The organism is Endobacterium cereale (assembly GCF_009617585.1).
Taxonomy (GTDB): Bacteria; Pseudomonadota; Alphaproteobacteria; order Rhizobiales; family Rhizobiaceae; genus Neorhizobium; species Neorhizobium cereale.
This window is the reverse complement of sequence record NZ_WIXI01000048.1, coordinates 112,659-170,329: the sequence shown is the minus strand read 5'-3', so window position 1 is coordinate 170,329 and position 57,671 is coordinate 112,659. Positions and strand designations below refer to the sequence as shown.

General features: G+C 60.8%; 26 protein-coding genes (2 of these 26 cut by a window edge). 11 read left to right on the top strand and 15 right to left on the bottom strand.

Going from position 1 to position 57,671, the window contains the following annotated elements; genetic code table 11:
- From GAO09_RS21130 to GAO09_RS21115, 4 genes are all read right to left on the bottom strand, one after another.
- Window positions 1-1,126, bottom strand: the 5' portion of a protein-coding gene (locus tag GAO09_RS21130) for an ABC transporter permease (protein ID WP_153357116.1). It extends 602 nt beyond the left edge of the window; 1,126 of the gene's 1,728 nt are visible here — the first part of the coding sequence; it begins with the start codon at window positions 1,124-1,126; its stop codon lies beyond the left edge, outside the window.
- A gap of 174 nt (window positions 1,127-1,300) precedes the next feature.
- Window positions 1,301-2,413: an ABC transporter substrate-binding protein gene (locus GAO09_RS21125; protein WP_153357114.1), complete on the bottom strand. Its 1,113-nt coding sequence runs from the start codon at window positions 2,411-2,413 to the stop codon at window positions 1,301-1,303.
- Between the two features lie 82 nt (window positions 2,414-2,495).
- Window positions 2,496-3,353, bottom strand: a complete 858-nt coding sequence (locus GAO09_RS21120) for a MurR/RpiR family transcriptional regulator (protein WP_153357111.1) — start codon at window positions 3,351-3,353, stop codon at window positions 2,496-2,498.
- 78 nt (window positions 3,354-3,431) lie between these two features.
- Window positions 3,432-4,133 (bottom strand): L,D-transpeptidase, encoded by a 702-nt coding sequence (locus GAO09_RS21115; RefSeq protein ID WP_153357108.1) that lies wholly within the window; start codon window positions 4,131-4,133, stop codon window positions 3,432-3,434.
- Between the two features lie 259 nt (window positions 4,134-4,392).
- Between GAO09_RS21115 and GAO09_RS21110 the strand changes: the two genes are divergently transcribed.
- Both GAO09_RS21110 and GAO09_RS21105 read left to right on the top strand, forming a co-directional pair.
- On the top strand, window positions 4,393-4,668 hold the full coding sequence (locus GAO09_RS21110) for a hypothetical protein (protein WP_153357106.1): 276 nt from the start codon (window positions 4,393-4,395) through the stop codon (window positions 4,666-4,668).
- Window positions 4,668-4,907 (top strand): hypothetical protein, encoded by a 240-nt coding sequence (locus tag GAO09_RS21105; RefSeq protein ID WP_153357103.1) that lies wholly within the window; start codon window positions 4,668-4,670, stop codon window positions 4,905-4,907. The genes GAO09_RS21110 and GAO09_RS21105 overlap by 1 nt, the downstream gene beginning before the upstream one ends.
- Before the next feature lie 50 nt (window positions 4,908-4,957).
- Here the strand turns inward: GAO09_RS21105 and GAO09_RS21100 are convergent, their stop codons facing one another.
- Window positions 4,958-5,836: an aldo/keto reductase family oxidoreductase gene (locus GAO09_RS21100; protein ID WP_153357101.1), complete on the bottom strand. Its 879-nt coding sequence runs from the start codon at window positions 5,834-5,836 to the stop codon at window positions 4,958-4,960.
- A gap of 110 nt (window positions 5,837-5,946) precedes the next feature.
- On the opposite strand from GAO09_RS21100, the gene GAO09_RS21095 reads away from it, so the two are divergent.
- A complete protein-coding gene (locus GAO09_RS21095) occupies window positions 5,947-6,864 on the top strand; it encodes a LysR family transcriptional regulator (RefSeq protein WP_153357098.1) in 918 nt (305 codons plus the stop codon).
- Between the two features lie 6 nt (window positions 6,865-6,870).
- Here the strand turns inward: GAO09_RS21095 and GAO09_RS21090 are convergent, their stop codons facing one another.
- The 3 genes from GAO09_RS21090 to GAO09_RS21080 all read right to left on the bottom strand — a co-directional run bounded on the left by GAO09_RS21090 (window position 6,871) and on the right by GAO09_RS21080 (window position 10,920).
- Entirely contained in the window at window positions 6,871-7,920 is a 1,050-nt protein-coding gene (locus tag GAO09_RS21090; RefSeq protein WP_153357095.1) for an Ldh family oxidoreductase, read from the bottom strand.
- Window positions 7,917-8,885 (bottom strand): phosphoglycerate dehydrogenase, encoded by a 969-nt coding sequence (locus GAO09_RS21085; protein WP_153357092.1) that lies wholly within the window; start codon window positions 8,883-8,885, stop codon window positions 7,917-7,919. Before GAO09_RS21085 ends, GAO09_RS21090 begins: the two co-directional genes overlap by 4 nt.
- 544 nt (window positions 8,886-9,429) lie before the next feature.
- Entirely contained in the window at window positions 9,430-10,920 is a 1,491-nt protein-coding gene (locus tag GAO09_RS21080) for a S10 family peptidase (protein WP_153357570.1), read from the bottom strand.
- 221 nt (window positions 10,921-11,141) lie between these two features.
- Between GAO09_RS21080 and GAO09_RS21075 the strand changes: the two genes are divergently transcribed.
- The 3 genes from GAO09_RS21075 (at window position 11,142) to GAO09_RS21065 (ending at window position 15,835) form a co-directional block, all read left to right on the top strand.
- A complete protein-coding gene (locus GAO09_RS21075) occupies window positions 11,142-12,302 on the top strand; it encodes an amidohydrolase (protein WP_153357089.1) in 1,161 nt (386 codons plus the stop codon).
- Window positions 12,303-12,449: 147 nt separating this feature from the next.
- Window positions 12,450-15,146: a sensor histidine kinase gene (locus tag GAO09_RS21070; protein WP_153357087.1), complete on the top strand. Its 2,697-nt coding sequence runs from the start codon at window positions 12,450-12,452 to the stop codon at window positions 15,144-15,146.
- A complete protein-coding gene (locus tag GAO09_RS21065) occupies window positions 15,143-15,835 on the top strand; it encodes a response regulator transcription factor (RefSeq protein ID WP_153357084.1) in 693 nt (230 codons plus the stop codon). Before GAO09_RS21070 ends, GAO09_RS21065 begins: the two co-directional genes overlap by 4 nt.
- A 53-nt stretch (window positions 15,836-15,888) precedes the next feature.
- Here GAO09_RS21065 and GAO09_RS21060 read toward each other — a convergent pair whose 3' ends face one another.
- From GAO09_RS21060 to GAO09_RS21045, 4 genes are read right to left on the bottom strand one after another with little or no spacing between them, the layout of a single operon-like run.
- On the bottom strand, window positions 15,889-18,093 hold the full coding sequence (locus tag GAO09_RS21060; protein WP_235938360.1) for a site-2 protease family protein: 2,205 nt from the start codon (window positions 18,091-18,093) through the stop codon (window positions 15,889-15,891).
- A complete protein-coding gene (locus GAO09_RS21055; protein WP_153357081.1) occupies window positions 18,090-19,538 on the bottom strand; it encodes an efflux RND transporter periplasmic adaptor subunit in 1,449 nt (482 codons plus the stop codon). Before GAO09_RS21055 ends, GAO09_RS21060 begins: the two co-directional genes overlap by 4 nt.
- A 4-nt stretch (window positions 19,539-19,542) precedes the next feature.
- Window positions 19,543-20,334, bottom strand: a complete 792-nt coding sequence (locus GAO09_RS21050; protein WP_153357078.1) for an efflux RND transporter periplasmic adaptor subunit — start codon at window positions 20,332-20,334, stop codon at window positions 19,543-19,545.
- Window positions 20,335-20,351: 17 nt separating this feature from the next.
- Window positions 20,352-21,773 carry a TolC family protein gene (locus tag GAO09_RS21045; RefSeq protein WP_324184853.1) on the bottom strand — a complete coding sequence of 474 codons (1,422 nt, stop codon included), beginning with the start codon at window positions 21,771-21,773 and terminating at the stop codon, window positions 20,352-20,354.
- Between the two features lie 494 nt (window positions 21,774-22,267).
- Here GAO09_RS21045 and GAO09_RS21040 point away from each other — a divergent pair, with 494 nt between their 5' ends.
- The 5 genes from GAO09_RS21040 (at window position 22,268) to GAO09_RS21020 (ending at window position 55,058) form a co-directional block, all read left to right on the top strand.
- Window positions 22,268-50,377: an Ig-like domain-containing protein gene (locus tag GAO09_RS21040; RefSeq protein ID WP_153357073.1), complete on the top strand. Its 28,110-nt coding sequence runs from the start codon at window positions 22,268-22,270 to the stop codon at window positions 50,375-50,377.
- A 300-nt stretch (window positions 50,378-50,677) separates the two neighbouring features.
- A complete protein-coding gene (locus GAO09_RS21035; RefSeq protein WP_153357056.1) occupies window positions 50,678-51,811 on the top strand; it encodes a PspA/IM30 family protein in 1,134 nt (377 codons plus the stop codon).
- A 5-nt stretch (window positions 51,812-51,816) separates the two neighbouring features.
- Window positions 51,817-52,467, top strand: a complete 651-nt coding sequence (locus tag GAO09_RS21030) for an OB-fold-containig protein (RefSeq protein WP_153357054.1) — start codon at window positions 51,817-51,819, stop codon at window positions 52,465-52,467.
- A complete protein-coding gene (locus tag GAO09_RS21025) occupies window positions 52,464-54,188 on the top strand; it encodes a flotillin family protein (protein WP_153357051.1) in 1,725 nt (574 codons plus the stop codon). The genes GAO09_RS21030 and GAO09_RS21025 overlap by 4 nt, the downstream gene beginning before the upstream one ends.
- 186 nt (window positions 54,189-54,374) lie before the next feature.
- Complete coding sequence (locus GAO09_RS21020; RefSeq protein WP_153357048.1) at window positions 54,375-55,058, top strand: hypothetical protein; 684 nt, start codon at window positions 54,375-54,377, stop codon at window positions 55,056-55,058.
- A 109-nt stretch (window positions 55,059-55,167) separates the two neighbouring features.
- On the opposite strand, the gene GAO09_RS21015 is transcribed toward GAO09_RS21020, so the two are convergent.
- From GAO09_RS21015 to GAO09_RS21005, 3 genes are all read right to left on the bottom strand, one after another.
- Entirely contained in the window at window positions 55,168-56,352 is a 1,185-nt protein-coding gene (locus GAO09_RS21015; protein ID WP_153357045.1) for a M20 aminoacylase family protein, read from the bottom strand.
- Between the two features lie 74 nt (window positions 56,353-56,426).
- Window positions 56,427-57,221 carry an amino acid ABC transporter ATP-binding protein gene (locus GAO09_RS21010; protein ID WP_153357042.1) on the bottom strand — a complete coding sequence of 265 codons (795 nt, stop codon included), beginning with the start codon at window positions 57,219-57,221 and terminating at the stop codon, window positions 56,427-56,429.
- Window positions 57,218-57,671: the 3' portion of an amino acid ABC transporter permease gene (locus GAO09_RS21005; RefSeq protein WP_153357039.1), read on the bottom strand. It continues 476 nt past the right edge of the window; only the last 454 of its 930 coding nucleotides appear in the window; the start codon falls outside the window, past its right edge; its stop codon occupies window positions 57,218-57,220. Before GAO09_RS21005 ends, GAO09_RS21010 begins: the two co-directional genes overlap by 4 nt.

Sequence of the window (57,671 nt, the reverse complement as noted above, 5' to 3'; positions counted from 1 at the left end):
CGAGGATCAGCGTCGTCGTCAGCGCCGAGAGAAGCAGCGGATTATGAAAAATGCCGGGCTGGCCACGGGCAAAGGCGGGGTCGGAAGAGCCGATCCAGTAATGCAGCGTCCAGTCGGAAAACAGCGAGAGCGAGGACGGTGCAAGGCTTGCCGCGACGAGCAGCAGGATCGGCAGGATGGTGGTGAGAATACAGATCACCCATGCTGCCATGGTCAGTGGCAGACGCGCGCCACCAAGCGCGAAGCAGCGCGGTTTTGCCCCTTTGCCGCCGATGGTCGCAAAGCTGCGGCGGCCGGAGAGCATGCGGTTGCCAAGCCCGAGGAAAATCGCGGAAATGCCGATCAGCAGAATAGCGAGAACATAACCGCGCTCCGTCTGGCCGATCTCGATCATGCCGAACAGGCGGGTGGAAAGCGTCTGCATGCGCACCGGCAGGCCAAGCAGGGCAGGGGCGGCAAAATTGGAAACGGCACCGGCAAAGGCCAGCGACCCACCGGCGATGATGGCGGGCGTGACGACGGGCAGCACGATGCCGAACAGGATACGTTTGCGCGAGGCGCCGGTCATCTGCGCGGCTTCGACGAGATCACCGTTGACGGTGGCAAGGGCTGCGGCAATGACGGTGAAGGCCAGCGAATAATAATGGGCGATCAACACGACGATGGTCGGTGTCATGCCCCATGACAGCCAGTCGGGCACGGCAAAGCCGAGGCCTTCCAGCAGGCCGCCTCCGCCGCCGACACGGCCGTTGCGGAAGACGGTTCCCCAGGCAAGTGCCGTGGCAAAACTCGGGATCATGAAGGGCAGCGTTGCCATGAATGCGATCGCAGGGCGGCCGGGAATGTCGGTCATGACGACCAGCCAGGCGAGAAAGCCACCCAGCAACACGCATCCGGCAGCCACGCCGAGCCCGATGATCATGGTGTTGATGGTCGGGCGCCAGAAGAGGTTTTGCGAAAGGCGGCTGGCCAGCACATCGCCCCAGGCGGCTGAGGATGGGTAAAGCGTCTGCACGAGAATGGTGGCAAGCGGTGCCGCCACCAGCACGACGAGCGCCAGCGCCATGGCAAGCGTCAGGCCGCGTTTGTTGAGTGCTGAACCGATCGGCCCGAGCAGGGTGGTCATGTGGTACTCCGGATAACGAGGGCAGGGTTTCGCCGCTCGCCATGTTGTGTTGCTTGTATCTGGATCCTTGGGTTTAAACCGAGGATCCAGATACAAGCGCTTCAGCATCGAGAACGATTGGTGCCGCGTCTGGAGAGACAGGCGCACAAAGCCGCCCGTCTCCACTTGAAAAACTCACTGCAGTGCGAGAATGAAATCCGCCACTTCGGCGCGGATTTTTGCCGTCTCTTCCGGCGCCATCTGCCAGCCCTTGAAGTCGGCAAGCGGAATGGCATCCTTGTGCGGCTTGATGTCGGAGCGGGTCGCCCAGTCGCCGGCAACGTAGAAGGGCTTGAATCCGTCGCCACCGGTTTCGCTGTCGTCACCCATCATGAAATCGACAGCGAGGCGGGCGGCAGCAGGGTTTGCCGGCTTCGAGTTCAGCGCCAGAAGCGCCGGGAAAACGATACCGTTCGACGGCGCAACGTCGTTGGCCACCTGCAGCGCCCAGCCTTCATCCTCGTTGTCGCGACGGTCGGAATAGCTGGTGAAGCCGATCGGCGGCTTTTCCTGACCCTTGGCGCCGATCGCCTTGTTGACGTCGTCGGTCGAGCCGACCAGAACGAGGTCATTGGCAAACAGGTTGGTGATGAACTGCTGGCCGGCATTTTCATTGCCGTCCGTCAGTTCGATCTTCTTGCCGAAAGCGGCTTCGTAAGCCGTCGCCATCTCGTCGGATTTTAGCACGATTTCCGTCATCAGGTCGAGGTAATCGCCGCGCTGCAGCGGATCGACCATGATCACGCGGCCCTTCCATTCCGGTTTGGTCAGGTCCCAGAGGTTCTTGACCGGCGAACCTTGCGGATGCGCTTCCTCGTTATACATCAGAACCTTGGTGGACAGGCGCTGGGCCAGAAGCGGCGACTTGAACCCTTCGGCAAGATCACCGGCAACACGCGGCGGCACGTAAGGCGCAACCAGCTTATTGGCGAAAAGCTCGGTCAGAACAACCGGCGCATCGGAAATGTAGATCACGTCGGCACCGGCCAAGCCTGCCTGCGCCTCGCTCTTGATGCGGGCGATCTGCTCGGTGGAGGACATGTCGAAGGTCACCATGTCGATGCCCGGGTAGGCCGCTTCAAACGCCTTTTCGACACGGCCGATACGGCTGGTAAAGGCATAGACCGTGACCTTGCCTTCCTGTTTTGCCTGCGGCAGCAGGTCGGCAGCGGACTTGCTGTCGAGGTCTTGTGCGAAAGCAGCGGTGGTCATCAGAAATGCAGCGGTGGCAGTGAGGATGCGGCGCATGGAAGTGGCTCCGTTGAAGGGTTCGGAGTGCCGTGTAAGGTATTCTTGCTACAGTTTTATGACGTGCAAGTTTTCTTGCAAATCAGTTTTCGAATTTTGCAATCAGGTCGCCCAACCGGTCGAGCGTGGCCAGCGCATCCGGGCCTCTGCGTTCCGCTAGCGCCAGAACGACGGCGTTGCAGATCGCCATCGGCACGGTCAGTGTCTGAAAGCTGTCGGGCATGCCGGCGCGGGGGGCGGAAAGCAGCACATCCGGGTTCGGCGTCAGCGACGGACCGATCGTGCCGGAAATCACCACGGTCTTCGCTCTGCTCTCTGCCGCCACCTGCATCAGCCGCTCATAATCAGGCGGCTGACGGCGGAAGGCGAAGAGGAGAAGTGCGTCATCTGCGGACAGTGTCAGCATCTGTTCGGCGAGATCGCGCGGGTTGCCGGATAGCGGATGGCTGTCTATGCCCAGCCGCCGCAACCGGCGTTCCATCAGCACGGAAAGGACCTCGGCATTGCCATGTCCATAAATGAACACACGACGGCAATCGAGTTTTTCCGCAGCTTCGAGAATGCGCGCATCGGAAATGTGGTCGGTCATGGCCGTCAGCGCCGCCAACTCGCTGGCCACCAGAAGCGGCAGGAAACCCTGTGCTCTCGCATCATTGAGCGTTGCGGAAATGCGCTCGGCCGGATCGGCAACTTTCAAAAATTCGCGGCGCAATTCGTCGCGAAATTCTCCGTAGGAGGCAAAGCCCAGTTTGCGGGCAAGGCGTGAGGTAGTTGCCTCATGCACACCGAGCCGGGCGGCGAATTCGCTGGACGTGCCGATCGCCACGTCGCGCGGCGCCCGCATCAGCTCTGAAATCAGCTTCTGTTCGGTCGCAGTCAGGCTGCCGGCGACAGCCTGCACACGCTCGACCAGTGTTTTCTGAACGCGCTCTTTAGCCATATTCCGCACCTGCCGTTGATCCGATGACCGGGCTAGCCCGGCACGCTTGCAAAATCAACGGCAAGCGCGACCTGCCGCTTACTGATGCACGACGATCCGGGCGTGATAGGGCACGCGGCTGTAGAGATCGATGACATCCTGGTTGATCAGGCGCACGCAGCCGGAAGAGGTTGCCTTGCCGATCGACTGCCATTCCGGTGAACCGTGCAGGCGGTAGAGCGTGTCCTGATTGTTCTGGAAAATGTAGAGCGCACGGGCGCCGAGCGGGTTCTTGATGCCCGGATCCATGCCGCCGTTTTCGACCGAGAAGCGGGAGAGGCCCGGCTGGCGGGCGATCATGTCAGCCGGTGGCTTCCAACGCGGCCAAGGCTGGCGCCAGTGAATGACACCTTCGCCCTGCCAGGCAAAACCGTCACGGCCGATGCCGACACCGTAACGCATGGCGGTGCCACCCGGTTCGACCACGTAGAGAAAACGATCCGGTGTGTTCACGACCACCGTACCGGGCGTCTCGCCAGTCGGATCGATTACACGCTGGCGATAATATTTGGGGTCGATCTGCTGGTAAGGAATGGCAGGAATCTGGTGCCCACCATCGGAAACGGCGGCATAACGTTCCTGCAGTTCTGCTTCCGTGGCCGGAACGATCGGGCGGCGCACCTGTTCTGGAACGGGCACATTTTTCGGGCCTGTGCTGGTGGCGCAGCCGGCAAGGGTAGCGGTCATGGCGACAGAGCCGATGACGAAGGCGCGTCGCGACAATTGAAGTTCGCTGGTCATGTGGGGGTACGGAATCTCTTCGAAACAATGATGATCCGTTCTGAACCGGCGCTTTCCGGCGGACAAGCTAGCGGCCATCACATTGGCGGCATTTCCACACTGTCGTGGAAAAGCTCGGCAAATATGCCACGTTTGCAGCTGTCGCGACAAAAAGGCTGTGTGAGAAAGGCCTGTTTGTCGCCGGGTTGTGGCATGTGCCATCAAGCCGGTATATCTCAAGCATTCACGGCGTGAAGAGATGAAACCCATGGAAGACGATATGACGAACGAACACGACGAACCCGAGATGGAGCGTTCCGAACTGGCGGGCGAGTTCACCGAGGATGACGTGACCGTCCTGGTGGATATCTATCGTCCGGCCGGCACGCAGAACGACTGGATTCTCGAGGTCATCACCGAAGAAGACGACTTGACGAGCTGGGAAGAGCCTTTTGCCACCGATCGCGAGGCTTTCGAGGAATTTCTCGCCACGGTGGAGCGCGACGGTATCCGTTCATTCTTCGGCGGCGAGGATCCCGAGCCGGCTGTTCACTGATGAAGAAGGTCGAAGACCTGACCCATTCAGCGAAAACCGTGCATGACCGTTATGCGGCCGGTCGCATGGATCGCGAGATCGTCCGTCAATGGGCGATCGGGCTCGGCGGTTATCCCGAGCCACACGCCACGGCGGTGAGCGACGCGATCACATGGTTCAAGCCTCCGCGGGATGGCGCCGATCCGGTGGAACTGAAGATCGCCGATCTGGCGCGTCTGCAGGCAATTTACAGTGCCTGATGCTGAAAAGGCCTCTCCCGACAGAGAGGCCTTGCCTCTTTCGTGAAAACTCAGGCCGCCTTGATCGCGGCCACGCCATCCAGCTCGACCATCACCGCGTCCGACAGTTCCACTTCCGTAACCGCGAGATTTTCCCGCAGGTGCCCGACAGAAGACGTGCCGGGGATCAGCAGAATGTTCGGCGAGCGCTTCAATAGCCATGCCAGCGCCACCTGCATCGGCGTCGCGCCAAGCCGCACTGCCACATCCGACAGCGTAGAGGATTGCAGCGGGCTGAAACCACCGAGCGGGAAGAACGGCACATAGGCAATGCCGTCGCGGGCGAGATCGTCGATCAGCGTGTCGTCATCGCGATGCGCCAGATTGTACATGTTCTGCACGCAGACGATGTCGGCGATCTTGCGTCCCTCGGCAAGCTGTGTCGGCGTGACGTTGCTGAGGCCGATATGGCGAACCAGTCCCTTGCGCTGCAATTCCGCCAGTGCTGTCAGCGGTGCCTCCAGCGAACCTTCCGCCGGACCATGCACGCCGAACATCAGCCGCAGGTTCACGACATCGATAACGTCGAGGCCGAGATTTTTGAGGTTGTCGTGCACTGCCTGCTCTAGGTCCTGCGCAGAAAAGGCCGGCAGCCAGGATGCATCTTCGCCACGCCGTGCGCCGATCTTGGTGACGATGACGAGATCGTCGGTGTAGGGATGCAGCGCTTCCTTGATCAGCTTGTTGGTGACATGCGGGCCATAAAAATCGCTGGTGTCGATATGGTTCACACCGCTTTCGATGACTGCCCGCAGCACGGCAATCGCGGCGTCATGATCCTTCGGCGGGCCGAATACGCCTTTGCCGGCGAGCTGCATCGCGCCGTAGCCGAGGCGCTTGACCGTGTGGTCTCCGAGTTTGAACGTACCGGCTTTGTCGATATTGGCCATGATCAGTCTCCTTCGCTTCTGATGACAACGAAGATAGGCCCTGTCGGTTCGCACGATAATCGGATATAATCGGCACGAGTTGTGCGGAATTTCGAACAATGGGACGGGGCATGAAAACCGATCTGGGAGATCTCAATGCATTCGTGGCCGTTGCCCGTGCTGGCGGTTTTCGCGATGCGGCCCGCAGCAGTGCCTATAGCGCATCGGGTCTGAGCGAAGCGGTGCGGCGGCTGGAAACGCAACTCGGCGTGCGGCTTCTCAACCGAACTACCCGCAGCGTGGTGCCGACCGAAGCGGGCAGGGGGCTTCTGGAGCGTCTTGGCCCGGCACTGTCGGAAGTGGAGGCCGCGCTCGATGTCGTCAACGGCTATCGCGATACGCCGACCGGCGTGCTGCGCATCAATGTTCCGGTCAGTGCGGCGCGTCTGGTTCTGCCGGCTATCGTTCCGGGTTTTCTGGCTGCCTATCCCGATATCACGCTTGAAATTGTCAGCGATGACAGTTTTGTCGATATCATCGCGGCCGGTTGTGATGCCGGTATCCGCTACGACGAACGGCTGGAGCAGGACATGATCGCGGTGCCGATCGGCCCGCGCATCCAGCGTTTCGTGACTGCCGCCTCGCCCGCCTATTTCGAGCGTCACGGTCGGCCGCAGCATCCGCGCGATCTGCTCGATCACGCCTGTATGCGTGGGCGTTTTGCCAGTGGCGCGATGATGGGGCCATGGGAATTCGAACAGGGGGAAGAAATCGTTCGCGTCGATCCAACCGGTCCGTTGATCGTCCAGCCCGGTGCAGCGATAGAACTGGCAATCGAGGCGGCGATTGCCGGCAGTGGCATCATCTACATATTCGACGGCTGGCTGAAGCCGCATCTCGACAGCGGTGCGCTGGAGGAGGTTCTGGAGCCTTGGAGCCAGCGGTTTCCCGGCCCGTTCCTTTATTATTCGGGCCGGCGGCTGGTGCCGGCCCCATTGCGGGCCTTCATCGATTTCATCAAGGCGCAGGCGGCTCGGCCCGCGCCTTGAAATGCTTCAGATCGGTTTCGGCATCGCGACACCCAGCCGCTCTGCATGCGGCTCAATCGAGCCTATGATGGTTGGATAAAGCTGGACGCCGTCTGCGAGCGCCGTCTTCTTACGGCCAAGTGCTGCCTCGCCGGGCAGGCGCACGCGGCTGACGCCGGGCCGTGGCGGGGTGGCGTGGCAGGCATCGGCCAGCCAGCCGGTCTGCCGCAAAAACGCATCGCGACCACCAAAGGCTTCCGGGTCCCACACCTGCACGGTCACGGCTGCATTGGTGCCCTTGGGCGCATCGGCACGGCCGTAACCGGCAAGGCCCTGTGTGATCGCCTCCACCTGCAATGCCATGCCATAACCCTTCTGGCCATGGTCGAAACCACCCGTCGGCAGCAGGGAACCACCCTGATCCAGCACCTTGGGGTCACGCGAAGGATTGCCCTCAGCATCCATCAGCCAGTCATGCTCATACTGGCGGCCTTCGCGGATCAGCCGTTGCGACATGTTGTTGGTGGTGATCGAGGCGGAGATGTCGATCAGCATCGGTCCGTCGGGTGTCGGGATGCCATAGGCGACCGGGTTGGGCGTATAAACGCCCTTCAAGCCGCCGAATGGCGCCACCTGTCCGCCAGACGGTGAAGACGACGCGACCGAGACCATCATGTTCTTCGATGTCGCCAATTCCAGATAGGCGGCAAGCGCGCCGATATGGTGGCTGTTGGCGATGACGACCGTGGCGGTGCCGAATTTTGTCGCGCGTTCGGTGGCAAGTTTTACGGCTTTCGATGTGAGCCAAGCGCCGGGCAGGCGATTGCCTTGCCAGCATACGGCCGGTCCCTTGTCGCTGACGACTTCATAGGTGCCGGTCCTGGTGACCACGCCATCGGCGATGCCCTGCAGATACCAGCCGGCCAAGGCCAATCCGTGCGTGCTGTGACCCATGAGATCGGCTTCGACGAGGTAGGTGGCGACGGCTTCGGCCTTGTCGGCCTCAAGGCCGGCGTTTGTGAACAGCGCACGGGCGAGTGCCAAAAGATCGGCGGCGGCGTAACGTGGTTCGGTCATCGCTCATAAACCTCCTTGTTGAGCACGCGGGCAGGGCGGTTGCCGGCAATGAAATCCTTTATGTCGCTGATAACCATCAGGCCGACATTTTCAAAAGCTTCGAGACTGTCGGCACCGCTATGCGGTGTGAAAACCACGCCTGGCAGCTTGAACAGCGGATGCGACACATCCGGTGGCTCGGTGACGAACGCATCGATGCCCGCACCCTTCAGCCTGCCGGCTTCGATGGCGGTGGCCAGCGCATCATTGTCCACCACCTCGCCACGCGCGAGATTGAGCAGGCAGGCGGACGGTTTCATCAGTGCCAGCTTTTCGGCATTGATCAGCGCCGAATTATCGGCGCCGCCGAACACATGCAGCGAAACATAGTCGGAGCGCGCCAGCAGTGCGTCGAGGTCCAGCAGTTCGATGCCGTTTTCGGCCATGAACGCCCGATCCGGGTAGAGGTCGGAGGCGACAACGCTCATGCCGAGGCCGATCGCCTTTGTCGCCAAAAGCCTGCCGATATTGCCAAGCCCTACGATGCCGAGGGTCTTGCCGGAAATTTCCACGCCGGGCTTGCGGTCCCAGCCGCCGGAGACGACGCTCATATGACCCTGCGCAATGTTGCGGGCGAGCGAAAACATCAGGCCGACTGCTAGTTCCGCCACCGCATTGGCATTGGCCGCCGGTGTATTGGTGACCGGCAGGCCGCGCTCTGTGCAGGCGGCGATATCGACACTGTCTGTGCCGACCCCGTGTTTCAACACGGCGCGCAGTTTTGGCGCATTGGCAATGCTGTCCGATGTCACCGAGGTCAGGCCGGCGACAAGAAAATCGGCGCGTTCGATATGTTTTGAAAGTCCGCCATCCGGCAGGCTCGTGTCAACGCAGCGGATGATTTCCCAGCCGGTCTCTTCCAGCATTTGCGGCAGGCGGCCATGGCGGCCAAAACCGGGCGAGGTGGTGGCGACGACGATGCTCATGCGCTCACCTGCGGCAGGACCTTGGTCGTTAAAACATGCATGCTGTCGTTCATGGCGCTCCCGATCGTTCCTGCATCCGCCGATGTGGGCGGACGTGAATCCATGCGGGAGAAAAATCTGTGCGTGGCGTGATCAGCCGTCATGACGCATCAGGTGCGCCCTTATCTCCCGCAGGTCGGCTACGAGACTCCTCCCCGTCACCGATTGCTGTTCAAGACATTGCGCGTTGAGAGATAGTTGTCAATTGATGTGAGTATGAAAATTTATGTTCGCGTTGATTTTGACTGACGAAAGTCAAATTAGGAATGAGGTAAAATAAACTATCTATATGTTTAAAAATAAAAATATTAAATTTCATTGTCCGCGAAATCATCGATGAAAACACGATTATCCGCAATAAGTCTCGATGAAATGACAACTAAATTATTTACAACTATGTCTTGATGCGGGCATGTGTCGTTTCATTGTGATCGCTGAAAGAAAAGTCGCCGACCAGAGGCCGGCGATGTGATCGTTCAATTGCATTCCAAAACCGGCGCGCTGTTCACTCCGTCGCCTTCGGTTCATAAAAGGCGCGGGCATCCGCCGCCATCGCCTGCCGTGAAGGGATCTGGGTGTAAAACATGTGCCCGCCACGATAGACTTTTAGCGATGTCCGGCCGTTGGCAAGCTCCGTTGGCATATGGTCGATCACATATCGGCTGACACCATAAGGCGTCAGCGCATCGCTATAGCCATGCGCGATCATCAGCCTGAAAGACGGAATAACCGAAAGAAGATCGCGCAGGTCGGTGGAAGCGCTGGCGAGTGCCCGTGCATCGCCGCCGCGATTGCCGTTCCATTCCCAGCGACGGTTAACCTCGGTGTTTAACAGCGAATAAGTCATATCCGTTCTGAAGCCGAGCTCGTTGCGGGCATAGGTCGCGAAAGCCGAACCGTAAGCGCGCGTATAACCATCGAGGATCGGGTCGTCGTTCTGGCTGTACGGTACTTCCGGATAGGCATCCGGCACCGCGTAAGACGCGTCATAGGGACTTACCACCTTGCCGGGGCCGGCCATCTGTTTGGCATAGATATCGCCGAGAAAACCACGGCTGCGGGAAATCGCATCCTTCGGCATGCCGGTCATGCCCGCCAGCCGGCTATACAGCCCGTCGGCGGCGCTGCCGCTCGGTCGCGCACCGGCGAGCGAGGTGAGGTAGGCACCCATGGCAAAACTTTCCGCCTCTTTCATGCCGCCCGGTGTAAATGTTCCGCGTCGCTCCATCTCTGCGGCCGCCAGCGAAGGCAGCTGCAGCGCTGACGTCAACGGATCGTCGGAATTGCCTAGAAAACGACCTTCCAGAAATGGTGATAGCATGACGACGCCGGAGACCAGCATGCTCTGGCTGTCCTTCAATGCCGCCGCCACTTTCGCCGCGCGAAACCCGCCGTAACTTTCACCCAGCAGATATTTTGTCGCATCCAGTCGGTCGTTGCGCTGGGTGTAGAGCGCGATCGCCTTGGCAAGGCTTTCGGCATCCTGTCGCACCTTGTAGAAATTGCTGGCCGCCTCATCGCTGGCGGCCCGGCTCCAGCCGGTGCCGACCGGATCGATCAGCACGAGGTCCGTAAAGGCCAGCCAACTGTCGGGATTGTCTTTCAGGCTCGGCGTCGTTCCGTTGTCACCCGTCTCACCGAATTCCAGCACTTTTGGCCCGACCAGTCCCATATGCAGATAGGCCGAGGCCGCTCCCGGACCGCCATTGAAAGCAAAGGTCAGCGGGCGGCCCGGTTTGCGGTCCTTCGCCACATAGGCGGTGTAGAAGATTTTGGCCGTGCGGTTGCCGTCCTGGCCGATCAGGTCCAGCATACCGGCCGTCGCCGTATAGGGCAGGTCGGTGTCGCCGACCTTCAGCACATGATCCGTCGTCGAGTCGGCCGGGATCAGGCTGAAAATGCCGGGTGATGATCCCTCTTTTTCCTGTGTCGTTTCCACCTGATCACTTTGCGGCGGCTGCTCCTGCGCCCACACCGGTGAAGAGAGGCTCATCATCACGGCAGTGGCGGAAGCGGCAAAACGAATGGCAAGGTTACGGGGCACGGACACTCTCCAGCATTTCCTGTCGGTCACCGCCAATGTAGGTCGCCGCTCGCGCAAGGAAACTCAACTCGGCTTGATCATGGCGTCATGACGCACCGCCAAAAGCGCATTGAAAGCCTCAGGTGAGGGGTATAGTCATCGATGAAAGACCGGGAAATAGAAGAGGCGGAACAATGTATCTGACACCAGCGGAATTCGAGGATTTGCGGGCATTTCGCCATCGTTTGCATCGCCAGCCGGAGCTTTCAGGCGAAGAAATCGAAACCGCCAAACTGATCGTCGAAGCGCTGTCGGTGACAAGCCCGGACGAGATTGTCACGGGTATCGGTGGACACGGCGTTGCCGCCGTCTATGCCGGTCAGGAAGAAGGCCCGACCGTACTCGTGCGCTGCGAACTCGATGCACTGCCGATCGAGGAGTTGACCGATCTGCCCTACAAGTCGGAAATTATCGGCAAGGGGCACCTCTGCGGCCATGACGGCCACATGACGACACTTGTCGCCGTTGCTCGTGATCTCGCCCGCCAGCGTCCGCAAAAGGGTCGCGTCGTGCTGATGTTCCAGCCGGCCGAGGAAAACGGTGCTGGAGCCGCTGCCGTCATTGCCGACGAAAAGTTTGCCGCGCTGAAGCCGGATTTTTCGTTCTCGCTGCACAATATGCCGGGCCGTCCGCTCGGTCACGTGGCGCTGATGGCGGGTCACGTCAATTGCGCGTCACGAGGCATGCGCATCGAACTCACAGGCAAGACGGCACACGCTTCCTGCCCGGAAGACGGAATCTCGCCGGCACCGGCGGCGTCAAAACTGATCGCCGAGCTGCCCGGCCTCGGTGCCAACCGCAGCACGCATGTCGGCCTGGATTTTTCGCTGGTCACGCTCACCCATGCCCGTATCGGTGAACCCGCCTTCGGCATCGCGCCGGGTTACGCGGAAATCTGGGTGACCTTGCGCACGTTGCACGATGCACGCATGGCGGCGCTCGTCGCCCAGGCGGAAGAACTGGCGGAAAGCGTAGCCTTGCCGGCCGGCCTTCACCTCGGCATCACCTACCACGACGTCTTTCACCATTGCGAAAACGACGAAACGGCCGTTGCGCACCTGAAGGCAGCCATGGATGCAGAAGGTGTGACCTATGACGACGGCGACGGATTTGTGCCGATGAAGGGTTCGGAAGATTTCGGCCTGTTCGGCCATGTCTCGAAATCGGCGATGTTCTTTCTCGGCGCAGGCGAAAACCATCCGCGCCTGCACAATCCGGATTACGATTTCCCCGATGAATTGATCGACACCGGGTCTCGTGTTTTCCTGCGTACTATTCGCGACATGCTGGGCTGAGTGTGGGGGGCGGCGGCATATATAAAATTCCTATATGTTTGCCGCCGCAGTCCACTCGATTTCCTATCGCGTCCAAGCCATCTATGTTTGTTGAAACAGCATTTCACGCAGTCGGGAAAATGGCGACTGCGTGCCCGGAGACATGTGATGGCCCTCGATGACGGCGACCGACGCCCGTCCCCGGATGCGCTTCTTGAGCGCGCCGCGCAGGAGGGGCGTGGCCGCCTGAAAATCTTTCTCGGCGCTGCGCCCGGCGTCGGCAAGACCTATGAAATGCTGATGTCCGGTCGTGCCCGGCAGGCCGATGGTATCGATGTCGTCATCGGGGTCGTCGAAACACATGGTCGTCGCGAAACCATGGCGCTGGTAGACGGTTTTGAAATCATTCCGCGCCGTATCATCGATTATCGCGGCCAGACACTCGACGAGATGGATCTCGATGCCGTCCTGGCCCGGCGTCCTTCGCTGGTTCTGGTCGATGAACTGGCCCACACCAACGCACCAGAAAGCCGGCATCCAAAACGTTATCTCGATGTTCTGGAACTGCTGTCCCGTGGCATCGACGTCTATACCACGCTCAATGTCCAGCATGTCGAAAGCCTCAATGATGTGGTGGCCCAGATCACTCGTATCCGTGTGCGCGAAACCGTGCCGGATTCCGTGATCGACCGGGCCGACGATATCGAGATCATCGACATCACGCCCGACGACCTGATCAAGCGGCTTCATGACGGCAAGGTCTATATGCCGAAGACGGCCAGGCGGGCGACGGAGAACTATTTTTCTCCCGGTAATCTCACGGCGCTGCGAGAACTGGCATTGCGCCGCACGGCCGAGCGCGTCGATGACCAGCTGCTCAACCATATGCGTGCGCATGCCATTTCGGGTCCGTGGGCGGCCGGCGAGCGTGTTCTGGTCTGTCTCGATCATGACGGAGATGGGCCCGGTCTGGTGCGTTATGCCCGCCGACAGGCCGATCGACTGCGTGCTCCATGGGCAGCACTCCATCTGGAAACGCCGCGTGACGCGATGCGCAGCGAGGAAGAAAAAAACCGTCTGGCGGCTACCATGCGGCTTGCCGAGCAGCTCGGGGCGGAAACCATCACGCTGCCGGGTTCGCGGGTGGCGGCTGAAATCATCGCTTATGCCGGTGCCAACAATTTCACGCATATCGTCACTGGTCGTTCGGGCAAGTCGCGATTGCTGGAACTGTGGCAAGGCTCAGTCACGCAGGATCTGGTCCGTTATGCCGGCGATATCAGCCTGCATGTGATCTCCGGGCAGCAGGTCCATCCGGCGGCAACCGGCGTGCGCACGGCAACGCCGCCAGCACCGTTTCGCTGGCTCTCCTATCTTGGCGGCACTGCATTTGTGGCGCTCGCCGTGGGTGTCGGCACGTTGCTGGACAAGATTCTGGCGGTTCAGAATCTCGCCCTGGTCTTTCTTATGGCCGTGCTGGCTGCGGCCGTTCAAGGCGGCCTGGCGGCAGGCATCTATGCCTCGGTTCTGGCAGCGCTCTGCTTCAACTTCTTCTTCCTCGAGCCGCGCTACAATTTCACCGTCCGCGATCCTGAAAGTGTCGTCGCGCTGGTCTTCTTTCTGGGTGTGGCGCTCGTCGCGAGCAACCTCGCGGCCGCCGTGCAACGACAGGCCCGCGCGGCCCGTCAGAGGGCAAAGACGACCGAAGACCTTTACCTGTTTTCCCGAAAACTGGCGGGTACCGGCACGCTGGACGATGTGTTGTGGGCCACCGCCTTTCAGATTGCCTCGATGCTGAAAGTTCGGGTGGTCATCCTGCTGCCGGACGCCGGCGAGATCGTCGTCAAGGCCGGCTATCCGCCGGATGACACGCTGGTGGATGCGGATATCGCGGCTGCCAAATGGGCGTGGGAACACAATCGCCCCGCTGGCCGCGCGGCCGATACCTTGCCGGGGGCAAAGCGCCTTTATCTGCCGCTCGCCACCGGCCGGGGCGCGGTCGGCGTGATCGGGCTCGATAATGACCGGCAGGGGCCGTTGTTGACACCGGAACAGCAGCGCCTGTTCGATGCGCTGTCGGATCAGGCGGCCTTGGCCATAGAGCGTGTGCAACTCGTTTCGGATGTCGATCGCGCCCGGCTGGCCGCGGAGACCGACCGGCTGCGTGGCGCGCTCTTGAGCTCCATCTCGCATGACCTCAAAACGCCGCTCGCCTCAATCATGGGGTCGGCCGGTACGCTCAAAGATTTTCATGCCAATCTGGATGACGAGGCACGGCTGGAACTGCTTTCGACGGTGATCGATGAATCCGAACGGCTGAACCGCTTCATCGTCAATCTTCTGGACATGACGCGGCTGGGATCCGGCACGATGGAACCGAATTACGCCCTGCATTTTGCCGGAGATATTGTCGGAACGGCGTTGAACCGCGCCGGCAAAATCACTGCCGGCCACAAAACGAAAACCTCTATTCCGCCTGATCTGCCCATGGTCAGGGTCGATGCCGTCCTGCTCGAGCAGGTTCTGTTCAACCTCATCGATAACGCCGCCAAATACGCGCCGGAAGACACCATGATCGAAATTCGCGGCTGGTCGGATGGCGATCATGTCAAGCTTGCGGTCATCGATGAAGGTCCGGGCATTCCTTCGGATGATCTCGAGCGTATCTTCGACAGTTTTTACCGGGTCCGCAAAGGCGACTTTGTGCGGGCCGGCACCGGCCTTGGTCTGTCCATCTGCCGTGGTTTTGTCGAGGCCGTGGGCGGGCGCATCAAGGCTGCCAATCGCACGGATCGTTCCGGCGCCATTTTTACCGTCAGCCTGCCGATTGCCGCGCAGCCGCCGATTTCAGAGGAGATCAAATGATGCAGTCGAGCGTGCGCATCCTCATCGTCGATGACGAGCCGCCGATCCGCAAATTATTGCGCGTCGGTCTGTCGACGCAGGATTATGCGATCAGCGAAGCCATGAATGCCAAGGTGGCGATCGAACTTGCCAAGACCGACAAGCCGGATCTGATCCTGCTCGATCTTGGCCTGCCGGATATGTCCGGTCACGACCTTCTGGCAAAATGGCGAGCCGAGGGTTTGGACCTGCCGATCGTCATCCTGTCGAGCCGCACCGATGAGGCCGGCATCGTCAAGGCACTTGAACTGGGGGCGGACGATTACATCACCAAGCCGTTCGGAATGAATGAGCTTGTCGCGCGCATCCGCGTGGCACTGCGCCACCGGCTGCAGACACAGGGCGAAAAACCTGTCTTCCAGACCGGCGATTTGATGGTCGATCTGGTCAAGCGCATCGTCAGGGTGGCGGGCAACGAAGTAAAGCTGTCGCCGAAGGAATACGATATTCTGCGCGTTCTGGTGCAGCATGCGGGCAAGGTGCTGACCCATCGTTTCCTGCTGGAACACGTATGGGGCGAGCCGACCGATGTGCAATATCTGCGAGTTTATGTCCGTCAGCTGCGCCAGAAGATCGAAGAGATGCCGGACCAGCCGAAATATATTCTTACCGAAACCGGTGTCGGATACCGCTTAAAGGAAGGGCTTTGACTGGTTGATGCATGTGTTTATCGCAAAACTGCCGCACAGTTTGCGCACCATGCTTATAAGCCTGCCTCGCGCAACACGACCGTAACAACCCGCCGCCATACGCTTGCGGCAAAGCTCTCTCCGGTGGCATCCAGTACCATCACACCCTGAAGCGAACGCTCCGGCAATTCAGCCTCTCCAAGCACCGCGGCCGTCACACCGTATTCAGCCGTCACCGGCGCCAGCGTCTGCCGCCGTCCGCCACTTGGCGGATGCACGGCAATCGCACCGCCAAAATGTGAGGTCAGCTGCGGAATATCGATCTCGCGCGCGCCGGATTGCGCCAGGGCCGTCAACGCAATTGGTAGTCGCGGTTCGCTCACATCGTCGGGAACGAACCAGCCGCTTGCCTCCTGCGCCAGTCGCCGGCCTTCGTTGCCACCCACGTAACCGCGCACCACTGTGCCGGCACTGGAGGAAAGAAAGGCAAGCTGGTCTGAGCGCGACACCCATTGCCCCTCGTGAACATCCGGGTTGAGGTCATTGATCCGGCCATCGAACGGCGCACGCACCGTCAACTGTCCCTCACGCTCCTGAAGACCCTTGGCGCGAGCGGAAAGCCCGCCAAGCTCGCTTTCAAGCACACTCCGGGCGGCAAGGTCTTCCGCGTTGGCGCCGACACGCGCCAGCCTTCTTTGCGCAAGCTTTATCTCTTCTGCGACGATCCGCATTTCCTGATCGACTGCCGGTGCATCGATCACGAACATCACGTCGCCTTCCTTGACCGACTGTCCCTTGATGACGGCGATTTTTTCCACCCGGCCGGGCTCTTGCGGGTAGAGCCGCACGAATTCGCGCGGCAGCACCATGGCAGGGGCGCTCACCTGAGTGGAAAGCGGCAGGAAGGCGAGGAGGATGAGGCCGGCAAATATGCCGAAGCTGACATAGGTGCGCCGGCTGGCGAGGATGTCGTTACGCATGGACCACCATTCTTTCATTTCCATCCACACGGGACGGATGAGAAAAAAGCCGATTTCGACGGCAAACAGCATGATACCCACGATCTTGACCGCGAAGTGATAGACCAGAAGAGCAATGCCGAGATAGAGCACGATCCGGTAGATGGCGGTCGCCACCGCATAGATCGTCAGGGTCGCATCGAGCCGCCTTGGAAAGGCTTCCGGCGGTGCATAATTCACTCCGAACAGGAATTCGCGCAGGCGCCAGCGCATGTGGCGAAAGGCCCGCGGTTGCAGGTTTTCGACGCCGAGAAGGTCGGCGAACATGTAATAACCGTCGAACCGCATGAACGGGTTGAGATTGACGATCAGGCTCATGATCCAGCCGGCCGCAGCCAGCACGAACACGGCGCTGCGCAACACGCCATCTGGAAGAAACGCCCAGAGCAACAAAGCGAAAGAAGCGACCGCGAGTTCCACCATGATGCCGGCAGAATCGATCCGCAGCCGCGAACGCCGTGACGTCAGTTTCCAGGCATCGCTGACATCGGTGTAAAGCAGCGGCACCATGACCATGAAGGCAATGCCGATGGTCGGCACGCGGCAGCCGTGGCGATGCGCCACGTAGGCATGGCCCAGTTCATGCAGACACTTGATCAGAATGACCGAGACCAGTGAAACGGCCGCCCCTTCAAGGGAAAAGATGTAGGGGAAGGTGCCGACGAAATCTTCCCACTGCCGTGACACCAGATAGATGCCGATCGCCGCTGCGATGAGTGTCACAATGCCGAAACCGCGGCTGAACAGCAGCGATACCGAAGGCCATGTGGCGCGGATGAAGCGATCGGGGCGCACCAGCGGGATCTTGAAAAACAGATAGTTGTGGATCACCCGCATGAACAGCGAGTGTTTCTTGTTGGCGCGCTCATGCAGGCTGCGCCAAGAACTCGTTGCAGGCTGCGACAGCAGCATGTTCTGTTCCAGCATGCGGATGATGGAGACGATGTCTTCTCCGGTCAGCGTATTGGCGAAACGTGTATCGACCGCCTTGATCAGGTTCGAGACGGTGCGCGCCGCATTCCAGAGGGAAAGAATCTGGAACATTTCATAGGTGATGCGAAAAAACTTGTTGCGCAACGGATCGAGCACGACCCAGGTCGGTGCGCCGGAATAGCTGACGCCACCGCGGGTAATCTGCAGGTCCTCGCGGATCGGCGGCAGCGGAATATCTTTTGGCGCAGCCGGGCCACCCGTCGCTTTGCCGCCAGCCATTTTCTGCACGCCGGCCGGCAGCGAAAGCGTTTGCGTGGCGCCCGTCATAATCCGAATTTCTGCCGCATCAGAGCGATCGGCTTGCGGAACAGGTAATAACCGAGGAAGACGCGATCACCATAAACCTGCGCGGTGCCGCGAATGCCGAGCCTCATGCCCTGCGGCAATTCTTCCAGTTCGGCATAGATGCGATAGGCCAGCTTGTCGCCTTCCACCATGCGAGCCTCGAAAGACGCGGACACCACTGTCGCTTTCGCCGGGCGTAGCGGGTCGGAATCGAGAAAGGCGCGCACGCTGGCGCCCGGCGCAACGGCAATCGCGTCGGCGACCGGCACGTCTATGCGCAACTGCATGCGCGACGGGTCGGCGACTTCCATGATGCGCTCGCCGGTCGTGACCGGCCGACCGATCCAGTCGCGCTTGTCCGTATAGATCGCGACGCCATCCACCGGGGAGCGGATGTCGGAACGTTCCAGCATGTCGCCGGCATAATCACGTTTTGCCGATGCGACGGCGAGTTCGCTACGTGTCACCGCCAGTTCGGCGCGCAGGCGCGGGTCTGATACTGCGCCCTGCGTTACCTGCATCAGCTTGGCCTGCGCCACCCGCACATCCTGTTCGGCGATCGCCAGCTCGTTGCGCAGCACCACGTCGGACATCTGCACCAGTCGCTGGCCCTTCGTCACGCGCTGGTCCGGGTTGACGAGAATGGTATCGATCACGCCATCAAGCGGTGCGGCAATCACGGCCGGTCCGATCGGTGCCACGGCGGCAGGTGCCAGAACCGTCATCGGCACGGGCACGAAAGCCAGCGCCACGGTTGCGATGGCGGCTGCCGCCAGAGGCGGCTTGATCTTCAGACGTCGCCGCAACTTTCGCTCACCGGTCAGTGCCGCCCAGGCATGCGCATAGGTGTCGGCCAGGCGGCGGGAAATCAGCGTGTCGACCTCGCTCCAGGCTGTTTCGCGGGCGAGCAGCATGCCGCCGAAAACCTTGCCGTCCCGAAGTGCAAACTGCTGCCAGTTCATGAACCGATAGGGAAAACTTTTGTGCTCTGTATCTCCGGGCGGGCAATGTGCCGGAAGGGTGAAGGCATTGGGAGCTTGCAGACCCTTCACCGCCTGCAGGTCGGCAATGATCGCCTCCACCCAACGGATGCGTGGCGCATTGCGGTCGACGGCACCGATCGAGCTTGCCGCCCGCACGGTAAAAACGTCGGATCGCCCCTGCATCACAAAAACCTGCCGGCAGCGGGTCAGGCGCATGGTTTCGTTGGCGATGAGAAACGCCAGCTCACCCACGGTTTGCGCCTGTCGCGCTTCCGCTTCGACCTTTAGAAGCAAATCGAGCGCTTTGGCTGTGCCATCGGCCGCAGCCTGTGTCTGTCCGCGTGCATTGGGATTGCCGGCCGGGCGCGGCGCTGCACTACCTGTCTGCGACAGTGGCTGGGCGCCGCCGGACTGGTCCGGGCTCGGGGTGATCTTGAACTCCATGGGCCTACTCGCTCGCCGGCACGTCTTCGAACGTGGTTGCGCCGCTCATGCCGGGCAACACGCCCTCGGCGCCATTCCAGAAACGTCCGGTTACTTTCACGGTTTGACTGACGGGATCGACCACGGCGGCGATGCGCACGATTTCCGCACCGAGGCTTTTTCCCGTTTCATCGATGCGGATGCTGAAACGGCTGCGCGGTTTCAGCCAGCGAAGCCAGTCGGAAGGCAGCAGGATTTCGATCTCCAGATCCGACTGGCTGACGATCTGCATCATCGGCTGGTTCGGCTCGGGGATTTCATGCGCATGCGCGCGCATTACGGCGATGCGTCCGTCATAGGGCGCACGGATCACGCAGCGTGACATTTTTGAGCGAAAGCCTTCCAGTTCGGCGGCGGCCTGATCTGCCTTGGCGCGCGAAAGATCGACCTCGAAATTGCCGACCGCACGGGATTTGGCCAGGCGCTGGTTGTTTTCCAGCGTGATCTGCTCGGCGCGAAACATTGCTTCCGCCGATTTTACCTGTGCGGCCAGATCACCGCATTCGAATTCCACCAGCGTATCGCCCTTGGCAAAACTCTGGCCTTCGCGAAAAGGCAGGGAACGGATCGGAAACGTCAGGTCAGAGGCGATCATCGCCTCGTTAACCGGCTTGACGATGCCGCGAAGCGTCTCGTTTCCGGCCTGCGCCAGTGCGGAACCTATCGCCGAAAATGACCCGAAAAGACAAACGGCGAAAATCGCACCGCAAAACTGCTGGCGCGATCCGATGTTCGAAAAATACGTTCGATCGGTCATGATCGACCTCTGCCCGGTTACTGGATACCTGCTGTTTGTGCGCTCACATGGATGACGGCTGCGCCGCCGCCCTCGTTCCACAACGCCTTCATGCGGGTGGAAATCTCGGCGACGCTTTCCTTGGTGGTCAGGCCGCGTGGAAATGGATCGACGCCAAGAGATGCATAGACATTGGCGTAGGCGTTCTGCATGTCGGCATAGGCCATATCGAGCTTGGCGTCGGCCACCAGCGCGTTCATTTCCTCGCGGATGAGGATCTGCTCGCTGGTCTTCTGCGCCTTGGTTTCCGCCCGCACCTGGTTGAGAATCCGGTGCGAGACGTTGGAAAGGGCTGCCGCCGTCGAATAGGATTTGTTGAGATGGGTAAAGCGAGCGCGGCTGATATGGACCTGCGTCATCACGGCCATGGCAACCGACAAGGCACGTGCATCCAGCACTTCCTTTTCCGCCTCGATCTTCCTGTTCGTAGCCGGCAGCGCAAACAGTTTCATCGCGTTGAAGCTTACCTTGGCACCCCATGATGCCCAGTTCGCATCGGTGATGAAGTCGTTGCTGTCGTAATTGTTTCCGGCATAGACACTGAACCCCGGCAGGATGTCGAGCAGGGCGGCATTGACCTCCTGCTCGTTGATGCGCATGCGATAGGCAACCTCGCGCATTTCCGGACGGTTGGCGGCGGCGATGCGGTACATTGCCGAAAGATCGTTAGGAACGCTCAGCTTCGGATTGTTGCGCTTGGGTAGTGACAGCGTGAATTCGGTGCCGGGTGTGATGTTCATCAGTGCCGCCAACTGGCTCTTGGCAACCTTCAATTCGCCTTCGAGCTGCTCCACTTCACGTTTCACTTCAATGAGTTCGCGCTCATACGTCAAAGCAACGAGCGGCGAAGCCTCGCCGCTGCCGGAAAGTCCGCGTGTCTCGCGCAGGGCCCGCGCCACCCGCCCCTCGAGTGCCCGCATGCGGCCGACAAGCCGCTGATAGCTGGCAGCTCGCCAGTAGGCGGTGCGCACATCCTCGATCACCTTGTTGACGATGCGGCGTTTCATCTCCTCCTGAATGAGTGCCTGATCGGCTGCCTGCTTGGCGCGGACATAGGAGAGCCCGAAATCGAGAACGTTCCAGGAGAAGGTCAGGTCGCCTGTACGCACATTTGGATCGCGGGTCGAAGGTGTCGAAGGGTCGCCCTCATCACGACCGGCATATCCGGCGCCGGCCACCAGTTTCGGCAGCGCGCTGTAGCTCACGAGATCGGCTTCACGAAGCTTCAGCGAAGCCTCCATGATTTCGACCTTCGTATCCAGGTTGTATTTCAGCGCCCGCGCCATGGCCTCGTAAAGATCTATCGAACCGGTGATGGGCTCCTGATAGGCGGTGGCCCTCACCAGCTTGTCATCGGCGAAGGAGACATTGGCTTCTGCCTTGAGTGGATCGGTTTTCACCGAGCAACCAACTGCAATCAAACTGACCGGGACAATCCATAAATACGGAAACTTCACCACTGCACCTCAATTACGACCCGCAAAAATCCCCATCTTCAAATCTTGACGGGTGCCGCGCGCATCATCTCCAACGACAAGTCAACCTAGACGCGGTCGAAGGTGAAGAGTGAAAACCCAGGGCTGATTTAAGATTTACGAATATGATTAATAAGACGCTAACATATTAGAGAATATGAACGTGTGGACATGAAAAATCCTCCCGTGAAGGATGAGAGCTTGAGGTTCCCATTTGCGTGATGTGCCAGAAAAATACGGGTTTTCTAAAACATCATGTATTGCTAAAATTAATAGTAGCTGTTTGTAATTTGGTAAACAACTGAATCCTAATATTCGGATCAGGTTAATGCGATCGCTGATGTCAGGCGGGCTCACGGGCCCGCCGGCGCAAAACCCGGACGTTGTATCCGGACCATTTCTGCGCGGGAAGGTAAGTCATGAACGAGCATTTCACTCGCCCTAAAAAGCCTCTTCCCAAGAAGAAGGCAAAAACACAAAAGGCGAGGGGGCAGGATCGCATAGGCTCCATGCTGATGGAGCTTGAGCAGCGCATTGCGTTTGATGCGGCTGGCGCGGCGACTGTCGAACATGCTCAGGACAAGGACCAATCCGCAGCGCATGAAGCCACCGAAAGGGCGGCGTCCGACACGCGCGACAGCGATGCGCTCGCACGCGCGCTGGCGGCTGCGGCCGAAGGCGCGCATGTGGGCGCACAACCCACGGAGGCGCCCGGCTCTGCCGCCGGCCGGCAGGTCGTGGTGGTCGATAGTTCCGTTCCGGATTACGAATCACTTCTGGGCAGCATCGAAGGCGATTTCGACGTCATCGTGCTGGAGCAGGGCCGCGATGGGGTGGACCAGCTTGCCGAAGCGCTGCGTGGCATGGACAATATCCAGTCCATCCACATCATCTCCCATGGTGACGAGGGCAGGCTCTATCTCGGCACCGCGACGCTCACGGTCGAATCGATGGCCGATGAGTATGCCGAAGACCTTCAGAGCTTGCGGTCCTCGCTTGCCGAAGATGCCGATATCCTGATCTACGGCTGTGATTTTGCTCGAGGCGAACTCGGTGAGAGCGCCGCGCGGATGATGAGCTATCAGACCGGCGCCGACATCGCGGCATCGGACGATGCGACAGGGTCAGCATACAAGGGCGGTGACTGGACGCTGGAATATCGCTACGGCGAAGTCACGACCCGATCGGTGGTGTCTGCGGACGCGCAGGAACACTATGCCGAACTGCTCAACGTTCAGGCCTCTGTCGGCAACGGCGCCGTGCTCGTCTCTTCCGAACGGACCATCTACAGCGTCGACCTTGCCACCGGCAAGGCGACGGCAATTACCATCGTTCCCGCTACCGTCGGCGGTATAAGCATGTCCGACACGATCAACTCGCTGGCTGTCGATCAGACCAACGGCTTAATTTATTATACGGATTCGGCTTCCGTTGGCACCAATAGGGCGTTGTTCGCCTACGATTTCATCAACAACACCCATATTCTCATCGACAACGATCTGGCGAGCAACGGCTCTATCGCCAATGTCACCATCGGCACGCGCGGCGTCGGCAGCGGTGCGGCCGCATTTTACAACGGCTCGCTTTATCTCGGCATCGAGTCCGGAGCCGGTGACGCCCAGATCTGGCGTCTGACATTTTCGGCGGATGGCAAGAGCCTTGCCGGTGTTGCGACTTTCGGCTCCAATCTGGCCAGCACCGACTGGGGTGATTTCGCCATCGACGCCGCCAACGGTAACCTGCTCAGCGTCACCACTGCCGGAATCAACCGTTACAGCCTTGCCACGGGTGTGCAGGTCGGGACGACCTACGCCAACCCGGGCGCGTCACAGGGTGCCAATGATTCGGCGGGCAATTCCTATGTGGTCGGTGCGATCAACACCGGCAGCGCACCAATCATCCAGCGTTTCAACCCCACGACGGGTGCGACCATCGGTTCGGCGTTGACGATCACCACCAACGGTTCGACGGCGCTGTCGACGCCGATCGCCGATGCCGCCAGCTGGACACCGCCGACAGGCTCCATCGGAGACATCGTCTTCGATGACAACAACGGTAACGGCACGTTCGAAACCGGCATTGATGGCGGCATTTCCGGTGTCACCGTGCAATTGGTCGATGACCTCAACAATAACGGTGTTGCCGATGCCGGCGAACGTGTTCTCGCCACGGATACGACCGATATCAATGGCGCCTATCTTTTCACCGGCGTTCTGCCCGGCCGTTATGTCGTGCGGGTGACCGATACAAACGCTGCTCTCGGCACCGCACCGGCGACGACCGCAACGACCCAGGCGATCAATGCCAGCGCTGTCGGAACAACGGTGCTTAGCGCAGATTTCGGCTATAACGCCGTTGGTCCCATCATCGATCTGAACTCCGGCACGGTCTCGCAGGAAATCGTCGGCAATGGTGCCAACCCCGGCGGAACCGGATGGACGGTGTCCGGTACCGGCAGCATCGTCAACAACGGCTTCGCCTGGCAGAATTCCGGGGCGACAGGCACGATCACGCAGACGGGCCTTTCCGGCTGGAATGACGGGCTTGCACCTTCGGGCGCGACACAGCTGACGTTTGATGTTGGCTGGAGCAACAACTCGGTGGCGGGTCTTTCGACCGACAACACTACGCCGGCCACGCTGGAAATCTCCATCGGAGGCGTGGTCTATGCCCGTATTTCTACCGGTGTTGTTGGTGGGAACCCCAATACCGCGACGATCACCTATCTGAACGGCGCAAGTGGCTCACCGGCGACCGTTGCCGCTTCGGCGGTCAATACGACCGCATGGACACGGACACCCGTGACCATCAACCTGCCGTCGACGGTCAGTGCGTCGGGCGCTTTGGTGTTCAGTTACGTTTCCACCGGCGGCCTGCTCGGCCTTGCGCCGAGCACGGATGACATTTTCGTCGACACGATCAGCGCCTTGACGAATGTCGATGCTCTTTCCGGCAACAATTATTCGGCCACCTACACCGAGAATGGCGCGGGCGTGAATATCGCGGCCGCCGCCGCCAGCGTGCGTGATCTCGACAGCGCCAACATGCGCGCCGCCAGTATCGTGCTCACCAATGCGCAGGCCGGAGACCTGCTTGCGCTGGGCAGCCTGCCGGCCGGAATTACCGGCAGCATCGATACGTCGACGCCCGGCCAGATCACCATCAACCTGACGGGAAATGCCACCAAGGCCGCATATGCGACGGCAATCCGCAACATCACCTTTTCCAATTCCGGCGACAATCCGTCGACGACTGCCCGCGTCATCAACGTCACGGTGAACGACGGCGCGATTTCCTCGCCCATCGCGACATCCACGATCAGCGTCATTGCCGTCAATGACGACCCGGTCAACACGCTGCCGGCCGCGGGCTGGACGACCAATGAAGATACCAATGTCACGCTGACCGGCCTGTCTATCGCTGATCCCGATGCCGGTACGGGCTCAATGACGGTCACGCTCTCGGTCGGCACCGGCACGCTTCTGGCAACCAGCAGCGGTGGCGTCACCGTCAGCGGTTCGGGCAATTCGATCACGCTCACGGGCACGCTCACCGCCATCAACGCCTACCTCGCCGGTGCATCGGCACCCGTCTATGTGCCCGTCGCCGATGCGAACGGTGCGGTGACATTGACCATGGTCACCAGCGATCTCGGCAACACCGGCACGGGCGGCACCAAGACCGATACCGACACGCGCACGATCACCATCAATCCGGTCAACGACGCCCCGATCCTCGATCTCGATGGTTCGGCGGCCGGCACAGGTTTTGCCGCGTCCTATACCGAAAACGCCACCGGCGTCGCCATTACATCGGCCGCCAATACCAGCGTCATCGATATCGACAATGCCAATATCGCCTCGGCCACGGTAGTCATCTCCAACGGTCAGGTGGGCGATGTTCTCGCCATGGCGTCGGCCCTGCCGGGCAATATCACCGTTTCCTACAACGCCGCCACGTTTACGCTGACGCTGACCGGATCCGACACCAAGGCCAATTACCAGAACTATCTGGCACAGATCCGTTATTCCAGCACATCCGATAATCCGACCAATGGCGGCAGCGCCACCAGCCGTTCAATCAACGTCAGCGTCAGCGATGGCGCGCTCAATTCCAATACGGCTGTTGCCACCGTTGCCGTCACGGCCGTCAACGATGCCCCGGTCAACACCATACCGGCCGGCTGGACAACGAATGAAGATACCAGCGTCGCGCTGACAGGCCTTGCCGTCACCGATCTCGATGCTGCCTCCGGCACGATCACCGTCCGCCTGTCGGTGCCCACGGGCACGCTGACCGCCACCGCAGGCGGCAGCGTCGCAGTGACCGGTTCGGGCACGGGCATCCTCACGCTGACCGGCACGCTTGCCAATATCAATGTCTATCTCGCGAGCGCTTCGGCGCCCGTCTATGTGCCGGTGGCCGATGCCAATGGCAGCGTCACCCTGACCATGACCACCAATGATGGTGGCAATACCGGTGGCGGCGCACTGACCGATACCGACACCGCAACCATCACCATCAATCCGGTCAATGATGCTCCGACCCTTGATCTGAGTGCAGCCGGCTCCGGCACCGGCTATTCCACCAGCTACACGGAAAACGGCACGGGCATTGCCATCGCTGCAGCTGACACGGTCATCACCGATGTCGACAACGCCACCATGGCGTCACTCAGGGTGCAGATCACCAATGGCCAGGCGGGAGACCTTCTTTCCGTCGCCGGGACATTGCCAAGCGGTATCACCATCCAGAGCTACGACCCCGCGACTTTCACGCTGGTGCTTTCCGGTTCCGCCTCCAATGCCGCCTACCAGGCAGCCCTGCTACAGATCCGCTATTCGTCTGGGTCCGAAAATCCATCGACGGTGACCCGCAATATCAGCGTGACCGTCAATGACGGTGGGCTGAATTCCAACACGGCGATTGCTTCCGTCAACGTCATTGCCGTCAACGATGCGCCGGTCAACACCGTGCCGGGCGCGCAGTCTGTCCTCGAAGACACGATGACGGCGATCCCTGGTGTGCAGGTCGGTGATGTCGACAGCACCAATGTCACCGTGACGCTGACGGTCGGCAACGGCATCCTGTCGCCCACCGTCACCAATTCCGGCACGGTGACCGGTGTCGGTACCGCCAATCTCACGCTGTCGGGCACGCTGGCGCAGGTCAATGCCGTGCTCGCCTCGCTGCGTTATCAGGGCAATGCCGATTTCAACGGTTCCGACACGCTGACCATCGTCACTTCGGACGGTGCCCTCAGCGATACGGATACCGTTGCTATTACCGTTACGCCGGTGGCCGACGCCACCAACGACACGATTGCGGCGACTGAAGATACGCCTCTCTCCTTCAACGTGCTGACCGGAACCGGCGGCGCCACCGCCGACACCTTTGCCAACCCGGCCCGGTTCGTCAGCGCCGTCACCCAGCCACCGGCAGGCCAGGGCACTGTCACCTTCAATGCCGACGGCACGATCACCTATACGCCGACTGCCAATTTCAATGGCCAGACGACGTTCACCTACACGGTCAATTCCGGCGGCGTGCTCGAAACCGCGACCGTCACCATCAATGTCGCAGCCGTCAACGATGCGCCGGTCAATACATTGCCGGGTGCTGGCTGGAATACAAACGAGGATGTTGCGGTCGCGCTGAGCGGACTGTCGGTTGCCGATGTCGATGCCGGCAGCGGCACGATGACAATCACGTTGTCCGTCGGTAGCGGCACGATCAGCGCCGCCAATGCGGGCGGCGTCACGGTCTCCAGCTCCGGTACGGCGACCATCACGCTGACCGGCACGCTCGCCAATCTCAACGCTTACCTCGCTTCGGCATCAGTGCCGCTCTATAACCCGGCCGCCAATGCCAACGGTTCCGTCACCCTGACGATGACCACCAATGACGGCGGCAATTCGGGTTCCGGCGGTCAGCTCACCGATATCGATACGCGCACGATTACCATCGCGGCGGTCAACGATGCGCCGGTCAACACCCTGCCGCCCACCTTCTCGGTGGCGGAAGACACGGCGCTCAGCCTCGCCGGTCTGTCCATTACAGATGTCGATGCCGCCAGCGGCACGATGACGGTGGTGCTCTCCGTCAATTCCGGCCTTCTGTCTGCTACGGCGGGTGGCAGCGTCACCGTCACCGGTTCGGGCACGGCGACACTGACGCTTACGGGCACACTCGCCAATATCAATGCCTATCTTGCCGGCGCCGTCACGCGTCCGGCCTTCACGCCAGTCGCCGATTTCAACGGCAATGTCACGTTGACCATGACCACCAGTGATGGCGGCAATACCGGCTCCGGCGGTACGCTTTCGGATGTCGATACCAGCATCATCACCGTCACCCCGGTCAACGACGCGCCGGTGCTCGATCTCGATGCGTCCGGTGCCGGCACCGGTTTTGCCACCAGCTATACGGAAAAGGGCGCGGGCGTATCCGTTGTCGATACCGACGTGTCGATCATCGATATCGACAATGCCAACATGGCGTCGGCGGTGATCACCATCACCAATGCAGTGGCAGGCGACGTCCTTTTTGTGAACGGTTCGCTGCCGTCCGGTATCACCGCCAGCTACGATTCCGTCAATTCCCGCCTGACCCTGTCCGGTTCCGCCAGCAAGGCGGATTACCAGACGGCGCTCCAGCAGGTTCTCTATCGCTCAGCCTCCAGCGATCCTGGTTCCACCCCGCGCAGCATTTCTGTGACGGTCAATGACGGTGCGCTCAATTCCAATACGGCCATCACGACAGTGTCTGTCGTTCCGGTCAATGACGCACCGGTCAACGGCCTGCCGGCGACCTTCAGCGTCAACGAAGATACGCAACTGACGCTGTCCGGCATCACGCTCGCCGATCCCGATGTCGGTTCGGGCACGATGACGGTCACGTTCGCGGTCAATTCCGGCACTCTGTCTGCCGCCACAGCCGGCGGCGTAACCGTCTCGGGCACGGGCAGCGCCACGATCACGCTGACCGGCACGCTTGCCAACATCAACGCCTATCTTGCCTCAGCATCCGCGCCAAAATACAATCCGGTTGCCGATTTCAACGGTTCGGTCACGCTGTCCATGACCAGCAGCGATGGCAGCCTGACGGATGTCGATACCAGCACTATTACCGTTGTGCCGGTCGCCGATATCGTTGCCGACACGGCGACGACTGCGGAAGATTCCGCCGTCAATATCAACGTTGCCGCCAATGACACTTTCACCAACGCCAATCGCACCATTTCCGCCATCAACGGCACGTCGATCGCCGTCAACGGCATGGTTGCCGTGTCGAACGGTACGGTTCGCCTCAACGCTAACGGCACGCTGACCTTTACGCCGGCCGCCGATTACAACGGCACGGCCATATTCAATTACACCGTCACCTCCGGCGGCGTCAGCGAAACCGCCAATGTCACTGTCACAGTCACGGCGGTCAACGACGCACCGGTGAACACGGTGCCGGGCGCGCAGACGACGGCCGAAGACACCTCACTTGCCATTGGCGGCATTTCCGTTACCGACATCGATGGCGACACGCTGACGACAACGGTCAGCGTCACCCGAGGCACGATTTCCGTCACCGCTGCTGGTGGCGCGACGATCGGCAACAACAACAGCGGCACGGTCACCATCAGCGGCAGCGCCGCTGCAGTGAATGCCGTCCTCGCCAGCCTTCGTTACAATCCGAACGCCGATTATAACGGCGCCGACACGATCACCGTCGTCACCTCGGACGGCACCACCAGCGATACCGATACGATCGGTGTGACCATTACGCCGGTTGCCGATATCGTCGCTGATACCGTAACCACGCTCGAAGATACGCCGATCACCTTCAACGCCATTACCGGTCTCGGCGGCGGTTCGGCCGACAATTTTGAAGGCACACCCGTCCTCACATCTGTCACTCAGCCACCGGTCGGGCAGGGCACGGTCACCTTCAATGCCAATGGCACGATCACCTATACGCCGGCGCAGGATTTCAACGGCCAGACCTCGTTCACCTACACGGTCACGTCTGGCGGCGTCACCGAAACGGCGACTGTCACCGTCAATGTAACGCCGGTCAACGATGCGCCGGTCAATACCGTGCCGGGCAGCCAGACGATGACCGAGGACGGCACGCTGGTCTTTTCCTCCGGAGCGGGCAACGCCATTGCCGTCGGCGATGTCGATGATACCAACCTGACGGTCACCATCACCGCGGCAAACGGTACCTTCTCTCTGTCGGGCATTGCCGGTCTGACCTTCACCACCGGCACCGGCACGTCAAATACGACGATGACCTTCACCGGCACCAAGGCGGCCATCAACGCAGCCCTTGCAGGCGCGAGCTACGCCCCGACCGCCGATTATTACGGCGCGGCCGGCGGCATCACCATTTCCACCACCGACGGCAAGGTCGGATCCGCGACTGTTTCCAATATCGCGGTCACGGTCACCGGCGTCGCCGATATCGTCGATGACACGGCCTCCACGGCCGAAAATACGGCTGTCGCGATTTCCGTGCTCGCCAATGACAGTTTTGAAAATGCCGGGCGCACCGTCACCGCCGTCAATGGACTTGCCATCACCGTCGGTGGCGCACCCGTCACCGTGGCCAATGGGCAGGTGCAGCTGACAGCCGGCGGCCAGCTCATTTTCACGCCGAACACCGCTTATGCCGGTGTCACGACCTTCAGTTATACCGTCACCTCCGGCGGCGCGACGGAAACGGCCACCGTCACGGTCGCGGTCGCTGCCGTCAACAAGCCGCCGGTGAACACCCTGCCGGCCGGTTTCACCGTCCTGGAAGACAATGCGCTTTCTCTCGGTGGCCTGCAGATCGCCGATCCCGATGCTGGTACGGGCGATGTTACGGTCACGCTTTCGGTCGGTTCCGGCATACTGACCGCGACCTCGGCGAATGGCGTCACGGTCGGCGGCAGCACGACCGGCACGATCACGCTGTCCGGCACGCTGACCGCGATAAACAACTATCTGAGCAACGCCACAAATCGCCCAAGCTTCACACCAGCGGCAAATTCGGTCGCCAGCGTCACGCTGACGATGACCACCAATGACAACGGCAATACCGGCGGCCCGGCGCTGACCGATATCGATACCGCCACCATCACCATCACGCCGGTCAACGACGCACCTTCCGGCGCCGACAAGACGGTGACGATCGCGGAAGACGGCAGCTACACATTCAGCACCGCCGATTTCGGCTTTTCCGATCCGAACGACAATCCGGCCAATGCGCTTGCCGGCGTGGTAATCACCACCCTGCCGGCGAACGGCACGCTGACGTTGGGTGGCAATGCCGTCACCGCCGGCCAGTTCATCGCCGCGGGCAGCCTCGGCAATCTTGTCTTCACGCCGGCTGCCAATGCCAACGGTACGGCGCTTTCCGCCTTCACTTTCCAGGTGCGCGACAATGGCGGCACCGCGAATGGCGGCATCGACACCGACCAGTCGCCCAATACGATCACTTTCAACGTCACGGCGGTCAACGATGCGCCGGTCAACAACCTGCCGGGCACATTCGTTACCGATGAGGATACATCCTTCGCGCTGACCGGTATTTCGGTCTCGGATGTCGATGCCGGCTCCGGCCAGATCACCGTGACGCTGAGTGTGTCTTCCGGCACGCTAGCGGCCAATACGGCAGGTGGCGTTTCTGTTACGGGCACCGGTACCGCGTCGATCACGCTCACCGGCACGCTTGCCAACATCAACACATATCTGGCTTCCGCCAATCGTCCGCTGTTCTCGCCGGCGCTCAATGCCAATGGCAGTGTCACGCTGACCATGGTCACCAACGATAGCGGCAATGCCGGTTCCGGCGGTGCGCTTAGCGATACCGACACGTCTGTCATCACCGTCAATCCGGTCAACGACGCGCCTGTCGGTTCCAATGCCAGCTACACGACCAACGAGGATACGGCCCTCAACGGAACATTGCCGACGGCAACGGATGTCGATGGCGATACGCTGACCTATTCCGCAGGTGGCACCGCGCCCGCTCACGGCACTGTCACCATCAATTCCAACGGCACGTTCACCTACGCGCCGGCCGCCAATTACAACGGATCCGACACGTTCACCTACCGCGTCAGCGACGGCAAGGTGTCCGTCGAATATACGGTCACGGTCGGCGTCACTCCGGTCAACGATGCGCCGGTCGCCGCCAATGATGCGGCCAGCATCCTTGCCAACGGCACGGCCTCCATCAACGTTCTCGCCAACGATACCGACGTCGATGGCGACACGCTCTCCGTCGTGCAGGTCAACGGGTCGGCTTCCGGTGTTGCGCAGGCGGTTGCCGGCAGCGGCGGCGGCACGTTCACGATCGGCGCAAACGGTCAGGCCGTCTTTAATCCCGGCACTGCTTTTGTGGATCTTGCCGCGGGCCAGACCCGCACCTCGTCGGTTACCTATCAGGTGTCGGATGGCAAGGGCGGCACGTCCTTTGCCACCTTTACCGTCACCGTCACCGGCATCAACGACGCCCCAGTATCGACGCCGATCGCAAACCAGTCCGGCGCCGATGCGCAGTTCGTGTCCTTCAACGTCGCCGGCAATTTCTCCGATCCCGATAGCGGCGATACGCTCACCTTCACCCAGACCGACCTGCCGCCGGGCCTGTCCATCAACGCCGCCGGTGTCATCTCCGGGACGATGGACCGCAGCGCCAGCATCGGTAGCCCCTATTCCGTCACCATTACCGCCACCGATGGTGGTGGCGCACAGGTCAGCCGCACCTTCACCTGGACGGTCACCAATCCCGCACCGGTTGCCGTAAACGATGCAGCGGTGACCACCGAAAACGCCAATGCTTCCGGCAATGTCATCCTGGGCGATATCAACGGTGTCGGCGCCGACAGTGATCCCGATGGCGATCCGATCGTGGTCTCGGCGGTTGGTGGCTCGGCCGCCGGTATCGGCACGGCCGTTACCGGTTCGAACGGCGGCACGTTCACCATCGGTGCCAACGGTGCTTATGTCTTCATTCCCGGTACGGCCTTTGACAATCTGGCGCAGGGCCAGAGCCGCACCACATCCGTCACCTACACGATTTCCGACGGGCAGGGCGGCACCGCCACGGCAACGCTGACGGTCACCGTCAACGGCACAAATGATGCGCCCGTCGCCGCCAACGACACGTTTACCACCAATGAAGACCAGCCAGTCACCTTCGATGTCCGCACCAATGACAGCGATATCGATGGCGGAACGCTCAGCGTCACGCAGATCAACGGCACCAATATCACCGTCGGAAACAGCGTTGTGCTTTCCAACGGAACGATCACGCTCAATGCCAACGGCACGCTGACATTCACGCCCAACGCCAATGCCAATGGCGCTGTCAGCTTCACCTACACACTGTCCGACGGGCAGGGCGCCACTGCCAACGCGACCGTCAACGGCACGATCGTTCCGGTTCAGGACCCGCCGGTTGCCAGCAACGACACGTTCACGACCTTGGAAGATACGCCCACGACATTCGACGTGCGCACCAATGACAGCGACCCGGACAATGATCCGCTCACCGTCACGCAGATCAACGGCAGCGCAATTTCCGTCGGTGGCAGTGTCACCGTCACCGGTGGCCGTATCACGCTTAACGCCAACGGCACGCTCACGTTCACGCCGAATGCCAATTACAATGGCAATCCGTCCTTCATCTATACGATTTCGGACGGCAACGGGAACACGGCCAGCGCGACCGTCAATGGCACCGTTACGCCGGTGCAGGATCCGCCGGTTGCCGCCAACGATACGTTCTCGACGGCCGAAGATACTGCCGTCACCTTCGATGTGAGAACCAATGACAGCGATCCGGACAATGATCCTCTGACCGTTACGCAGATCAACGGCACAAACATCGCTGCCGGCAACAGCATTGCCATTACCGGCGGCTCGGTCACGCTCAATGCCAATGGCACGCTGACCTTCACGCCCACGGCGAATTATTACGGCAATCCCTCCTTCACCTACACCATCTCCGATGGGCAGGGAAACACGGCAACCGCCACCGTCAACGGTACGGTCACCCCGGTCAACGATGCGCCGGTCGCCAATAACGACACGTTCTCGACCAGTGAGGACAATGCGGTCGATATTTCCGTCGTCACGAACGACACGGATATCGACAACGACACACTTACGGTCACGCAGGTGAATGGCAGTGCCATCGCTGTCGGCTCTTCCATCGCCGTCACCAATGGCAGCGTGCGCCTGAATGCCAATGGCACGCTGACCTTCACGCCAGCGCCCAATTACAATGGCCCGATCTCGTTCAACTACACGGTTTCGGATGGCAATGGCGGCACCGCGACCGCCACTGTCTCCGGCACCGTCTCCCCGGTCAACGATGCGCCTACCGTCATCGATGACACGTTCACGACCAACGAAGACACGGCGGTCACCTTCGATCCGCGCGCCAATGACAGTGATGTCGACGGCAATGCCATTTCGATCACCGCGATCAACGGCACGGCGATCGCGGTCAACGGTTCGGTCACTGTTCCAGGTGGTACGGTCACGCTCGATGCCGATGGTCGCCTGACCTTCACGCCGAATGCCGATTACAACGGCAATGTCAGTTTTACCTACACGGTCTCCGACGGTCTTCTGAGCACCACTGGCACGATCAACGGAACCATCACGCCGGTCAACGATGCGCCTGTCTCTTCGGATGTCACTGTCGGCGTCAATGAAGATGCGGTTCTGTCCGGCAGCCTGCCGGCTGCAAGCGATGTCGATACCGGTGACGTCGTCACCTATGCTGCAGGCGCCACGGCGCCGGCCAGCGGCACCGTCGTCATCAATTCGGATGGCACCTACACCTACACGCCGAATGCCAATTTCAACGGTCGTGATGCTTTCACCTTCATCGTCAGCGATGGCAAGGGCGGCACCAACGAATATACCGTCACCGTCGATGTCGCACCGATCAACGATGCACCGACCGCCGGCACGCTGCCCAACCGCGCCTCCACCGACAGCGCCGGCATCAACCTCAATGTGTCCGGTTTCTTCAGCGATCCGGATGGCGATACGCTGATCTACAGCCAGACCGGCCTGCCGTCCGGCCTCTCCATCACCGCGGCCGGCCTCATTACCGGCACGATCGACCGTCAGGCCAGTATCGGCGGGCCGAACGCCAATGGCGTCTATACGGTGACGGTCACTGCCAATGACGGTAATGGCGGCACCGTGTCTCGTAGCTTCACCTATACCGTCACCAACCCCGCGCCGATCGCCGTTGCGGACAGCTTTACCACGCCGGAAGACACGCCCTACACGATCAATGTCCTTGCCAATGACAGCGATCCGGATGGCGATCCTCTGGTCGTCACCGGTGCTACCGCAGTCAACGGTACGGTCACGATCGGTTCGAACGGTCAGATCACCTATCAGCCGAACCTCAACTTCAACGGCACCGACACGATCGTCTACACGATCTCCGACGGCAATGGCGGCACGGCGACGGCCACCGTCGCTGTCACCGTTACAGCGGTCAACGATGCGCCCGCCGGCGGCACGATCCCCGATCGCACCCGCAATGACGGCGATACGGATTCGCTCGACGTGCGCGGCTTCTTCAGCGATCCCGATGGCGACGCTCTCACCTACACTGTCACAGGCCTGCCTGCCGGTCTCAGCTTCAACGGTACGGCCATCACCGGGACTATCGCGTCGGGCGCTTCCGGCCCAACCGGCGAAACCGTATTCACGGTCATCGTCACGGCCAGAGACGGCAATGGCGGCGTCACACCGGTTACGTTCCGCTACACCGTGCTCAATCTGCCGCCGACGGCAGCCGATGACACCGTCACTACAGCCGAAGATACGCCGGTCGATATTTTAGTCCTTGGCAATGACAATGATCCCGACCGCGACACGCTGTCCATCATCAATATCGACAACAAGGAACTGAAACTCGACAGCCCGGTGGCCACGGCGCACGGCGTCGTCACGCTCATGATCGGCCAGGATGGCAAGCCCTACCTGCGCTTTACGCCGAATGCCAATTACAACGGTTCGGAAAGCTTCACCTACACGATTGCTGACGGCAATGGCGGCGTCGCAACGGCGACCGTCCGAATCAATGTCACGTCCGTACCGGACGCACCTGTCGTTACCAAGCCGCTTCCCTATATCGTGCGCGCCGATGGTCAGTCGCTGGCGCTCGATACGGGTGATTTCTTCACCGACCCGGATGGCGACGACCTCAATTTCACCGCCACCGGCCTGCCTGCCGGCCTGACCATCGATCCCGCCACCGGTGTCATCCTGGGATCGATAGACAGGAATGCCAGCGCCCTGAACGGCGGCATCTACACTATTCGGATTACCGCCTTCGACGGGCCGAACGGCACAGGCAACAGCACCTATCAGGAATTCACGCTGGAAGTGACCAATCCCGGTCCAACTGCGGTCAATGATGCGCTGACGATTGCGGAAGACACGACGATCCGGTTCAATCCGATGACGGGCGCGGGATTCCCCGGTTCCGGTAGCCAGGTCGGCATCGATATCGATCCTGATGGTGATCCGCTGACGATCACATCCGTCTCGGCCGGGCATGGCAGTGCGACGATCGGCCCGGATGGTGTCACCATCATCTATACCCCGAATGCGAACTTCAATGGCACAGACACGATCGTCTACACGATCGATGACGGCAATGGTGGTGTGTCGACGGCCACGGTCACTGTCACGATCACCGCCGTCAACGACGCGCCGATCGCCTCGCCCATTCCGGATCGTACGGATGGTGATACGCAGCCGGTCGATTTCAACGTCGCGACCTATTTCAGCGATGTCGATTCCACCACGCTCACATTCACGGCGTCCAATCTGCCACCCGGGCTGACCATCGATAATGCGACGGGCCGCATCACGGGTGATCTGACCGCCAGCGCTTCCGATGGCGGACCCTATCAGGTCACGATCACGGCGACCGATAACGCCGGCGCCGCGACCAGCCAGACCATCACCTGGAACGTCACGGACGAACCACCCTATGCCGTCAATGACCAGTTGCCCGGGCCTATCCAGGAAGGCGGCAGCGGCAGTGGCAACTGGAAGCTTAACGATATCGACGACGATCCGATCTTCCTGTCGCAGGTGAACGGTTCTGCCGCCAATATCGGATTGGCCGTGACGGGTTCGCAGGGCGGCTCCTTCACCGTGAATGCGGACGGTACCTATTCCTTTACGGCAGGAAATGACTTCAGGGATCTTGCCGCGGGCCAGACCCGCACGACCTCCATCCATTATACCATCCGGGATGCCGGCGGTTTATCAAGCACGGCCACGATCGCCGTCACGGTAACCGGCGTCAACACGGCACCCGATCGGCCCGCGTCACTGCCGCCGGTCACCATGGCGGAAAATCAGCTGCTTGCCGGCAACCAGCTTGCCTATGGCATGCTGTTTACCGATCCCGACAACGGCGACACGCTGACCTTTGCGGCGACCAACCTGCCGACCGGGCTTACGATGAATGCTGACGGCACCATCACCGGCAGGATCACAAACGATGCCGCCGGACCGACCGGCAGCCGCACCTATAGCGTCACCGTCACGGCAACGGATTCCGCCGGCGCGGCGATCTCGCAGACCTTTGATTTCACCGTCACCAATCCAGCGCCGGTTGCCGGCAATTACAGCTACAGCACGCCGGAAGACACGCCCGTCGACAATATTGATGTCATCGGCCCGAACGACGATCCTGACGGTGACACGCTCGTGCTCGATCCGGATTTCACGCCGATCGCCGCCAATGGCAAGGTCACCATCAATCCGGATGGCACGCTGCGTTATGTCCCGAACCTCGATTTCAACGGCACGGATACGATCGTGTATCGCCTCAGCGATGGCCAGGGCGGCCTTTCCACGGGGCTGGTGACCATCAGCGTCAATGCGCAGAACGATGCACCGATCACCTCGCCTATCGCCGACATGCAGCGCAATGACTACGACATCATCAGCTTCGATACTGCGTCGCATTTCGTGGACCCTGAAGGCGACACGCTGACCTATGCGATGACCGGCCTGCCGCCGGGCCTCACCTTCAGTACCACGACCGGTATCATCTCCGGTCGTATTGCCAGCGATGCCTCCGGTCCGATGGGTAGCCGCAGCTATGTCGTGTCGGTCACCGCGACAGATCCGTCCGGTCTCAGCAGTTCGATCCAGTTCGTTTACATCATCAACAATGTCGCGCCTGATGCGCGCGATGACGTGGCGACCACGAACGAAGATACGCCCGTCGACATCGATATCCTTGCAAACGACGTCGACCTCGATAACGACACCCGCACGGTCATCTTCGTCAACGGCGTCAATCTCACGCTGAACGGCCCAGCCGTCGGCACCACCAATGGTACCGTACAACTCGTCCTGAACGCCACGAATGAGGCAGTGTTGCGTTTCACTCCGGCCACCAATTTCAACGGCACGGAATCCTTTTCGTATACGATCAGCGACGGCAATGGCGGCAGCGATACGGCCAGCGTCACCATCACGGTCAACCCGGTCAATGATGCCCCCACCGCGTCGCCGGTGCCGAACCAGACACAGGCGGACGGTTCGAGCTTCAACCTTGATGTCTCAACCTATTTCAACGACGTGGATGGCGACGACCTCGATTATGTCGTTTCCAACCTGCCGCCCGGTCTCAGCTACGATGCCGAAACCGGCATTATCAGTGGCCGTCTTGCCGCGAATGCGTCCGTCGGCAGTCCCTATACGGTGACGATCACCGCCTATGACCGGTTTGGTCAGCCGGCGCCAACCGGTCCCGGCCTATTTGCATCGACAAGTTTCCAGTTCACCGTCACCAATCCGCCACCGGTTGCCGTCGATGACAGCTACACGACGGTTGAAGACACACCGATCACGTTCAATCCGGTGACGGACACCCCCGGCGCCGACAGCGATCCCGATGGCGATCCGCTGACGCTGGTATCCATCGACGGCCAGTCGATTGCGCCGAATGGCAGTGTCACCGTATCGAACGGCGTGATCGCCATGGATGCGTTCGGCAACCTTACCTTCACGCCTGCCGCCAATTTCAACGGCAATGTCGCGATCTCCTATCGCATCAGCGATGGCAATGGCGGTTTCGACGATGGCCTGATCTCCATCACCGTCACGCCTGTCAACGATCCGGCCATCATCGATCTCAACGGTGCCGGCGCCGGTGTCGACCGTACCGTCGATTTCGTCGAAGGCGGCCCGGCCGTCGCGATCGCCACCCCGGATGCTTCTGTCTTTGATGTCGAAGGCAGCATCGTCTCCATGGACGTTGTGTTCGGCGGCTTCACTGGAAATGGCGTTCTCGAGGTCGCTCATCTGAACGGCGTCGTCGATATTGCCTATGGCACTGCTTCTAGTGGCACGCTTATCTTTGGCGGCACCACCTTCCGCTACACTTATAGCGGCAACAATCTGCACATCGAAAATGCGGCCGGCCCCAATGTCATCGTTCCTGATGCGGACCTGAGCGCCTTCCTGCGCGCCATCGCGTACGAAAACCGCAGCGACAATCCTGCGCCGGGCGTACGCACGCTATCCTTTACTGTCACCGACACGCTCGGTGCGGTATCAGCCGCTTCCGTGACCAGCATCAATGTCATCGCGGTCAACGATGCACCTGTCGCTCTCGATGACACCGGCACAACTACGGAAAACGCCATTCTCAACGGCTCTTCGGTGCTCGACAATGACAGCGATCCGGAAGGTCAGTCCTTCACTATCGTTCGTGTGGGTGCGGCAGGCGGACTCAACGCGCCGGTGACGGGCAGCAATGGCGGCAGTTTCGTTTTTGCCGCCGATGGCACTTACACGTTCAATCCGGGCGCGTCCTTCGACGACCTGCAGATCGGCGAAAGCCGTACGACCTCGGTCACCTACACCATCCGCGATACGGACGGTGCGGAAACCACCGCCACGCTCACCATCACTGTCAACGGTGAAAATGATGCGCCGACCGGCGGTACATCGACCATTGCGGTCACCGAAGATATTGTGGCGACCGGCACGCTCACAGCCGTCGATGTCGATGGCGATACGCTCAGCTTCGCGGTTGCCTCGCAACCGTCGCGCGGCACTGTCACCATCAGCCCGAACGGCAATTACACCTATACTCCTGCCCCCAATTACAACGGCCCAGACAGCTTTACCTATACGGTCAGCGATGGCCGCACGACGGTCACCTTCACCGTGGCGGTCAATGTCACGGCAACGCCGGATGCTCCGGTCGCATCGCCGATCCCGCCGCAGTCGTATAACGACAGCGATCCGGTCTTGATCAATGTCTCCGGCTATTTCTCCGATCCGGACGGTGATGCGCTGACCTTCACCGAGAGCGGCTTGCCGACTGGCCTGTTCATCAATGCGCAAGGCCTGATTACCGGCACGCTTGCATCCGATGCATCGGTGACCGGTCCTTATACGATCACCGTTACCGCGCGTGATCCGGCCGGGAACACTGTTGCCCAGAATTTCACGATCAACGTCGCCAATCCCGCCCCCATCGCGCGTGACGATCTCATACAAACCGGCGAAAACCAGCCGAGCACCGGCTCGGTGTTTGATGACCACGGTGCCGGTGAAGACATCGATCCGGATGGCGACGCGCTCACCGTATCCGCCGTCAACGGCGTTGCCGGCAGTGTCGGCGCAGTTGTCACCGGCTCGGCCGGTGGCACGTTCCGCATCGGATCGGACGGTCAGTACGAGTTCATCCCCGGCACGGCCTTCGATGCCTTGCGCGCTGGTGAAACCCGCGCGACCGCGGTCACCTATACGATCTCGGATGGACAGGGCGGTTTCTCCACCGCCACGCTGACCGTGGTCGTCACTGGCGAAAATGATGCGCCGGTCGGCTCTAATGGTACTGGCACGGTTGCCGAGGATGGCGTGCTCAACGCTCCACTCCCGGCCGTCAGCGATGCCGAAGGTGATACACTGAGTTATGCGGTGGGCACGGGGCCGGCCAATGGCGCGGTGATCATCCGTCAGGACGGTACCTATACCTATACGCCGAACCCGAATTTCAACGGCACCGACACCTTCACCTACATGGTCGGCGACGGCACCGACACGGTGACCTACACGATGACGATCACCGTCATGGCGGTGAACGACGCACCGGTCATGCAGGATGTCGCGGTTTCGATCAACGAGGACACCGCCTACATCGGCCAGATCGTGGCCGTCGATGTCGACAATGCACCGGCCTCGCTGGTCTATGCAGCCTATGCGCAACCGGCCAGGGGCACGGTGACCGTCAACCCGAATGGCACCTATACCTACACACCGGCGCTGAATTTCTACGGCGCCGACAGTTTCCAGGTCATCGTCACCGATCCGGGTGGCCTGACCGACATCGCGACTGTCACCATCACCGTCAACCCGGTCAATGACGCGCCGGTCGCAGTCAACGACAACGCCACGACGACGCAGGACATTGCCATCACCGGCAATGTCATCGTCGGCAGCGACAGCGATCCGGATGGCGATGCCATCCTGGTTACCGCCGTCAATGGTGCGGCATCAGTCGGAGTGCCGGTTGCCGGCAGTAATGGCGGTACATTTGTCATCGGTGCAGACGGCGCCTATTCCTTCGATCCGGGCACCGCTTTCGACGATCTGCAGGCCGGCGAAACCCGGACCACGACGATTACCTATCAGATCTCCGATCCGGGCGGTCTTACCTCGACGGCCGTGCTGACCGTGACCGTTTCCGGCGCCAATGATGCGCCGGTCGGTGGCCCACTGCCCGATCAGACATGGAGCGATGGCCAGGCAATCACCTATCCGGTGGCCGCCAATTTCTCCGATCCCGACAGCGATACGCTGACCTACGCGGTTTCAGGCCTGCCGGACGGTCTCGATATCGATCCGGGCACCGGCGAAATTTCCGGCACGATCGATCGGTCCGCTTCGGGCCAGACCGGACGCTTTGAATACACGGTCACCGTCACCGCCAGTGATGGCAATGGCGGCAGTGTTTCGCAAACTTTCGTTCTGACGGTCACCAACCCGACCCCGACCGCCGTTGCGGACAATTTCACCGTCGCCGAAGGTGCCATCCTTGGCGGCAATGTGCTGACCGGTGGCGGCAATGGGCCCGATACGGATCCGGATGGCGACGATCTCGAGGTCTCGCTGGTCAGTCAGCCTGCCCATGGCACGCTGACGCTCAATGCCGACGGCACCTTCACCTATGTACCGACCGCCTTCTTCAACGGCACGGACACATTCATCTACCAGATCGATGACGGAAATGGCGGCATCTCGTCGGCGACGGTCACGATCACCGTCAAGCCGGTCAACGACGCGCCGGTCGCGGCCGATGACACGTTCGCGATAGATGAGGACGGTTCGGCAACCATCAACGTTATCGCCAATGATAGCGACATAGATCGCGATACGCTTTTCGTCAGCCAGATCAATGGCCAGGCGATCTCGGTCGGCAATCCGGTCGCGGTCACCGGCGGTACCGTGTCGCTCAACGCCAACGGCACGATCACGTTCACCGCTGCGCCGAACTACAACGGCTCGCCCTCCTTCACCTATACGGTCTCGGATGGTGCGCTGACGGCACAGGCCACCGTGACCGGCCTTGTCCGGCCCATCAACGATGCGCCGGTCAACACGCTGCCGGCCAATTATTCCATGCTGGAAGACGGCACGCTGACGCTCGCCAACATGTCCGTCAGCGATGTCGATGCCGGCAACGGCCCGATGACGGTAACCCTGAATGTCAGCGGCGGCACGCTTTCTGCCTTCTCCGGCGGAAATGTCACTGTCACCGGGGGTGGCACGGGCACGATTGTGCTCACCGGCACGCTTGCCAATATCAATGCCTATCTCGCCAGTGCCGTAGCCCCGGTCTTCCGGCCGATCGAAAACAGCAGCGCTGCCGTTACACTCACCATGACGACCAGCGACGGCGGCAATAGCGGCGCCGGCGGCGAGCTGATCGCTACCAGCCAATCGACCATCTTCATCCAGCCGGTCAACGATGTGCCAGTCGCGGAAGACCAGTCCGTCACCACAGCCGAGGACACGCCGGTTTCCGGCACCATCGCCGCAAGCGATGCCGATGGTGATCCGCTGACATTTGTCATCTCCACCCAGCCACTGCACGGCACGGTCTCGATCGATAATACCGGCCGTTACGTCTATACGCCGGCTCTCGATTACAACGGCAATGACAGTTTCCGCGTCGATATCAACGACGGGCAGGGCGGTGTTCGCACCGTGACGGTCTCAATCGCCATTTCGCCGGTCAACGATGCGCCGACGGCAGCTGATGCCGCCTTCTCGATGGATGAGGACGGCGCTCCGGCCACCGGTACCCTGCCGGTCGCGACAGATCGTGAAGGCACGCCGGTCACCTATGCGGTCGGCAGCCAGCCGGCGAACGGTACGGTGTCGGTCACGCCAACGGGCGGCTACACGTACACGCCGCGCGCTGATTTCAACGGCACGGATACCTTTACCTATACGGTGAGCGACGGTCAGGCGAGTTCCAGCTACACCGTCACGGTGACAGTTCGCCCGGTGAATGATGCGCCCGTGGCAGCCGATGTAGAAACGACCACACCGAGAAACCAGACGGTCGGCGGTCAGCTGACGGCGGTCGATATCGACAATGATCCGCTCACCTTCGCGCTTGGTAGCCCGGCGTCCTTTGGTACCGCCACTGTCGATGAGTTCGGAAATTACACCTACACGCCGAACGCCGACTATTTTGGTATCGATAGTTTCACCTACACCGTAACAGACGGAACGATCACGATCACCCGGACGGTCACGATCGATGTCGGGTCGAACAACGCGCCGCCTGTGGCCGGCAATTACAATCTGAGCACCAATGAAGACACGGCGCTGATTGGCAAGGTCGAAGCGAGTGATCCGAATGATGACACGCTTGCCTTCTCTGTTGCAACCGGCCCGACGCACGGCGCGATCATCATGGATGCGCGGGGCAATTTCACCTACACCCCCACCGGCAACTATTTCGGTACGGATCAGTTCACCTACCGCATCTCCGATGGACAGACGAGCATCATCCGCACCGTCGCGATCACGATCATTCCGGTCAACGATGCCCCGGTCGGCTCCGATGCCACCATCTCCGTCACCGAAGATGTGACGACCACCGGCACCCTGCCACGTGCGACCGATCCTGAAGGTTCGCCCGTCACCTATGCGCTCGGCTTGATAGTGCCGGTTAACGGGCAGGTGACGATCGCGCCCAACGGCACCTATACCTACGTGCCCGATCCGGATTTCTACGGCACCGACAGGTTCACTTACACGGTGAGCGATGGCGCGGCGACCGCCACCTATGAGGTGGTGGTCAATGTCATTGGCGTCAACGACGCACCACGTGCCGGCAATTATGCCGACGCCACCGCCGAGGATACGCCCAGGACCGGCCAGTTGCCGACCGCGACCGACCCGGACGGCAACAATCCGACGATCACATATACCGTCGGCAGCCAGCCGGCCAATGGCACGGTAACGATCACCACGACCGGTGAGTACACCTACATTCCGGCCACCAATTTCTACGGTACCGACACGTTCACCTACACGGTGAGCGACGGTCTGGCATCGAACACCTATACGGTCACCATGACCGTGACGCCGGTCAATGACGCGCCGGTTGGCTCCGATGCGTCGATCACCGTCACGGAGGATACGGCCTACGCGGACCGGCTGCCGGCCGCGACAGATCCGGAAGGTTCCGCCGTCGCTTATGGTCTGGCGTCAGGGCCGGCCAACGGCACGGTAACCGTCAATATCGACGGCACCTACACCTATATCCCGCGCCAGGATTATTTCGGGCAGGACAGCTTCCAGTATACCGTCAGCGATGGCGTCGATTCCCGTATCTATACGGTCACCATCAATGTCACGCCGGTCAACGATGCACCGCGCGGAAGCGATTTGACCTTGCCGGCAACGGAAGACCTGCCGCTCAACGGTCAGTTCCCCATGGCTGTCGATCCTGAGGGCGACACAGTCACCTATGCTCTCGGCCCGCAGCCTGCCAACGGCGTCGTCACGCTCGGTGGCGGACGAAACTTTACTTACACACCCAACGCCAATTTCTCGGGCACAGACACGTTCACCTATACGGTGAGCGATGGCACGGCGAGCGCGACCTATACGATCACCCTCAATGTCGCGCCGGTCAACGATGCGCCGGTCGGCTCAAATGGTGCGATCACCGTCACCGAGGATACGCCCTATAACGACGTCCTACCGGTCGCGACCGATGTCGACAGCGACACACTGACTTATGCGCTGGCCGGGCAGGCCGGCCATGGCACGGTGACCGTACTCGGCAACGGACGCTACACCTACGTCCCGGCGGCCGATTATTTCGGCCCGGATTTCTTCACCTATACAGTCACCGATGGGCTTTTGACGACGATCGAGTACCGTATCGATATTACCGTCACCAACGTCAACGATGCGCCGCGCGGATCCGATCTCGCGGTCACGATGCCGGAAGACGGCTTCTCCAGCGGAAGCCTGCCGGTCGCGACCGATCCGGAAGGCTCTGCCGTGGCTTATGCGCTCGTGGGCCAGGCCGCGAACGGCATCGCCACGGTCGATGCGTTCGGCAATTATACCTACCGTCCAAACCTCGATTTCTTCGGGCAGGACAGGTTCACCTACACGGTGAGCGATGGTTCCGCATCCACGACCTATACGGTCACTATCAACGTCACGCCGGTCAATGACGCACCGCGTGCATCCGACATCACGATCAACGCCACGGAAGACGAGACCTATTCCGGCACATTGCCGACGGCTGTCGATCCGGAAGGTCAGCCCTTCACCTACGGCATCGGCTCGCAACCGGCGAACGGTACCGTCACGGTTTCGGCCAACGGCGATTTCACCTATACGCCAAACCCGGATTACGATGGCCTGGACAGCTTCACCTATAAGGTGACGGACGGTTTCGCGACCTCGACCTACACGGTGACGGTCAACGTCCTGGGTGAGAACGATCCGCCGCGCGGCAGTGATGTCACCATAAACGTCACCGAGGATCAGGCTTATCCCGGCCGCCTGCCACAGGCATTCGATCCGGAAGGTCAGCCATTGCAGTACGGTGCCGGGGTCGTTACCCCAGCGCACGGTACGGTTTCGATCCTTTCCAATGGCGATTACGTCTACACGCCGGATGCGGACTATTACGGCGCCGACAGTTTCACCTACACGGTCACGGACGGCGTCAACACCGTCACCTACACCGTCACGGTCAATGTCGCCAACGTCAACGATGCGCCTCGCTCCAACGGTATGTCGTTCAATGTCGGCGAGGACCAGACCTATAATGGCAGCCTGCCGCCGGCCATCGATCCGGAAGGCCAGACCTTTACCTATGGTCTCGGATCGCAGCCGGCACACGGTGCCGTCAGCATCAACCCGGACGGCACCTTCTCCTACACGCCGGCCGCCGATTACAGCGGCACCGACACGTTCCAGTTCGCCGTCAGCGACGGCACGGCCACAAATATCTACACGGTCACCGTCAATGTCGGCGGGGTCAATGATCCGCCGCGTGGCAGCGATGATTTTGTCACCGCCATCGAGGATCAGAATTATATCGGCCAACTGCCATTGGCGGTTGATCCGGAAGGCGACGACTTCACCTATGCAGTGGGAGCCCAGCCGACGCATGGCACGGTTACCATCGGGGTCTACGGCGATTACGTCTACACGCCCTATCCGGATTATTATGGCGCCGACAGCTTCACCTATACGGTGAGTGACGGCAACGCGACCTCGACCTATACCGTCTTCATCACGGTGACGGGCGTCAATGACGCACCGCGCGCCAACAATACGGAGATCAGCGTCGTTGAGGATGTGGCCTATAACGGCCGCCTGCCGGTAGCCATCGATCCGGAGGGACAGCCCTATACCTACGGACCCGGTCTGTTGCAGCCTGCGCATGGCACGGTTGTCATCTCGGCCAATGGCGATTTCGTCTATACGCCTGCCAGTGACTACAACGGTCCCGACAGTTTCGAATACACGGTCACGGATGGTACCGGAACGTCTACCTACCGCGTCGACGTCACGGTCGGGCCGGAGAACGATGCGCCGGTCGGCAGCAATATCACCATCGCTCCTGTCGAGGATCAGGTCTATAACGGCGTGTTTCCCCTGGCGACGGATGCGGACGGTGATCAGCTCACCTATGGCATCGGTGCGCAACCGGTCAACGGCACGGTCACGGGCGGCCCCGGCCGAAACTTCACCTACACGCCTTATCCGGATTACTCGGGGCCCGACAGCTTCACCTATACCGTCACCGATGGTGACGCGATGCAGACCTATACGGTCACCGTCAATGTCCAGGCCGTCAACGACGCGCCGCGTGGCAGCGATGCAGCCATCGTCGCGGTCGAGGACGAAACCTATAGCGGCGCCTTGCCACCGGCCATCGATCCTGAAGGCCAGCCCGTTTTTTATGACATCGGCCCGCAAGGTCCGTTGCACGGTTCGGTAACGATTTCGGCCAATGGCGATTTCGTCTATACGCCGGATGCCGATTATTCAGGCCCCGATAGCTTCACCTATACGGTCAGCGACGGTGACGAGACGTCGACCTACACGATCACGATCTCGGTGACTGCGGTCAACGACGCGCCACGCGGTTCGGATTATTCCTTCTCGGTGGAGGAAGACGAAACGGCCAGCGGCACCCTGCCGGTGGCAACGGACCCCGACAATGTGAACCTGACCTATGGTCTCGGTGTTGCGCCGCTGCACGGCACGGCAACAGTCGGTCCGAATGGCACTTACACTTATGTGCCGAACTCGGATTACAACGGTCCGGACACATTTACCTACACGGTCACAGACGGTGCCGCGATCTCCACCTACACGGTGACGATCAACGTGACGCCGCAAAATGACCCGCCGGTCGGTTCCGACGGCACGGCCACCGTGACCGAAGACGTGCCTTACGATGGTGTTCTGCCGCAGGCGACCGATCCGGAAGGCGAGCCGCTGACTTACGCGCTGGCTGGTCCGGCCGCTCACGGCACGGTCATCGTGTCCGCCGATGGCACCTACCGTTATGTGCCGGCTGCCAACTATTTCGGCGCCGACAGTTTTACCTACAGCGTCAGCGATGGCGTCAACACCATCGTTCGCACGATCACCATCAATGTTCTTCCCGTCGATGACGGGCCGGTCGGCTCGGATTATGCGTTCAGTGTCGGCGAAGATGCGTCGGCAACAGGCACGCTGCCTGCCGCAAACGATCCGGAAGGCCTGCCGGTCACCTATGGTCTCGGAGCGGCGCCGACCCACGGCACGGTAACCATCGGCCAGAACGGCACCTATACCTATGTTCCTGATCCGAACTACAACGGCACCGACACGTTTACCTATGTCGTGACCGACGGAGCAGTGACGTCGATCTACACGGTTACCGTCACGGTTACCGCATCGCCCGATGCACCCGTCGGTTCGAACGGGAACATCAATGTCGTCGAGGACGTGCCTTTTGACGGTACGCTTCCGGTGGCGATAGATGCCGATAACGATCCGCTCACCTATGCGCTGGTCGGTCAGGCCGGGCACGGCACGGTGACGATCCTGCCCAACGGCACCTATCGTTATGTTCCGGCGCTGGATTATTTCGGCCCCGACAGCTTCAGCTACAGCGTCACCGACGGCCTGTTCACCCGGCAATATACGATCAGCATCACGGTCGTGCCGGTCGATGACGCGCCACAGGGCACGGATGCCACCGTCGCCACCCAGGAAGATGATGGCAGCTTCACATACACGCCGCCGCGCAATTTCAACGGCACCGATACGTTCACTTACACGATCAAGGACGGCACCTCGACTTCGACCTACACGGCAACCGTCTATGTTGCGCCGGTCAACGATGCGCCGGAGGGATCGGATCTTTCGATCTCGGTCGGCCCGAACGTCACCACGCAGGGAGCCCTGCCGGTCGCGCTGGATGTCGAAGGCTCGCCGGTTTCCTATGCCCTTGCTGGTGCCGCCGCAAATGGCACGGTCACGGTTTCGGCCGACGGTCGTTATACCTATACGCCTGCCGCCGGCTACAGTGGTCCCGACAGCTTCACCTATACGGTGAGTGACGGCTCGGCCACCACGACCTACACGGTGACGATCTCCGTCAGCGCTCCCAACGCGCCGCCGGTCGGTTCCAACCTTTCCGTCACCACGGCGGAAGATACGGCCATTGCCGGACCACTGCCGGCTGCGACCGATCCCGAGGGTGCGCCGGTGCGCTATTTCCTCGGTGTCGATGCCGCCCATGGAAGCGTCACCGTCGATCCCAACGGCTTTTACCGTTACACGCCGGATCGTAATTACAATGGCCCGGACAGATTCACCTATATCGTCAGCGATGGTGTGACGACGTCGACCTACACTGTCACCGTCGGCGTGACGCCGGTCAACGATGCACCCCTCGGTTCCGGCGCGTCCATCTCGGTTCCGCGCGATACGGTCTCGGCCGGTACGTTGCCGCCGGCGATCGATGTCGAGGGCCAGCCTCTTACCTATGGGGTCGGCCAGCAGCCGGCGCATGGCACGCTCGTCATCCTCGCGGATGGCACCTATCGTTACCAGCCGTTCCCCGGCTATTCCGGTCGCGACAGGTTCGTCTACACGGTCAGCGACGGCGAAACCGTGTCGTCCTTCACAGTCACCATCAACGTGGTGGCGCCAGTCGTACCGGGCACCAACGAATACCTGCCACCGGAACCCGACCTCGGTGAGGAAGGGTCTGCGGTGACGTGGACGCCGCAGGATGGCAGCGCCTCCGGCAGCGCGCTTGCGACTGCCAGCGGCACCATCATGGAAAGCCTCAACGGCATCGCCGGCGATATCGGCGAGAGCGGCCCGATCAACAGCGTCACCAATTCGATCCGCTCGCTCAACGGCATCGGCTCGCTGCCGGATGAAGGTGCGGTACTTCATGCCGCACGCCAGATCAGCGAATGGATCGAGAGCGGCCGCCGCATCGACGAGTTCACGGTCGGTTTCTACAAGGGCGGCTCGAACACACGCCTGTTTGACGGCCGGGAGTCGCTCACCTGGTTCAGCGTCGATACGATGATCTATGCGGGCCAGCTCTATATCATGCCGTCCCCCGGTTATGGCGATGGCGCATCCTTCACGGTCACGCTGGCAGATGGTTCGCCACTGCCCGACTGGTTGCGCGCTACCCGCCAAGGTGTGGTCATCGGTCATCCGCCGGCCGGTCTGCCGTTCATCGATATCCGCATCAGCGGCATCTCGCCGGAAGGCGAGCCGGTGGCCGACGATGTCCGCATCGATCTGATGAACGGCTCGATCATGAACCATGAAAGCGACCGAGAGGCACTTCTGATCCCCAGCCTCTTCTCGGACGAACTGCAGTATCAGCTGACCATGGGCGAGGATGCTGCGTCCGACCTGTCGCGGGCACTGGCCGAATGGCGGGAATAGTGTCGGGCTGATTGCCTTCTAAGGGAAGCATGGCGGCTCGTCCGCCATGCTCATGTACTTATCCGTTTCAAAGCCGATGCAGACCGTGGACGAAACGCCGACTGTGCCCGCGTGTCTCCCTCCCTGTCGCCAGTTCTTTTTCGTCGTCGATCTTCCCGCCATGCCTGACGACCTGTCCCGGCACCTCGTGCTGCTGCGTATCATTCGCATCTCAGAGGCGACGACGTTGCGGGTGTCCACAACTCGAAATGGGGGTTTATACCCTTGAAAGCACCAAAGTGGTGCTTTACCTATTTAAGCATGCCACAAAGTACACACACATCGACTTTGCGCTACGATCTTGCTCCCGACGAGCAGGCGAAACAGGCTTTCGAAGATACCTTCGAGGCCTATGCGGCCATGTTGGCCATGCTGGATGATCTCGCCTCGGAAAAGGGCGGTGCCAATCTCGTCACCCTGCATGAGCTTGCTTATGAAACGGTGCGGGAGCGAACCCACCTGCCGGCCCGGCTGGTTACGCTCGGCCTGCGCGATTTCGCCTCCAACCGCAATCATGCGGCAAAGCCCGACCGCTTGCCGCTGGATGACAAGCTTTTCGCCATCAAGGGACCATCGACGCTGACCATTGCCACCGTGCAGGGGCGCGTCTCCGTCCCTTACGACGTGGCGGGGTATTCCGCCGGCGTTTCCGGCATCTTTCCCGCGCAACTCGTTGCGCAGAACGGCAGCTACCAGATCCATATCGGCGTCACCACGCACGCGAACAGAACGGAGAAGACGATCATGACGAACGAAGGCATTCTTTCCCGCATGGGCCGCCTGATCGCCGGAATGGCGAATGCAGCCGTCGATAAGGCCGAGGGCGCCAACAAGGTCGCCATTGTGGAACAGGCGCTGCGCGAAATCGATACCGCTGCGGAAGAAGCGCGTACCGATCTCGGCAAGTCGCGCGCCGAGGAATATCGCATCCTCACCCGCCGCAACGAAATCGGCACCGATCTGCAGGCGCTGGATGAAAAGATCCGTACAGCGGTTTCCGCCGGCCGCGACGATCTCGCCAAGGCCGGTGTCGCCCGCCAGATTGATCTGGAGGCACAGCTTGCCGCGCTCGACAAGGCGCTTGCCAATGCCCGCGAACAACTTGCCGAGGGGCAGCAGGCACTGCAGGCTGTTCTCGCCACCCGCCGCGAAGCCGAGGAGAAGCTCGCTGCTCTGAAGCGCAGCCTCGAACAGTTCCCGGAAGCCGGTGAGGGCGCGCAGGCGCGCAAGAACCCGGCCGATGGCGCCGCCCGTGCTGCGGCCACCGTCTCACGCCTGACCGGCGTGGCATCGGGGGATCACAAGGCCTCCGCGGAACTGGACGAACTTGACCGCCTGCACCGCGAACAGGCCATCGAGACGCGTCTCGCACAGTTCAAATCTGGCCAGAACTGACGCCCATGGACCTGTTCCTCGCCCCTCAGGCAGCACCGTTTGCCGTGGCCAGCATCATTCTCGTGACCATCACGGTTCTCGAAATGGGCTGCCTGCTGATCGGTGTCTCGCTCAGCGAACTGGTGGACAAGGCGATGCCGGAAGGGCAGGGCGGCGGGCTTTCGGGCCTGATGTCCTGGGTCAACCGTGGCGGCGTGCCGGTTCTTGTCCTCGTCATGCTGTTGCTCGGCTTCTTTGCCGTGAACGGTTTTGTGCTGCAGGCGGTCGCGCGCGCCGTCTTTATGCCATTGCCGGCAGTGCTTGCCTCCATACCGGCTTTTGTCGTCGCGGTCCCGCAGGCGCGTTGGGCGACAGGCCTGATCTCGCGCATTATCCCGCGCGATGAAACTTATGTCATCGATCCCGCCGACTTCGTCGGTCGCCTTGCCGAAGTCACTGTCGGCCCGCTCGATCAGGGTCTGCCCGGCAGGGTGCGTATCAAGGACCGCCACGGCAACTGGCACACGCTGCGCGCCCGCGCCGCAGCCGATGCCGCAGCTATTCCGATCGGGGCGGAAGTCCTCCTCGTCGATACCGTTTCAAACGTTTTCATTGCCATCGCTGCACCGTCGGACCTGACCGCGGAGCCGAACCCAACCTCTACGGAGCTTCCATGATATACGATCTGTTGTTGCCCGCCGGCATCGGCCTTGTCGCGATCTTCGGCATCGCCTTTGTCGTCGCCTCGCTCTATACCCGCTCCAGCCGTGACGAGGCCTATGTCCGTACTGGTCTCGGTGGTCAGAAGGTCGTGCTCGACGGCGGTTCCGTCGTGCTGCCGATCTTCCATTCCATCGCCCGCGTCAACCTGAAAACCCTGCGTCTGGAAGTGCGCCGAGGCGAAAGCGATGCACTGATCACCAAGGATCGCATGCGCGTCGATATCGGCGCCGAGTTTTATGTCCGCGTCAAGCCGGATGCTTCCTCGATTGCGCTGGCTGCCCAGACGCTGGGTGATCGCACCAACGATGCGGAACAGCTGCGTATCCTCATCGAAGCCAAGTTCGTGGACGGTCTGCGTTCGGTTGCTGCGACCATGAACCTTGATGCCCTGCAGGAGCAGCGCATGGATTTCGTGAAAGCCGTTCAGGAAGCCGTCGGTGCCGACTTGCAGTCCAACGGTCTTGAACTGGAATCGGTGTCGCTGACCCGCCTCGACCAGACCGATATCAAGCATTTCAACGCCAATAACTTCTTCGACGCCCAAGGCCTTGCAACGCTCACCCGCATTACCGAGGCACGCAAGAAGGAACGTAACGAGATTGTCCGCGATACGGAAGTTGCGATCGCCCAGAAGGATCTGGAGGCCCGCCAGCAGTCGCTGACCATCGAGCGCACCAAGCGCGAGGCAGAACTGAACCAGGAACGCGACGTCGCCAACAAATCGGCCGCCACCCGCGCCGAAACCGCCCAGCAGGAGCAGGCGGCCAAGCGCGCCGAGGAAGAAGCCCGTATTGGTGCCGAGCAGGCAATCGCCGAACGCGAGGCGCTCGCCAAGCAGGCCCGCGAAAGCGCCAATATCGATGCCACTCGCGCCGTCCAGCAGCGCGACACGGAAGCCCGCCGCGACCTGCAGATCGTTTCGCAGGAAAGCGCCATCGCGGTCGCCAACAAGAGCCGCGAAGAGTCTGAATCCAAGGCCCGCGCTGAAGAAGCCCGCGCGCTTGCGATTGCGGCTGAAGAAAAGGTATCGACTGCCAAGGCCGTCGAGATCGCCGAACGCGAACGCCAGATCGCCATCATCGACGCCCGCAAGAAGGCCGAGACAGAAGCAACCGCAGTCACCGTCGGTGCCGAAGCCGAAAAACAGGCCGCCGTCGACCAGGCCGATGCCATCAAGACGCTTGCCAACGCTGAGGCCGATGCCGCCATCATTCGTGCCAAGGGTGTGCTCGAGACCGGCAAGGCGGAGGCCGAAAGCAAAGCTCTGCTCAACGATGCGCATAATCGACTGAGTGCCGCCATCATCGACTACGAAATCCTGCGCGAGCGCATCCGCGTTATTCCGCTGGCACTGGCGGAAGCGGTCAAGCCGATCGAGAAGATTTCCGACATTCGCATTTTCGACACCGGTGGCATGCTGGGTCGCGGCGGCGAAGGCGGCGGTTCGGGTGTCGGCCTTGGCGAAGGTCTGGCCGGCCAGCTTCTGAGCTATCAGGCCAACAAGCCGGTGCTTGATCAGTTGCTGAAAGAAGCCGGGTTTACAGGTGAGAACGCCATCGCCTCGCTGATGGGCGATCTGCAGGCGCCGGCAAAGCCGAAGCCGGAAACCCCTGCTCCGATTGCCAAACCGGCCATAGATAGTGCACCGAAAGGACCGCAGCCCGATAAAGGCTGATTATATATGAAAGAGAAAGGGCGGGCTCCCGCCCTTTCCGGTCGACCAAGCACCGGCCATGAGGAGCAGGTTATGTCCTTCATATGCATCGGATTCACGTTTCCACGTCGAACCAGCATCAGGATTTGGCTGGTGCTCGTTTCCCTGCTGTCGGGCCTGTTTCCCGCGCAAAACACAGGAGCGAAAATGCCAGCCGAGGAATACAAAGACATCATCGCATTCGCGTCCGATTTTTCGAATAACGACACGTCAATCGTGGATCGTGTCCGGCAAATGGCGGCCGATCCGCCGACCGATATCGAAAGCATCGGCTTTTACGGCGCAGAGGACTATCCGCCACGACACCGGCTGTTTCTTGCCACGGTCAGCCTGCTCGACAATAATCAGAAGCTGTATTCGGTCGAAGACAAATATACCGCCGAGATTTTTTCCATCTGGCAGGATGACGGTATTATCGACGAGAAGACGCTGCCTGCGGCGGCGAAAGCTGTGTTCGGCCCGCTGATCACCGGTGTGGAACCGCCTGGCGGCGTGCAGCAGTATCACGGCCTCGTCTGGGAAAAATATGACGAGGCGACAAAGGAGCTGGAAAAAGCTCTTGCGGACAATGGTCGGGTTCTCCTGTCCATCGACGCCACGGATGGCGACACGATGTTGTTTGCTCTCGTGTCGCCAGAGATCGCCGATCGCTGGCGCGACAAGGCGCTGAGTGAGCATCAAGGCTATTATTCCGGCGCGCGCTCTCCGATGTGGGACCGCTTCTGGCTCTACCTGAATTATTCCACCCGCGGCATGATGGCGGCCGAAGATCGCAAGGGCATTCCTCCGGGCACCTCCGAACGTCCTGATGCGATCCCATTCGCAAAGTGACACCTTCCAACACGAGCGAAGGTCACTCAGACATTCGTCAAAACAAAAAAAGCCTCCTGTGACACGTGTCACAGGAGGCTTTTTATTGTGTTGTCGGAAATCGGTCCGCTTACGCGTCGAGATAACGCTCGGCCAGACGCGCCCACATGGCCGAACCGGTCGTCAGACTGCCGTCGTTGAAATCATATTTCGACGAATGCAGGATGGCTGAATCCTTGCCGTTGCCCAGACGCAGGAAACTGCCGGGGCGGTGGTGGAGGAAATAGGCAAAATCCTCGCTGCCCGGCAGAGGCGGGCAGGTGGAGACGTTTTCCTCGCCAACCAGTTCCCGCGCCACTTCATTCGCAAACGCCGTTTCGGCTTCCGAGTTGAGGACCACTGGATAGCCGTATTCGTATTCGATTTCCGCCGTCGCGCCATGGCCTTCCGCCACGCTGTGGGTCAGCTTGCGGATACGCTCTTCCAGCAGTTCGGCCACGGCCGGATCGAAATAGCGCACGCTCATCGAAATTTCGGCGGTGTTCGGTATGACGTTCGATGCCTTGCCCGCATGGATGGTGCTGACGGTCACGACCGCCGTCTGGGTCGGATCGACATTGCGCGACACGATCGATTGCAGCGTCACGACGAGATTGCAGGCGATCAGCACCGGGTCGACGGTCAGGTGCGGACGCGAGGCATGGCCACCCTTGCCGATGATGGTGATCTTCACCGTATTGCCGCCCGCCATGATGGCGCCAGGACGAGTCAGAAGCGCGCCGGCCGGCATGCCCGGATGGTTGTGCAGGCCAAAGATGGCATCGATCGGAAAGCGATCGAACAGGCCGTCCTCGATCATTTTCTGCGCGCCACTGTTCTTGCCGGCTTCCTCCGCAGGCTGAAAAATCAGCGTCACGGTGCCGTTGAAACGCTTTGTGCGGGCCAGATATTCGGCAGCGCCGAGCAGCATGGTCGTGTGGCCGTCGTGACCGCAGGCATGCATCTTGCCGGGCACCGTGCTGGCATAGGCCACACCGGTTTCCTCGGCGATCGGCAGCGCGTCCATGTCGGCGCGGATGCCGATGCTTTTCGTGCCGGTGCCGTTCTTCATCGTCGCAACAACGCCATGGCCACCGACATTGCGGGTCACGTCAAAACCCCAGCCTTCCAGCTTGTCGGCCACGTAACGGGCGGTTTCGGCCTCTTCGAAGGAGAGTTCCGGATTTGCGTGCAGGTGCTGGCGGGTCGCCTTCAGTTCGGCTTCCATCGCATCGAAATCGGCAACGCGGGCGTAAAGATTGTCTTGAGTTGGCATGATCTATCCAGACTTCTTGAATTTCAAAGAAAAAGGCCCCGGCCTTTCGGCCGGGGCTAGTCGGGGAGGATGGTTTATAGGAAACGCGACAGAAAAGCTTGTGTGCGCGGATGCTGCGGGTTGCCGATCACATCTTCCGGCTTGCCCTGTTCGACGATGACACCGCCATCCATGAAGACAACGCGGTCGGCAGCTTCCTTGGCAAAACCGATCTCGTGGGTGACGACGATCATGGTCAGTCCCTGTTTCGCCAGATCCTTCATCGTCGCCAGCACTTCGCCGACGAGTTCCGGATCGAGCGCCGAGGTCGGTTCATCGAAAAGCATTAGTTTCGGCTTGATCGCCAAGGCTCGGGCAATCGCCACGCGCTGTTGCTGGCCGCCGGAAAGCTGGCGCGGATAATTGCCTTCTTTTTCCGACAGGCCGACGCGCTTCAGAAGCTGCCGCGCGTTTTCGATCGCGTCCTTGCGGCTTTCACCGTGAACGCCGACCGGCGCTTCGATGATGTTCTGCAGCACCGTCATGTGCGGGTAGAGATTGAACTGCTGGAACACCATGCCGATCTTGCGGCGCTGCTTGGCAATGCCGTTATCGGTCAGCTTTTCCAGCCGGTCGTTCTTCACCCGGTAGCCGATCTGCTCGCCATCCACCTCGATAAAGCCCTGCTGGATGCTTTCGAGGTGGTTGATACAGCGCAGAAAGGTCGATTTGCCGGAGCCGGACGGCCCAAGAACAACCACGACCTCGCCGGGCGCGACATCGAGGTCGATACCCTTTAGGACTTCGAGCTGGTCGAAAGCCTTGTGGACATTGCGGGCCTGAACGAGGGGTTTTGCATCAACAGCAACTTCTTTGACAAGAGCGGTCAATGGCTTGCCTCCTCTGTAACAACGGCCGGTTTGGCGGCAGCCGTTGCATTGCGGCGGTCGCTGCGGCCGTAATAGGCTTCGATATAGCTCTGACCGATGTTCAGGACGGAGGTGATCAGCAGGTACCAGATGACCGCAACCATCAGCATCGGAACGATCTCGAACGTGCGGTTATAGATCGACTGAACCGAATAGAGCAGGTCGGCCATGGCGATGACGCTGACGAGCGAGGTCGCCTTGATCATGCTGATCAGCTGATTGCCGGTCGGCGGCACGATGGAACGCATCGCCTGCGGGATGATGATGCGGCGAAGCGCGCGGGCCTTGGTCATGCCAAAAGCCTGTGCGGTTTCCGCCTGTCCGCGCTCGACGGACAGAAGGCCGCCACGGATGATTTCCGCCATATAGGCCGCTTCGTTGAGCGCGAGGCCGACAATCGCCGCCGTCATC

Bases quoted from the DNA above. Each gene is read 5' to 3' on its own strand.
- GAO09_RS21125 (WP_153357114.1), bottom strand. From the start codon at position 2,413: ATGCGCCGCATCCTCACTGCCACCGCTGCATTTCTGATGACCACCGCT.
- GAO09_RS21120 (WP_153357111.1), bottom strand. From the start codon at position 3,353: ATGGCTAAAGAGCGCGTTCAGAAAACACTGGTCGAGCGTGTGCAGGCT.
- GAO09_RS21115 (WP_153357108.1), bottom strand. From the start codon at position 4,133: ATGACCAGCGAACTTCAATTGTCGCGACGCGCCTTCGTCATCGGCTCT.
- GAO09_RS21110 (WP_153357106.1), top strand. From the start codon at position 4,393: ATGACGAACGAACACGACGAACCCGAGATGGAGCGTTCCGAACTGGCG.
- GAO09_RS21105 (WP_153357103.1), top strand. From the start codon at position 4,668: ATGAAGAAGGTCGAAGACCTGACCCATTCAGCGAAAACCGTGCATGAC.
- GAO09_RS21100 (WP_153357101.1), bottom strand. From the start codon at position 5,836: ATGGCCAATATCGACAAAGCCGGTACGTTCAAACTCGGAGACCACACG.
- GAO09_RS21095 (WP_153357098.1), top strand. From the start codon at position 5,947: ATGAAAACCGATCTGGGAGATCTCAATGCATTCGTGGCCGTTGCCCGT.
- GAO09_RS21090 (WP_153357095.1), bottom strand. From the start codon at position 7,920: ATGACCGAACCACGTTACGCCGCCGCCGATCTTTTGGCACTCGCCCGT.
- GAO09_RS21085 (WP_153357092.1), bottom strand. From the start codon at position 8,885: ATGAGCATCGTCGTCGCCACCACCTCGCCCGGTTTTGGCCGCCATGGC.
- GAO09_RS21080 (WP_153357570.1), bottom strand. From the start codon at position 10,920: ATGATGAGCCTCTCTTCACCGGTGTGGGCGCAGGAGCAGCCGCCGCAA.
- GAO09_RS21075 (WP_153357089.1), top strand. From the start codon at position 11,142: ATGTATCTGACACCAGCGGAATTCGAGGATTTGCGGGCATTTCGCCAT.
- GAO09_RS21070 (WP_153357087.1), top strand. From the start codon at position 12,450: ATGGCCCTCGATGACGGCGACCGACGCCCGTCCCCGGATGCGCTTCTT.
- GAO09_RS21065 (WP_153357084.1), top strand. From the start codon at position 15,143: ATGATGCAGTCGAGCGTGCGCATCCTCATCGTCGATGACGAGCCGCCG.
- GAO09_RS21060 (WP_235938360.1), bottom strand. From the start codon at position 18,093: ATGACGGGCGCCACGCAAACGCTTTCGCTGCCGGCCGGCGTGCAGAAA.
- GAO09_RS21055 (WP_153357081.1), bottom strand. From the start codon at position 19,538: ATGGAGTTCAAGATCACCCCGAGCCCGGACCAGTCCGGCGGCGCCCAG.
- GAO09_RS21050 (WP_153357078.1), bottom strand. From the start codon at position 20,334: ATGACCGATCGAACGTATTTTTCGAACATCGGATCGCGCCAGCAGTTT.
- GAO09_RS21040 (WP_153357073.1), top strand. From the start codon at position 22,268: ATGAACGAGCATTTCACTCGCCCTAAAAAGCCTCTTCCCAAGAAGAAG.
- GAO09_RS21035 (WP_153357056.1), top strand. From the start codon at position 50,678: ATGCCACAAAGTACACACACATCGACTTTGCGCTACGATCTTGCTCCC.
- GAO09_RS21030 (WP_153357054.1), top strand. From the start codon at position 51,817: ATGGACCTGTTCCTCGCCCCTCAGGCAGCACCGTTTGCCGTGGCCAGC.
- GAO09_RS21025 (WP_153357051.1), top strand. From the start codon at position 52,464: ATGATATACGATCTGTTGTTGCCCGCCGGCATCGGCCTTGTCGCGATC.
- GAO09_RS21020 (WP_153357048.1), top strand. From the start codon at position 54,375: ATGCCAGCCGAGGAATACAAAGACATCATCGCATTCGCGTCCGATTTT.
- GAO09_RS21015 (WP_153357045.1), bottom strand. From the start codon at position 56,352: ATGCCAACTCAAGACAATCTTTACGCCCGCGTTGCCGATTTCGATGCG.